Origin of the sequence: Algibacter pectinivorans (assembly GCF_900112595.1) — a bacterium.
GTDB lineage: Bacteria > Bacteroidota > Bacteroidia > Flavobacteriales > Flavobacteriaceae > Algibacter_B > Algibacter_B pectinivorans.
Genome location: NZ_FOMI01000006.1, coordinates 104,209 through 161,879 on the forward strand (window position 1 = coordinate 104,209; position 57,671 = coordinate 161,879).

The 57,671-nt window shown below is 34.0% G+C and carries 55 protein-coding genes (2 of these 55 only partly in view); 13 read left to right on the forward strand and 42 right to left on the reverse strand.

The window, feature by feature from the left end; genetic code table 11:
* The 17 genes from BMY96_RS10325 to BMY96_RS10400 form a co-directional block, all read right to left on the reverse strand.
* Nucleotides 1-177, reverse strand: partial view of a TspO/MBR family protein gene (locus BMY96_RS10325; protein WP_092851852.1) — the beginning only. The gene continues 285 nt to the left of window position 1, outside the view; the window shows 177 of its 462 coding nt (coding positions 1-177); it begins with the start codon at nucleotides 175-177; the stop codon falls past the left edge of the window.
* Complete coding sequence (locus tag BMY96_RS15865; protein ID WP_139205240.1) at nucleotides 164-340, reverse strand: Lacal_2735 family protein; 177 nt, start codon at nucleotides 338-340, stop codon at nucleotides 164-166. Before BMY96_RS15865 ends, BMY96_RS10325 begins: the two co-directional genes overlap by 14 nt.
* Before the next feature lie 3 nt (nucleotides 341-343).
* Nucleotides 344-883, reverse strand: coding sequence for a glutathione peroxidase (locus BMY96_RS10330; protein WP_092851854.1), 540 nt, complete (start codon nucleotides 881-883; stop codon nucleotides 344-346).
* Nucleotides 884-886: 3 nt separating this feature from the next.
* Entirely contained in the window at nucleotides 887-1,570 is a 684-nt protein-coding gene (locus BMY96_RS10335) for an SDR family NAD(P)-dependent oxidoreductase (protein ID WP_092851855.1), read from the reverse strand.
* Between the two features lie 22 nt (nucleotides 1,571-1,592).
* Nucleotides 1,593-1,808, reverse strand: a complete 216-nt coding sequence (locus BMY96_RS10340) for a hypothetical protein (RefSeq protein ID WP_092851857.1) — start codon at nucleotides 1,806-1,808, stop codon at nucleotides 1,593-1,595.
* Between the two features lie 155 nt (nucleotides 1,809-1,963).
* On the reverse strand, nucleotides 1,964-2,182 hold the full coding sequence (locus tag BMY96_RS10345; protein WP_092851858.1) for a hypothetical protein: 219 nt from the start codon (nucleotides 2,180-2,182) through the stop codon (nucleotides 1,964-1,966).
* Between the two features lie 4 nt (nucleotides 2,183-2,186).
* Entirely contained in the window at nucleotides 2,187-2,882 is a 696-nt protein-coding gene (gene folE, locus BMY96_RS10350; protein WP_092851860.1) for a GTP cyclohydrolase I FolE, read from the reverse strand.
* A 52-nt stretch (nucleotides 2,883-2,934) separates the two neighbouring features.
* Complete coding sequence (locus BMY96_RS10355; protein WP_092851861.1) at nucleotides 2,935-3,207, reverse strand: TIGR03643 family protein; 273 nt, start codon at nucleotides 3,205-3,207, stop codon at nucleotides 2,935-2,937.
* Nucleotides 3,204-3,632 carry a hypothetical protein gene (locus BMY96_RS10360; protein WP_092851863.1) on the reverse strand — a complete coding sequence of 143 codons (429 nt, stop codon included), beginning with the start codon at nucleotides 3,630-3,632 and terminating at the stop codon, nucleotides 3,204-3,206. The genes BMY96_RS10355 and BMY96_RS10360 overlap by 4 nt, the downstream gene beginning before the upstream one ends.
* A 133-nt stretch (nucleotides 3,633-3,765) precedes the next feature.
* Nucleotides 3,766-5,238, reverse strand: coding sequence for a cryptochrome/deoxyribodipyrimidine photo-lyase family protein (locus tag BMY96_RS10365; protein ID WP_092851864.1), 1,473 nt, complete (start codon nucleotides 5,236-5,238; stop codon nucleotides 3,766-3,768).
* Nucleotides 5,228-6,760, reverse strand: coding sequence for a cryptochrome/photolyase family protein (locus tag BMY96_RS10370; protein ID WP_092851865.1), 1,533 nt, complete (start codon nucleotides 6,758-6,760; stop codon nucleotides 5,228-5,230). Before BMY96_RS10370 ends, BMY96_RS10365 begins: the two co-directional genes overlap by 11 nt.
* The gene (locus BMY96_RS10375) at nucleotides 6,761-8,068 is read right to left on the reverse strand and encodes a DASH family cryptochrome (protein ID WP_092851867.1); all 1,308 of its coding nucleotides are present in this window, start codon (nucleotides 8,066-8,068) and stop codon (nucleotides 6,761-6,763) included. It abuts the gene before it with no gap.
* Nucleotides 8,041-8,187: a DUF2256 domain-containing protein gene (locus BMY96_RS10380; protein ID WP_092851869.1), complete on the reverse strand. Its 147-nt coding sequence runs from the start codon at nucleotides 8,185-8,187 to the stop codon at nucleotides 8,041-8,043. The genes BMY96_RS10375 and BMY96_RS10380 overlap by 28 nt, the downstream gene beginning before the upstream one ends.
* Nucleotides 8,174-9,604, reverse strand: a complete 1,431-nt coding sequence (locus BMY96_RS10385; RefSeq protein ID WP_092851871.1) for an SDR family oxidoreductase — start codon at nucleotides 9,602-9,604, stop codon at nucleotides 8,174-8,176. Before BMY96_RS10385 ends, BMY96_RS10380 begins: the two co-directional genes overlap by 14 nt.
* 42 nt (nucleotides 9,605-9,646) lie before the next feature.
* A complete protein-coding gene (locus BMY96_RS10390; RefSeq protein WP_092851873.1) occupies nucleotides 9,647-10,279 on the reverse strand; it encodes a flavin reductase family protein in 633 nt (210 codons plus the stop codon).
* The gene (locus tag BMY96_RS10395) at nucleotides 10,279-11,589 is read right to left on the reverse strand and encodes an ABC1 kinase family protein (protein ID WP_092851875.1); all 1,311 of its coding nucleotides are present in this window, start codon (nucleotides 11,587-11,589) and stop codon (nucleotides 10,279-10,281) included. Before BMY96_RS10395 ends, BMY96_RS10390 begins: the two co-directional genes overlap by 1 nt.
* 6 nt (nucleotides 11,590-11,595) lie before the next feature.
* Nucleotides 11,596-12,252 (reverse strand): TetR family transcriptional regulator C-terminal domain-containing protein, encoded by a 657-nt coding sequence (locus BMY96_RS10400; RefSeq protein ID WP_092851877.1) that lies wholly within the window; start codon nucleotides 12,250-12,252, stop codon nucleotides 11,596-11,598.
* A gap of 220 nt (nucleotides 12,253-12,472) precedes the next feature.
* On the opposite strand from BMY96_RS10400, the gene BMY96_RS10405 reads away from it, so the two are divergent.
* Nucleotides 12,473-13,321 carry a DUF2911 domain-containing protein gene (locus tag BMY96_RS10405; protein WP_092851879.1) on the forward strand — a complete coding sequence of 283 codons (849 nt, stop codon included), beginning with the start codon at nucleotides 12,473-12,475 and terminating at the stop codon, nucleotides 13,319-13,321.
* Nucleotides 13,322-13,512: 191 nt separating this feature from the next.
* Here BMY96_RS10405 and BMY96_RS10410 read toward each other — a convergent pair whose 3' ends face one another.
* The 3 genes from BMY96_RS10410 to BMY96_RS10420 form a co-directional block, all read right to left on the reverse strand.
* Nucleotides 13,513-14,484, reverse strand: a complete 972-nt coding sequence (locus tag BMY96_RS10410; RefSeq protein ID WP_092851881.1) for a Gfo/Idh/MocA family protein — start codon at nucleotides 14,482-14,484, stop codon at nucleotides 13,513-13,515.
* Nucleotides 14,477-16,186, reverse strand: a complete 1,710-nt coding sequence (locus BMY96_RS10415) for a sodium:solute symporter family protein (protein WP_092851883.1) — start codon at nucleotides 16,184-16,186, stop codon at nucleotides 14,477-14,479. The genes BMY96_RS10410 and BMY96_RS10415 overlap by 8 nt, the downstream gene beginning before the upstream one ends.
* A gap of 113 nt (nucleotides 16,187-16,299) precedes the next feature.
* On the reverse strand, nucleotides 16,300-18,825 hold the full coding sequence (locus BMY96_RS10420) for a PIG-L family deacetylase (protein WP_092851885.1): 2,526 nt from the start codon (nucleotides 18,823-18,825) through the stop codon (nucleotides 16,300-16,302).
* A 697-nt stretch (nucleotides 18,826-19,522) separates the two neighbouring features.
* On the opposite strand from BMY96_RS10420, the gene BMY96_RS10425 reads away from it, so the two are divergent.
* Nucleotides 19,523-20,587, forward strand: a complete 1,065-nt coding sequence (locus BMY96_RS10425) for a methyltransferase (protein ID WP_092851886.1) — start codon at nucleotides 19,523-19,525, stop codon at nucleotides 20,585-20,587.
* 56 nt (nucleotides 20,588-20,643) lie between these two features.
* Here the strand turns inward: BMY96_RS10425 and BMY96_RS10430 are convergent, their stop codons facing one another.
* The 4 genes from BMY96_RS10430 to BMY96_RS10445 all read right to left on the reverse strand — a co-directional run bounded on the left by BMY96_RS10430 (nucleotide 20,644) and on the right by BMY96_RS10445 (nucleotide 24,816).
* Nucleotides 20,644-21,126, reverse strand: coding sequence for a hypothetical protein (locus BMY96_RS10430; RefSeq protein ID WP_139205241.1), 483 nt, complete (start codon nucleotides 21,124-21,126; stop codon nucleotides 20,644-20,646).
* 270 nt (nucleotides 21,127-21,396) lie between these two features.
* Nucleotides 21,397-22,230 carry an FKBP-type peptidyl-prolyl cis-trans isomerase gene (locus BMY96_RS16215; protein WP_139205242.1) on the reverse strand — a complete coding sequence of 278 codons (834 nt, stop codon included), beginning with the start codon at nucleotides 22,228-22,230 and terminating at the stop codon, nucleotides 21,397-21,399.
* 89 nt (nucleotides 22,231-22,319) lie between these two features.
* Nucleotides 22,320-23,279 carry a tRNA dihydrouridine synthase gene (locus tag BMY96_RS10440; RefSeq protein ID WP_092851893.1) on the reverse strand — a complete coding sequence of 320 codons (960 nt, stop codon included), beginning with the start codon at nucleotides 23,277-23,279 and terminating at the stop codon, nucleotides 22,320-22,322.
* A 364-nt stretch (nucleotides 23,280-23,643) separates the two neighbouring features.
* Nucleotides 23,644-24,816 carry an LETM1-related biofilm-associated protein gene (locus BMY96_RS10445; protein ID WP_092851895.1) on the reverse strand — a complete coding sequence of 391 codons (1,173 nt, stop codon included), beginning with the start codon at nucleotides 24,814-24,816 and terminating at the stop codon, nucleotides 23,644-23,646.
* A 151-nt stretch (nucleotides 24,817-24,967) separates the two neighbouring features.
* On the opposite strand from BMY96_RS10445, the gene BMY96_RS10450 reads away from it, so the two are divergent.
* The 3 genes from BMY96_RS10450 (at nucleotide 24,968) to BMY96_RS10460 (ending at nucleotide 27,622) form a co-directional block, all read left to right on the forward strand.
* Nucleotides 24,968-25,648, forward strand: coding sequence for a DUF4331 family protein (locus BMY96_RS10450; protein ID WP_092851897.1), 681 nt, complete (start codon nucleotides 24,968-24,970; stop codon nucleotides 25,646-25,648).
* Between the two features lie 33 nt (nucleotides 25,649-25,681).
* On the forward strand, nucleotides 25,682-26,245 hold the full coding sequence (locus tag BMY96_RS10455; RefSeq protein WP_092851899.1) for a DUF4331 family protein: 564 nt from the start codon (nucleotides 25,682-25,684) through the stop codon (nucleotides 26,243-26,245).
* A gap of 84 nt (nucleotides 26,246-26,329) precedes the next feature.
* Entirely contained in the window at nucleotides 26,330-27,622 is a 1,293-nt protein-coding gene (locus BMY96_RS10460; RefSeq protein ID WP_092851901.1) for a tetratricopeptide repeat protein, read from the forward strand.
* Between the two features lie 142 nt (nucleotides 27,623-27,764).
* Here BMY96_RS10460 and BMY96_RS10465 read toward each other — a convergent pair whose 3' ends face one another.
* Together BMY96_RS10465 and BMY96_RS10470 are read right to left on the reverse strand one after the other, a co-directional pair.
* On the reverse strand, nucleotides 27,765-28,832 hold the full coding sequence (locus BMY96_RS10465; RefSeq protein ID WP_092851903.1) for a serine hydrolase domain-containing protein: 1,068 nt from the start codon (nucleotides 28,830-28,832) through the stop codon (nucleotides 27,765-27,767).
* The gene (locus BMY96_RS10470) at nucleotides 28,829-30,112 is read right to left on the reverse strand and encodes an exo-beta-N-acetylmuramidase NamZ family protein (RefSeq protein WP_092851905.1); all 1,284 of its coding nucleotides are present in this window, start codon (nucleotides 30,110-30,112) and stop codon (nucleotides 28,829-28,831) included. The genes BMY96_RS10465 and BMY96_RS10470 overlap by 4 nt, the downstream gene beginning before the upstream one ends.
* Before the next feature lie 9 nt (nucleotides 30,113-30,121).
* On the opposite strand from BMY96_RS10470, the gene BMY96_RS10475 reads away from it, so the two are divergent.
* A complete protein-coding gene (locus BMY96_RS10475; RefSeq protein WP_092851907.1) occupies nucleotides 30,122-31,357 on the forward strand; it encodes an ABC transporter permease in 1,236 nt (411 codons plus the stop codon).
* A gap of 171 nt (nucleotides 31,358-31,528) precedes the next feature.
* Here BMY96_RS10475 and BMY96_RS10480 read toward each other — a convergent pair whose 3' ends face one another.
* The 4 genes from BMY96_RS10480 to BMY96_RS10495 all read right to left on the reverse strand — a co-directional run bounded on the left by BMY96_RS10480 (nucleotide 31,529) and on the right by BMY96_RS10495 (nucleotide 34,181).
* Entirely contained in the window at nucleotides 31,529-32,011 is a 483-nt protein-coding gene (locus BMY96_RS10480; RefSeq protein WP_092851909.1) for a CIA30 family protein, read from the reverse strand.
* A 169-nt stretch (nucleotides 32,012-32,180) separates the two neighbouring features.
* Complete coding sequence (locus BMY96_RS10485) at nucleotides 32,181-32,987, reverse strand: anti-sigma factor (protein WP_092851911.1); 807 nt, start codon at nucleotides 32,985-32,987, stop codon at nucleotides 32,181-32,183.
* 1 nt (nucleotide 32,988) lies between these two features.
* The gene (locus tag BMY96_RS10490; protein WP_092851914.1) at nucleotides 32,989-33,519 is read right to left on the reverse strand and encodes an RNA polymerase sigma factor; all 531 of its coding nucleotides are present in this window, start codon (nucleotides 33,517-33,519) and stop codon (nucleotides 32,989-32,991) included.
* 44 nt (nucleotides 33,520-33,563) lie between these two features.
* On the reverse strand, nucleotides 33,564-34,181 hold the full coding sequence (locus BMY96_RS10495) for a YceI family protein (RefSeq protein WP_092851916.1): 618 nt from the start codon (nucleotides 34,179-34,181) through the stop codon (nucleotides 33,564-33,566).
* A 123-nt stretch (nucleotides 34,182-34,304) separates the two neighbouring features.
* Here BMY96_RS10495 and hemN point away from each other — a divergent pair, with 123 nt between their 5' ends.
* Both hemN and BMY96_RS10505 read left to right on the forward strand, forming a co-directional pair.
* Nucleotides 34,305-35,669, forward strand: a complete 1,365-nt coding sequence (hemN, locus tag BMY96_RS10500; protein ID WP_092851918.1) for an oxygen-independent coproporphyrinogen III oxidase — start codon at nucleotides 34,305-34,307, stop codon at nucleotides 35,667-35,669.
* 84 nt (nucleotides 35,670-35,753) lie between these two features.
* A complete protein-coding gene (locus BMY96_RS10505; protein ID WP_092851920.1) occupies nucleotides 35,754-36,587 on the forward strand; it encodes a universal stress protein in 834 nt (277 codons plus the stop codon).
* Nucleotides 36,588-36,869: 282 nt separating this feature from the next.
* Here the strand turns inward: BMY96_RS10505 and BMY96_RS10510 are convergent, their stop codons facing one another.
* From BMY96_RS10510 to BMY96_RS10565, 12 genes are all read right to left on the reverse strand, one after another.
* The gene (locus BMY96_RS10510; RefSeq protein ID WP_092851922.1) at nucleotides 36,870-38,273 is read right to left on the reverse strand and encodes a TolC family protein; all 1,404 of its coding nucleotides are present in this window, start codon (nucleotides 38,271-38,273) and stop codon (nucleotides 36,870-36,872) included.
* Nucleotides 38,273-39,628, reverse strand: a complete 1,356-nt coding sequence (locus BMY96_RS10515) for an HlyD family secretion protein (RefSeq protein ID WP_092851924.1) — start codon at nucleotides 39,626-39,628, stop codon at nucleotides 38,273-38,275. The genes BMY96_RS10510 and BMY96_RS10515 overlap by 1 nt, the downstream gene beginning before the upstream one ends.
* Before the next feature lie 3 nt (nucleotides 39,629-39,631).
* Complete coding sequence (locus BMY96_RS10520) at nucleotides 39,632-41,299, reverse strand: peptidase domain-containing ABC transporter (RefSeq protein WP_092851925.1); 1,668 nt, start codon at nucleotides 41,297-41,299, stop codon at nucleotides 39,632-39,634.
* 2 nt (nucleotides 41,300-41,301) lie between these two features.
* A complete protein-coding gene (locus BMY96_RS10525) occupies nucleotides 41,302-41,973 on the reverse strand; it encodes a TetR/AcrR family transcriptional regulator (RefSeq protein WP_092851926.1) in 672 nt (223 codons plus the stop codon).
* A gap of 287 nt (nucleotides 41,974-42,260) precedes the next feature.
* On the reverse strand, nucleotides 42,261-42,962 hold the full coding sequence (locus BMY96_RS10530) for a sulfite exporter TauE/SafE family protein (protein WP_092851928.1): 702 nt from the start codon (nucleotides 42,960-42,962) through the stop codon (nucleotides 42,261-42,263).
* Nucleotide 42,963: 1 nt separating this feature from the next.
* Nucleotides 42,964-43,410, reverse strand: coding sequence for a FixH family protein (locus BMY96_RS10535; RefSeq protein ID WP_092851930.1), 447 nt, complete (start codon nucleotides 43,408-43,410; stop codon nucleotides 42,964-42,966).
* A 62-nt stretch (nucleotides 43,411-43,472) separates the two neighbouring features.
* The gene (gene ccoG / locus BMY96_RS10540; protein ID WP_092851932.1) at nucleotides 43,473-44,897 is read right to left on the reverse strand and encodes a cytochrome c oxidase accessory protein CcoG; all 1,425 of its coding nucleotides are present in this window, start codon (nucleotides 44,895-44,897) and stop codon (nucleotides 43,473-43,475) included.
* A gap of 42 nt (nucleotides 44,898-44,939) precedes the next feature.
* The gene (locus BMY96_RS10545) at nucleotides 44,940-45,884 is read right to left on the reverse strand and encodes a cbb3-type cytochrome c oxidase N-terminal domain-containing protein (RefSeq protein ID WP_092851934.1); all 945 of its coding nucleotides are present in this window, start codon (nucleotides 45,882-45,884) and stop codon (nucleotides 44,940-44,942) included.
* Nucleotides 45,881-46,066 (reverse strand): CcoQ/FixQ family Cbb3-type cytochrome c oxidase assembly chaperone, encoded by a 186-nt coding sequence (locus BMY96_RS10550; RefSeq protein ID WP_092851935.1) that lies wholly within the window; start codon nucleotides 46,064-46,066, stop codon nucleotides 45,881-45,883. The genes BMY96_RS10545 and BMY96_RS10550 overlap by 4 nt, the downstream gene beginning before the upstream one ends.
* 21 nt (nucleotides 46,067-46,087) lie before the next feature.
* Nucleotides 46,088-48,280 (reverse strand): cytochrome-c oxidase, cbb3-type subunit I, encoded by a 2,193-nt coding sequence (gene ccoN / locus BMY96_RS10555; protein WP_092851936.1) that lies wholly within the window; start codon nucleotides 48,278-48,280, stop codon nucleotides 46,088-46,090.
* Between the two features lie 11 nt (nucleotides 48,281-48,291).
* Nucleotides 48,292-48,477, reverse strand: a complete 186-nt coding sequence (ccoS, locus tag BMY96_RS10560; RefSeq protein WP_092851938.1) for a cbb3-type cytochrome oxidase assembly protein CcoS — start codon at nucleotides 48,475-48,477, stop codon at nucleotides 48,292-48,294.
* Nucleotides 48,478-48,695: 218 nt separating this feature from the next.
* Entirely contained in the window at nucleotides 48,696-51,116 is a 2,421-nt protein-coding gene (locus BMY96_RS10565) for a heavy metal translocating P-type ATPase (protein ID WP_092851939.1), read from the reverse strand.
* Between the two features lie 110 nt (nucleotides 51,117-51,226).
* Between BMY96_RS10565 and BMY96_RS10570 the strand changes: the two genes are divergently transcribed.
* The 5 genes from BMY96_RS10570 to BMY96_RS10590 all read left to right on the forward strand — a co-directional run.
* Nucleotides 51,227-51,904 carry a Crp/Fnr family transcriptional regulator gene (locus BMY96_RS10570; protein WP_092851940.1) on the forward strand — a complete coding sequence of 226 codons (678 nt, stop codon included), beginning with the start codon at nucleotides 51,227-51,229 and terminating at the stop codon, nucleotides 51,902-51,904.
* A gap of 86 nt (nucleotides 51,905-51,990) precedes the next feature.
* Nucleotides 51,991-53,118, forward strand: coding sequence for a vWA domain-containing protein (locus BMY96_RS10575; RefSeq protein ID WP_092851942.1), 1,128 nt, complete (start codon nucleotides 51,991-51,993; stop codon nucleotides 53,116-53,118).
* 59 nt (nucleotides 53,119-53,177) lie between these two features.
* Nucleotides 53,178-54,695, forward strand: coding sequence for a MoxR family ATPase (locus tag BMY96_RS10580; RefSeq protein WP_245750600.1), 1,518 nt, complete (start codon nucleotides 53,178-53,180; stop codon nucleotides 54,693-54,695).
* 264 nt (nucleotides 54,696-54,959) lie between these two features.
* Nucleotides 54,960-57,041 (forward strand): HAD-IIB family hydrolase, encoded by a 2,082-nt coding sequence (locus tag BMY96_RS10585; RefSeq protein ID WP_092851943.1) that lies wholly within the window; start codon nucleotides 54,960-54,962, stop codon nucleotides 57,039-57,041.
* 30 nt (nucleotides 57,042-57,071) lie between these two features.
* Nucleotides 57,072-57,671: the 5' end (the start) of a glycosyltransferase gene (locus BMY96_RS10590; protein WP_092851944.1), read on the forward strand. The gene runs 678 nt beyond the window's last position; the window shows 600 of its 1,278 coding nt (coding positions 1-600); its start codon is at nucleotides 57,072-57,074; the stop codon falls past the right edge of the window.

Genomic DNA, 57,671 nt, shown 5'->3' on the forward strand with positions numbered 1-57,671 from the left:
GCAAAGCATTATGGTTGTCCACGCAGCACCAAAAACCCAACCAGGAGGTGTCCATGGTGCTTTATTTAAATTTGCATACCAATCGGCTTGTGGTCCATTATCCATGAGCCAACTTCCTAATGCTAAGGCACCAAAATTAATAACTAAGAATATAATAAAGTATTTAAGCAGCTTCATTTTTAAGCATATTTATTTGTTTAGCTATTTCCTGAGCTTTAGCGTATTTTTCATCACTAGCAGCTCTGTTAATAGAAGATAAGGTGTGCCACTCCTTCATTAATTTTTTAAACTGGTCTTCTAGTTTCTCTTTTTTTGATTTTTTTTTGAATAATCCGAACATAATTTATTGTTTTAAATGTTGAGTAATTTTAGAGCTTAATGGGTTAACGGTTGGTAAAAAATAGTCTATTAATTGCCCTTTAGGGTCTACTAAATATTTCTGAAAATTCCATTTAACCGTTGAGTTTTTCTTGCCATTATTAATGGCTTTGGTTAGCCAACTGTATAAAGGATGTTTATGTTTCCCTTTTACATGTATTTTTTCTGTAATTAAAAATGAAACCCCATAATTAGTTTCGCAAAAGGACTTTATTTCTTCAAGATTGTTAGGTTCTTGATTTCCAAATTGGTTACAGGGTAAACCTATTATTTCTAGTTGGTTTTGGTATTTATTGTATAAAGTTTGTAAATCTTTATACTGCGGTGTAAACCCACATTTAGAAGCTACATTTACAAATAAAATATGTTTGTTCTTAAATTGTAATAAATTTATAGGTTTAGTATTTATAGCATTAATTTTAATATCATAAATGGAATCAACACCCATTTTTGTGGGTTTAGCTTTTGTTCGTAATGTTGCTAAAAATGCTTTAATAGAATGCATTACTTATATTTTAAAACTAACTATACCACAATCCATTTCGAAGATTTGACCCGACATGGAAGCACAACTATCTGACAAAAGAAACACAGCCATTTCTGCCACTTCTTCTGGGTCTAGAAACTTTTTAAGAGGATGACGTTCTGTGATATTTTCAATCATCTTGTCGTTTCGTAAAAGTTTAGAGGCTAGTTCCGTATTAGTTACTGTTGGTGCAATGGCGTTAATACGAATGGTTGGTGCTAACTCTGCACCTAAAGATTTTACCAAACCTTCTACGCCCGATTTGGCCACGGCTATACTGGCGTGATAAGGCATTCCTAATTTGGCTGCTACGGTACTAAATAGGACTATAGAAGGCTGCTTGCCATTCTTTAAAATAGGAAGGTAAGTTTGAATAACGTTTACAGCACCAAGTACATTAATTTCAAAATCGTTTTTAAAATCATCAATACTTAATCTGGAAATAGGTTTTAAATTGATGCTACCAGGGCAATATACTAGGCCATCGGCCTGTTCAATATTTGGTAATTCATCATTAATAATATCGCACGAATGGTGAGTTAGGTTGTTGTGCGATATTTCGGGAATGCTTCTGCTTAAGTTTATAACACGGCAAGAAGTTAATAGTTTTTCTATCAAAGCTTTTCCAATGCCCTTGCTTCCACCAACTACAATTATTGTTTTCATGGTTTTCAGGGCATTTTATTTGCTATGGCCTGCCCTTTAGCCTTTTTTCAATTTTTTGTTTTATAACGGTCAATCGCTTCATTAGGTCCATTATTTCAGGATCTTTTTCTTCCTTATAAATGTTGTTTAATCCTAATATTAAGCTTTTTACTTCTCTAGACGATTCGATGCGCTCACTTGTAGTTTTAAAAGTGTGTTTACGTTGCTCAAATTCTAAAGCCTTATCAATAATCTCCATAATTCTGTTTTAATCTTTAATCTTTTCTAATTGGTAATTTTTTGGATTACCAATTTTGCCAATATAGTAAATTATGGTAGATTAACTATTTTTATATAGAATTATTAGAAAAATTTTAATACTTATTTGCGAATTCTATCAAATATCTTATGTTTTTATAAAAGTTTACCTTTTAGTCGACGTTCTATTTTTCTTTTTATTACGGTTAAGCGCTTCATGATATCCATGATTTTTTCGTCTTTCTTTATTTTATAAATTTCATTTAAATCTAAAATTAGGGCTTTCGCCTCTCTAGAAAGTTTTACACGATCGCTGGTGGATAAGGATCTCATTTTACGGTTTTCAAACTCTATTGCTCTTTCAATTAATTCCATGGTTTTAACTGTTTATATGGTTTTGAAATTCTGTTATTTTTTCGGGGGTGTTAAATGTGCCGCCATAATATGCGGTTACGGTAGATGATGTATCATCTTTTATACCTCTAGACGACACACATAGGTGTTTGGCTGAGATAATTACAGCCACATCGTTAGTGTCTAGAATTGTTTTTAATTCGTTTGCAATTTGATTTGTTAAACGCTCTTGTACTTGCGGACGTTTAGCATAATACTGCACAATTCTGTTTAATTTCGACAATCCAATTACTTTACCTGATGAGATATACGCCACATGGGCTTTACCTATTATAGGTACAAAATGATGTTCGCAATTGGAATAAAATGTGATATCCTTTTCAACCAGCATTTGGTTGTATTGGTACTTATTGTCAAAGAGTGCTATTTTGGGTTTGTTGGCAGGATTTAGACCAGAGAAAATTTCGTCAATATACATTTTTGCGACTCTTTGTGGTGTGCCTTTTAAAGAATCGTCGGTTAAATCTAAGCCCATAACATCCATAATTTCTTCAAAAAGAATGGAAATACGCTCTTTTTTATCGGCGTCAGAAAGTTTAAAAGCATCTGGTTTCATGGGTGTTTCTAACCCTGTATATAGGTGATCGTCTCCAATGTCGTTTAAACTAAAGCCATTTAACGTGTTGCCGTTTTTAGTTGGTGTTAACTTGTCTGTTTCCATATTTTCTTTTTTATGTGCTGTTTCGATATATTTAAGTCAAACAAAGCACTGTTTAACGTTTTGAAATCTTGTTATTCGAAATTTGTCTTTGTCGGGTGCATTTAAAACGCCCTTTTTGGAATGCCCTTAATTTTTCATGTTTGGTATGCCGACCTTGAACGCGCTTTCGCCAAAGTTTGAAACTGTTAGGTTTCATTTCTTTGCGCATTAGTTTTATAACCTCTTGCTCATTTATGTTAAATTGAAATTTTATGGCTTCGAAGGTTGTACGGTCTTCCCAGGCCATTTCAATTATTCTATCTATATCCTGAATGTTTAAATTCATCCTTGTAAAAAGTTATATTTTTCGTCGTATTTTATTTTTTCATCTAGCATTTTTACAAAGAAGTGTTTATTTTCTCTAAACATTTTATTGTTTTTAAAATGAATGAATTTACCTTTTGCGTGAATACTTAAGCCGTTAGTTCTGTAAATAACCAATTGATAGTATGGAATAGGCCAAGTAAAATTTTTAAGTCCTTTGTTAATATATATTAAAACACCTGCTTTTCGTAATTCTAGGTTAGCATAATTAGTATCGGAAACGGTGTTCATGTATGCCTTTAAATTAGGACTTACATCTTCAATTATCATACGTTTAGAGCCAACACCTTTCATTTTAAGAGACTCCAAAAATGAAAATGGTTCACCAACCAAATCATTCAAGATTTCTTTATGCTTTTTGTTAAAATGTGTAGAATCAAGTATCATTTTATAATCTTATACTTTCAAAAATACAAAATGTTTATCTTTTTAACAAAAAGATTAAACAAAAGTATATATGGTACTATAAGAATTATTTATGGTTTCTTGTTAAGCTGTTGTTATGTAAGTGTTTAAGTGATTATTTTGGTCTTTTTAATGTGTGCTTTTTAAGTATACGGGTGCTTTCTTTGAGTACTTTTTTGTTTTTGCGAAGATTCCAAAGGACGTCTGATGCTTTTTTTCGTGTAGAATCTAGCTCAACAATAGGGTACGGATAATCTACACCAAGTTTAAAATTTAAAAACTGTTCCTCTAGAGGCGTCATTAGGTATGGTTGGTGTGCAAATGGAATTTCAAGATTTTCTAGTTCGGGTACCCATTTTTTTATAAAACGGGCTTCCGGGTCGTGTTCTAAACTGTTTTTAATGGGGTTGTAAATGCGTAACATATTAATGCCTGTTTCTCCAGCTTGCATTTGTAATTGTGGAAAATGAATACCTGGTTCAAAATCAAGAAACATCTGCGATAAGTGGGTAGTAGCTTCCTGCCAAGGTTGCCACAAATTATGGGTTAAAAAAGAAACCACTAAGGCTCGCATTCTAAAATTTAAATACCCCGTTTCGTTTAAACAGCGCATACATGCATCAATTATGGGATAGCCTGTTGTACCCGTTTTCCAAGCTTTTAAATAGTCTTGTGATATACTTTTTTTTAGTTTATGAAACCCTTTGTTTATACTAGCTTCTTCCATGGTATGTTCCATTTCAAATTTTTGTATAAAATGAGATTGCCATCGTAAACGAGACATAAAGGCTTCCAGAGCTTTTTTGTGTTTTGATGTTTTTTTAAGATTATAGGCCTGAGCGTATACTTCTCTAATCGATAAATTTCCCCAAGCTATGTACGGCGATATACGGCTACAACTGGACCTCGATAATTCTGGTTTCGAAATGTGCTGCATATAATTCGGGTAGCGTTCTTTAAAAAAAGAGTTTAGGTACTTTAAACCCATGGTGCGTCCGCCTTTTTGGAATATGGCGTTGCTTGGTGTGGTTAAATCGGGGATTTTAAAATGAGCTTCAATGGCTTCAATTTCGGGTATACTTAATAATTGATTGGCATTAGGAGCGAAGTTTAATGGCGTAATTTCAAAATACGAATTGCATAACGCCATCCAATTGTCTCGATTTTTTAGACCTCGCTGTACGCCGTTATTAATGTTTTCCACCCAAGTAATAAGATTGTTTTTGCAGAAACGTTCAAAATTCTTATCGCGCTCATAAGTCACTAAAATGCCTGTTTCTTGATGCGAAAAAACCTTAGTGATACGGTATTTTGAAAGTAACTGATTAAAAACAGCAATTATGTTAGATTGTGCAATAAATACTTTGGAGTTGTAAGGCTTAAGGTTGTGGTTAATATCTACTAACGATTCTTTTATAAAGTTCCAGTGGCGTTCACTGTAGTGCGGATCGTTAAGTAATAAAGGCTCAAAACTATATAAAATTAAAACCTGTTTGCCTGTAGCAAGGGCATTATAAATAGCTTCGTTATCCTGTAAACGCAAATCGCGTTTTAGCCAAACAACATGTAATTCGGGTTTAGTATTCATCTTGATGGGCTATTATATGTTGGGCTCTTTCTTTTAGTTTGGCTAAGTCTGGAGTTTTCATTTTATCTAAAACGCTGTACATCATTTTCATTCTAAAATTATTTTGTAACACTGGTCTTTTAGAATCTAGAAAATTCCAGTATAAACTATTAAAAGGGCAGGCGTTGTCTTCTGTTTTTTTGCTTTTATTATAATGGCAATTATCACAATAATTACTCATTTTATTAATGTACGACGCAGAAGATACATAGGGTTTTGTTGCTATTTTACCACCATCGGCAAATTGGCTCATGCCTCTGGTGTTGGTAATTTGAACCCATTCCACAGCATCCACATAAATACCTAAGTACCATTTGTCTACCTCGTCGGGATGTGTTTCTGTTAACAGTGCATAATTTCCAGTAATCATTAAACGCTGTATGTGGTGGGCATAACCATTATCTAGCGAGTTTGTAATGGCTTGTTTTAGGCAATTCATTTTGGTGTTTCCTGTCCAGAAGAAATCGGGTAACTTATTTTTGTTATTTAGTTGGTTTTCATTTTTAAAACCGGGCATTAAAGCCCAATACATACCACGCATGTATTCTCGCCACCCAATAACTTGTCTTATAAAACCTTCTACCTGAGAAATACTAATATCTTCACCATGTTTGCGGTAGTAATTGAGTACCGTTTTTACCACATCTTTAGCCGAAATGAGTTTTATATTCATGGCAAAAGATAATCGTGAATGGAAAAGGTAGACTTCATCGGTATGCATGGCATCTTGATAATCTCCAAAATGCATTAAAAGTGCTTCGCAGAAATACTTTAGTTGCTCTAAAGCTTGTTTTCTAGTAATTGGGTAGGAATAGGTTTTGGTATCAAACTTTCCAATAGTTTTTATTTTAGATTGTTCAATGTCAAGTAAAACGGCATCCACATTATTTTTAAATACCTTGTAGGTAGGTATATCAACATCGCCTTTCCATTTGTTTCTATTACTTTTATCGTAGTTCCATTTACCGCCTTCGGGTTGTCCCGCATGCATTAAAATATCATGTTTTTTACGCATATCGCGATAAAAATTTTCCATGAGATATTGCTTTTTACCCTCAAAAAAGGTTTTTAAATCATGGCGATTGGTATAAAAATGTTCGGTAGAGGAGACGCTATATTGTATATCGATAGTTTTGCAGAACTCTATTAATTGGTGGTCTAAGCGGTATTCATCCGGTTCTAGATATTCAAAGGTTTCTATGCTATGTTTTTCTAGGACCTTTAAAAGGTTATCGGTTAAACTTTGGGTGTTTTCCGCTTGGTTTATTTTGTAATAAACAACGTGGTGCCCTTTGTCTTTTAGGTCTTTTGAAAATTGACGCATTGCCCCGAAAAAACCAATAACTTTTTGAATATGATGGGTAACATAATCTGTTTCTTGGCGCATTTCAAATAAGCAATACACAACGTTATCGTTAGGTTCTTTAAACCACGAGTGTTTAATGTTGAGTTGATCGCCTAGTATAAGTCTTAGAATTTTCATTTAAAAAAGAGTTTCTTGTAACCAAAGGTTTTGAAATTTTCCGTTGGCATCGTAACGTTCGGCTTGGAGTTGTACATTAAATTTTCGGTCTCTCGGATCGTTGCCCACACCCGATACATACATCCAATTGCCATAGTTACTGTGTACATCGTAATCTAGTAGCATAGATTCAAAATATGCAGCACCAATTCTCCAATCTAACATGAGTTCTTTTGAAAAATATGATGCCACATTCTGCCTACCTCTATTACTCATCCATCCTGTTTTTTTTAACTCTATCATGTTTGCATTAACAAATGGAGATGCCGTTGTTCCATTTATCCAATGGTTTATGTTTGTCTTATTCGTATTCCAATGGTAGTTTTTGTTAATAATGCCGCTAATTTTAAAAATACTACTGTTATGTTTTAGTGAAACATATTTAAAATAATCGCGCCAAATCAATTCGAAAATAAGCCAATATGTAGAGTCGTTTTTAAAATGTTCTGTTTCAAACTTTTTAACTTCCCAATAAATTGTTCTGGGAGAAAGGCTACCATTTGCTAACCAAGGCGAAAATTTTGAACTAAAATCTGTACCTATTAAGCCGTTTCTTGTTTTTTTATAAAAGCCTAATTTTTTTGTTTCGAAAAAGTAATGGTTTAAACGCTTTAAAGCGGCAGTTTCTCCACCTTTAAAAGGAAAAGCGCTATTACAGTGTTTTTCGAAATTTTTAAAACCAAGGTCGGTAAGTTTTGGTATTTTAGTTTCGTTGTTTATTTGTTGATTTTCCTTAGCATGTATATAAGAAGTAGAAGGTCTTACACGACTTTCTTTTTCAACTTTTTTTCTGAAATTTGTAAACACTTGCGGTATATTTTCAAGGTTTAAATTGATATCTTCTGGATGAAATAAAAATTGATTAAACAGCTCGCGCCATATCACCTTATTAGGAATTAAAGCTTTTACTTTTTTAATACTATGCTTCTCCTCACTGGTCCATTCCTTTTGAAGGTAAATGTTTTTAATATTATATTCTGAAACCAGTTTTGGAATTACTTGTTCTGGTTTGTTGTGAAATACTAAAAGCTCAATGTTTAAAGATTTAAGATTTTTCTTTAAATTAGAAACACTTTCAAGTAGGAATTGAGCACGGAATTTTTCGGTTTTTTTAAAACCAAATGTACCTGTATTAAAAAGTTCTGGGTTAAAACAAAAAACGGCTATAACAGCTTTGTTATTTTCTATTGCGCTATTTAAAACGACATTATCATGTACACGCAGGTCGTTTTTAAACCATACTAATCCTGTGTTTTGTTGCGTCTGCATTTTTCACTACAATATTTAACGTTACTCCAATTCTTTTCCCATTTTTTACGCCAAGTAAAAGGCCTTTGGCATACCATACATATTTTTTGAGGTAAATCGCCCTTTTTACGCTTCAACATTAACGAGTTTGTTAATCATGCCACTAAAGATAAATCCATGAAAAGGCAATACACTATACCAGTAGATCCTGCCCCAAAGTCCGCGCGGTCTAAAGGTTGCAGTTTGTTTTAGTAAGCCCTCTTCAATTTTAAATTCTAGCCATGCTTCACCGGGTAAACGCATTTCGGCATAAAGCAGTAGTTTTTGTTGTTTTTTATCGGCAAAAATAACGCGCCAAAAATCTAGAGCATCGCCAGCATCTAATTCTGTTGGGCTTGTACGGCCTCGTCTTAATCCAATGCCACCAAATAATTTGTCTATATAGCCACGTAATCGCCATAAAATGGTACCATAATACCAACCCGTTTTTCCTCCAATAGCCCAAATTTTGTTTACGGTTTTTTCAGCATCTTGTACTTGTCGTTCTTTATAATCGGTAAAACAGCCGTATTTAGGTACGTTTACATATTTGTGTAATTGGTTTCTTAATCTGCCACTACTTACCATCGAGTCTTTCCAGCTAGAAACTATACTGTTTTGTTCTATTTTTTCGAAAGCTAAAGCCACTGCTTCCTTATAGGTAAGTGGTGTAACCCCAAGCATTTTGTTGATATTACTTGGTTTTCCTATAATTTGAACACCCATACTATCCACTAACGAAGAGGCCAGTTTGTACGATGTTGATGTTACAAAATAAAGCCAATACGACGATAATTTTGGTGTCATTACTGGTACGGTAAGTATGTATCGCTTAAGTTCTCTTACCTCGGCAAACTGCAGTAACATTTCTTTATAGGTGATAACTTCTGGTCCAAAAACATCGTAACTATTATTAAATAGTTTTTCGTTTCCTGCAGCTTTAGATAAAAAGGCTAGAACATCTCTTACCGCTAGAGGTTGTGTTTTAGTATTTAGCCATTTGGGCGCAATCATAAAAGGGAGTTTTTCAACCAAATCTCTTATAATTTCAAACGATGAACTTCCAGATCCAACAATAATGCCCGCCTTAAAAATGGTAAGCGCATAGGTTTTAGACTCTAATAGGCTTTCAACATTTTTTCTAGACTGCAAATGTTTTGATAATTCTTTCTCGTTAGTTATACCGCTTAAGTAAATTACTTGTTTAACCTCGGTGGTTTCAATGTAGTTTTTAAAGTTTGTGGCACAACGGGCTTCAAGCGATTCAAAATCTTTTGACGAGTTGGACATGGAGTGGATTAAATAGTACGCCACATCAATTTTTATAGGGATGTTTTCTAAAGTTTCTGGTTTTAAAAAATCACCTTCAATAACATAAATATTTTCGTCTTTGGCATAACTTTTATCGGCTCTAAGTCGGTCTCTAACAACACATACCACTTTATGCCCTTCATTTAGTAAAAAGGGTATAAGTCGTTTGCCAATATAGCCTGTGGCTCCAGTTACAAGAATATTCATGTGTTAGTATAAAAGTTAGCACTGTTAAAAATTTAGTGGTAATCAGCTTTTTGCATTCAGTACTTTTGGTCGTTGATACCCATAGCGATTATTTGTGTTGGGAATGGCATAAGCGTCTAATCCGTTTATTGCAGCGACTTCGGCTTTAGCAAGGTTAATAAAACCATCGTCTTCTAGAAAAGTGTCATCCACATACAATCCAACTATCTTTCCTATTACTAATATAGTGTTATTAGCCTGTATACCATATTCTTCTACATATTCCATGGCTAATTGTATAGGCGAATTTTTTACAAATGGTGCAAAAAAATCGGCTTTGTACTCTGGGTTTAATTCGGTAACATCAAACTCCGAAATGTCTTTAGCATATTTGGCAGATGTATGGTGCGCATCTTCAGTTATGCTATTATAAATATGGTTTATAGTAAAACAACCTGTTTCCTTTATGTTTTCATAGGTGTTTCTAATTACTGTGGTTGGTCTTAAAAAAAAACCTAACATAGCTGGACTCGAACCAATATGAGTAACCGAACTAAAAACAGCTAAGTTTTCGTCGCCTTCTTTAGATTTTGTTCCTAAAAGATTGGCAGATTTATATCCAGAACAACTATTTATTAAGTTGATTTTATATAAATGCTCTAAGTTTTTAATATGGGTTTCGTTAAAGTACGTCATTATAAGTTTAAATAATTATTTATTTTAATGTTTTGTGCTTTTAAATCGAACATGAGGTTATAAAGTCCAAAAAAGGTTCTGTTTATGTATATAAAATGTTTGGAACCACGATTACCATTCATCTTTTTTAAATCGGTGCTTTTAGAGTAGCGTTCCCCTAATTCGGCAATTTTTCCAAAGAAAGTAGCATCCGAAAAATCAAAGGTATCTTGGTGAAATGGTTGGGTAAATAGACTTAACATATCATGAAACATTTCTGTAAAAAAGGCTATTTCTTCTTTACTATCGTATTCTCTAAGTATTTCTAGTTCGTATAATTTTGAAACAAAATAGTCTTTATTGTTAATGTTTTCTGCCTTGGCTAATTCGAAATAAGGTGTATAAAATTCCATAGGAATGGTTTTCATACACCCAAAATCGAGCGCTATTAATTCACCTTCTTTATTTACTAAAAAGTTTCCAGGATGTGGATCTGCATGTACTTTTTTTAACTTATGTATTTGAAACATGTAAAAGTCCCACAGTGCCTGACCTATTTTATTTGATTTTTCTTGATTCGTATTACTGGCATTAAATTCCGAAAGATGTTCACCTTTCATATAATCCATAGTTATAATACGTTCAGAGGAGTAAGCCTCATAATAATTAGGAAACAAAAGGTTTGGAATATGCGCACAATCTTTAGCAATTTCTTTGCTTTGTTGCATCTCTAAAACATAATTGGTTTCCTCTGTTAACTTGTTTTCAACTTCTTTAAAGTATTTATCGGAGTCTTTTCCTTTTATATTAAACATGCTCATAGCTATTGGTTTTACCATAGCTAAATCTGAAGCAATACTTTCCGCAACTCCTGGATATTGGATTTTCACAGCAAGTTTTTTCCCATTCTTTGTTGCAATGTGCACCTGACCGATGCTTGCAGCGTTTACAGAAGTTGCGTTGAAAGTATCAAATAAGTCATTTGGATGTTTTCCAAAATATTTTTTAAATGTTTTTATTACTAGTGGTGGCGATAATGGCGGTACCGAAAATTGTGCTAGCGAGAATTTTTCCACATAAGCCTGTGGCAAAATGCTTTTCTCCATACTTAACATTTGCGCTACTTTAAGTGCACTGCCTTTTAATTGCTTTAAGCCGTCGTAAATATCGGTAGCATTACTCTTATCTAGGCGTGCTTTAGCATCTTCGGGGGTGTTAACTATTTTATCGCCGTAATATTTTAAATAATTTACGCCTACTTTGGCGCCTGTAGCTACTAGTTTAGTCGCCCTTTGTATTTTCGATGTTGGTATATTGTCTATAGTTTTCATGGGCTATTAATTCATTTGAAATTTTTCTTTAAATAAAAACTTACCTAAGTCTATTACACTTTTTAAAGGCGCAACGTCAATCACATCAAAAGTGGTGTTTACAGATTTCTCAATATATATGTCTGTTTTTTCAAAAGCGGCCGATGTGTCTTCCAACCAAAACTTCATGGTTAGTATAAGTTGTAACCAAGCCGATTCTTTTAGTGCTCTGTCTTGAATTTTTTCTACTTGCTCCTGTTTAATATCTAACATTTGTATGCCCAATTCGCTAATAAATTGCGTAAAATGTGCTTTTAAACCCGTAAGCATTTTTAAACCTTTAAAGTCAGTTTTATACTTGTCCAACACATGTTTAACATAACTTCTGTTGGCCGTTAAATTCTCGAAAAAAGTGTAATAGAAACTTAAAAGCTTGTTTCTGGCATCAAAAATTTTGTAATCTTCACTTTTATTTAAAGCGGCTATTGTATTTGTAAAAAAGGCTTCAAAAATACCTTTCTCTACAGCCTCAAAAGATGCAAAGTGCTCGTAAAATTTAGCTTCTTCAAAATTATTCATTTTGGAAAAAGCAAATACTGTTTTAGGATTCTCGTCATGTTCCAACACGTAATCCATGTAATAAGTGATAATATCGTTTTTCGAAACTGTTTTTTTCTTAGCCATGTTTTCTATTATTTATATCAAAAATACAAAATGTTTAACAAATAATCTTAAAAGTTAAACAAAAATTATAATAGCAGTATAGTTTAAATCTATTGTGTTAGTTTTTAAGAGGTTATAAGGTTGTCTTGTAAGATTTTTATTTTAAGCTTTTGTTAACAGTTAGCCATGTAATTATCCTTAATTTTATGCAGTATTAAACCAAATATTAAGAACTCAGAAAATGAAAAAATTACTATTATTATTCATGTCGTGTGCCACCTTTTATGGTGTTAGCGCACAAATTGCAACGCCACAACCTAGTCCTTTCTCTAAGTTAGAACAAAAAGTAGGAGTTACAGATGTTACTATCGAGTATTCAAGACCAGGTGTTAAGGATCGTACTATTTTTGGCGATTTAGTACCTTACGGTAAAATTTGGAGAACAGGAGCTAATGCGAGAACAAAAATTACGTTTAGTACAGATGCTGTTATAGACGGCCAAACCTTAAAAGCAGGTTCTTATTCTATTTTTACTATACCAAATGCCGATGCTTGGGATGTTATTTTTTATAACGACGGCGAAACATCTGGAACTCCAAAAGATTTAGATGGTAAGTACGTAGCAGCAAAAACAAGTGTTGAGGCTCACGAAATTCCTTTTAATGTAGAATCCTTTACAATAGATATAAACAACCTAAGTAGCACAGGTGCTAGATTAGAGTTTATTTGGGAAAAAACATGGGTAGGATTAGATTTTACAGTACCTACAGATGCGCAAGTTACAGCAAGTATAGATGGTGCCATGAATGGACCTAGTCTAGAAGATTATTACGCTTCTGCAACCTATTACTTAGAAAACGACAAGGATATCAATAAAGCCAAAGTTTGGATAGACAAAGCCATCGAAATGACAAAAGATAACCCACGTTTTTGGTACCTAAGAAAACAAGCCTTAATACACGCTAAGGCAGGAAGCACAAAAACGGCTATTGCAGCGGCTAAAGCGTCGTTAGATTTAGCTAAAAAAGCAGATAACGCAGCTTATGTAAAAATGAACACCGAGTCTTTAAAAGCTTGGGGTGCCATGTAAACCAGAACTTATGGCAATAAAAAAACGCAATCTATTAAGGTTGCGTTTTTTTTGTTCATTATTTGGGCGCTACCACAAGGGTCGGGCTTTCGGCAGTCGCTTTTTTGTGTTGCATTGGTGCAACAACACAAAAAGAGCTTCAACAAATGCCTCAATCCCTAGCGCACCTATCAGCTAGAGTTCTTTTACAATTAATACTCTAGGTTTATTTTTGTTCTAACCGCATCTAAGGTTTTAATAAGCTGCTCGCTAAAGGCAAAAGTCATCACATCACTTTCTGTTTTTCCTGCTCTAAGTAACTCATTAAAATGTATGGTTTCGTAGTTGTAACCAATTGTTTTGTAATTAAAATCTATAGTTTCTGGTTTGCCACCTTTAGGAATTAACGTTACCGTAGTTGGCATATGGAACATGGTATTTATTTTAATAGTTCCATTTTCACAATAAAAAATAGCTTCTGTAGGAGCATTTTCAAGTAAGGTACTTTTTAGCAGCGCTTTAGTATCATCATAATCAAAAAGCATGGTGCACGATGAGTCTGCTCCATTTTCAAAATAAGTAGCCTGCGCGTTTATAGTTTTAGGAATTCCTAAAGTCGATAAAGCAGCAAAAATAGGGTAGATGCCAATATCTAACAAACTACCACCGCCTAAGGACTTATTAAATAATCTTGTAGAATCATCAAAGTCTCTATGAAAACCAAAATCGGCTTCAAGTTTAACTAAGTTACCAAAAACTTTATCCTCTAAAGCTTTTAAAACATACTGGTAATGCGGTAAAAAGTACGTCCAAAGTGCTTCCATAAGTAGCACATTTTCCGCTTTAGCTTTAGCTATCATTTCGGAAACTTCATCGGCATTCATAGCAAAAGGCTTTTCGCATAATACCGCTATACCGTGTTGTAGGCATAACAACGTGTTTTCTTTATGTAAAGCGTGTGGTGTTGCAATATAAATGGCATCAATATTTTTATCTTCAACCATAGCTTCATAACTACCAAAAGCCTTAGTCGCATTATATTTTGCAGCAAATGCATCTGCTTTATCTTGGTTTCTAGACGCTACCGCATATAGTTTAGCGCCTTCAATAGTTAATAAATCTGTTGCGAATTTATTGGCAATACTTCCTAAGCCAATAATACCCCAATTAATAGTTTTAAGCATTTATTTTAGTTTTTGGTGTTATAAATTGAATTATGCAGGCAATAGCCATGACTATCATACAGCCAATAAAGTTTAGCCATAAAAAAGGCAGGTTTATATACTCGTATAAATCTAGTAAATACAAGGCAATAACTAATACTTGAGTAATTAAAGCGCCTATAAAAACGGCATTTCCCTTAACAAATTTAAAGAAAAACGCCAACAAGAAAATACCCAATACATTACCGTAAAATATGGAACCAATAATATTTACCAACTGAATTAAATTTTCGGCAAGATTAGCAATACAGGCAACACCAATGGCAATGACACCCCAAAGGAATGTAAACCAACGCGATGCTTTTACTTTTTCTTCTTCGGTTTTTTCTCCGGTATTTCTAATGTATAAATCTATAGTTGTAGTGCTTCCTAAAGCATTAAGCTCACTTGCTGTACTAGACATGGCAGCACTTAAAATTACGGCTAATAATAAACCAATTAAACCACGCGGTAAATTGTTTAAAATAAAATGTATAAATACATAATCCTTATCGTTACTTTCTACCTTAATATCTTGGCTATCGGAAACTTTATCAATTAAATCTCGAGCGTCTTTTCGCAATTCATCATTGGCAGCATTTGCGGCAGCAATATATTTTACGGTTTCAGGATTATCAGAAGCGGTGTAGGCTTCAATAATTTTCTGTTTATCTCTAAATATTTGTTTTTGTTCTGCTTGCAATGCTTTAAAATCATCGGCATATTCAGAATTTAACACCAACTCGGTAGCGGTAGGATTAAAGTTTACAGGCGCTTCATTAAACTGATAAAACACAAAAACCATAACACCAACTAACAGAATAAAGAACTGCATAGGGATTTTTAAAAGGCCGTTAAAAACCAAACCAAGCTGCATTTCTTTAACCGATTTACCCGAAAGGTAACGTTGCACTTGGCTTTGGTCGGTTCCAAAATAAGAAAGCATTAAAAAAGTACCGCCTATAATACCACTCCAAAATGTGTAGCGGTTATTTAAATTAAAGGAGAAATCTAGCACTTCCATTTTTCCGCTGGCACCTGCAATATCTAAGGCTTTACTAAATGTGATATCTTCAGGTAATTTATCTACAATTAATAAAAAGGCGATAAGCATACCAATAAAAATAACTACCATTTGGTGTTTTTGCGTTACGTTTACGGCTCTAGTACCACCAGAAACGGTGTAGATAATAACCAAACATCCTATAACGATGTTTAGCGTTAATAAATCCCATCCTAGTACCACAGATAATATTATGGCAGGCGCAAAAATGGTAATACCAGCAGCTAACCCGCGTTGTATTAAAAATAAAATAGCCGCTAAAGTTCTGGTTTTTAAATCGAATCTGTTTTCTAAAAACTCGTAGGCGGTATATACTTTTAGGCGGTGATACAAAGGTATAAACACCATGCAAATAACAATCATGGCAATAGGTAAGCCAAAGTAAAATTGAACGAACCCCATGCCATCATTAAAGGCTTGCCCTGGCGTAGATAAAAACGTAATCGCACTAGCTTGTGTAGCCATAACCGATAGACCAATAGTCCACCATTTGGATGTGTTTCCACCTCTTAAATAATCTTTTACATTTTTACTGCCTCGTGTTTGCCACGTACCATAACTTACAATGGCAATTAGGGTTATGCCTAGTACCAACCAGTCAATCCAATTTAATGTCTGCATCGTTTAAAAGGATTTGGTAATTAGGTAAAATATTATAAAATATATGGCATTAGCCACCAAAACTAAGGTGTAAAGCGAATGCCATTTTTGTTTAGGTGCGTCTTCGTTCATGATTAATCATTCAGTTTTACTGGCTGTGGTATATCTTCTTTTCCTAAGGAAAGTATGTTTGCAAATAGGCGATAAGCACCCGAAACACCCGCAGGAAACTCTCTAAAAAAGCTTAAACCTGTATACGTGTAATAGCCTTTACCATGTTTTGCCACAAGTAAACTACCATGTTTTGCAGATTCTCCTTTATCGTGCATGGATAGGATAGGCGTAAACGCTTTATCCCAACTATCAGGAAAATACAAACCGCGTTCTTGAGTCCATCCTTCAAAATCCTTTGGTGTGATTTTATTAGGGAAATTTAAAACCTCATGGTCCGGATTTAAAAATTTAACCTCGGCGTTTTCGTCGGTTACTCTATCGCGCGATAGTGTTAAATTATACGGTCCTATAGCGTCTACTTTTACACGATGGCTGGTATTGTATTGTACCACCATGTTGCCGCCATTGGCAACAAAATCGAATAACAATTGTTGTTTAAAATTTAATTCTTCAACCGTGTTATAGGCTCTAATGCCAACAACAACAGCATCAAAATTACTTAATGTTTCAGGAGTAATATCCTCAGGCGATATAATCCTAACGTTATAACCAATTTGCTCTAAACTTTCAGGAACTACATCACCCGCACCTTGAATATACGCAATATTATTGCCTTGTTTTTTTATATCTAATCGCACAATTTTACTTTCGCTAGGCAGCAATACCGTTTGGAAAGGGATATGCTCGTAATCTATATCAATAAGTTCTTTGGTATAACTTTTATCCCCAATTTGAACAATAGGACCAATAAAGCCTTCACTCTGTTCTTTAGGCGGAATTACTGTAAACCTAAGTAATTGTTCTTCGCCTTTATGCGCTATAGATACCTTTTGCTTTTTTGGTAAAATACTCCAACCGTTAGGATAGCAAACTTCAACATCGCCTTCAAGATTATCTCTTCCAGCCTTTACAACTACAGTGATGTCTCGTTGTTGGTCATTATCCAAAATAATTACCTTCTCTGTAATTTTTGCCGAAACTTCAGGGATAATTTCAAACGGACGATACAATTCACCTTTATCTGGTTTTGCGAAGCGTTGTATAATAGGTTTTGTAAAGGTTATTGGGGTATTGTTAATTAATAGATTAAAATCGATATTATAAACTCGTGGCGTTTCTGGTTTTCCAACAAGTGTTTTATCATCCACTTTATACATACCTAAAGATCCTTTTTGGTTTAGCCAATAAGGCGTGGTAGGTTCCGTGTTATTATCGACTTTTAAAACCTCGCTAAAATCATATTTTACATTGTTTTTAAGCGTAATACCTTTAGCCATATTTAAATCGCTAGCATTGTTTAGGCTTTCTAAAACTATGGGTAAGTCACTTCTGTTAAGTACTTCAATATTTAGTTTTATGGTTTCGTTTTGGGTTGCCCAATTTGTTTCGGCCGATGCTTCTAAATACAATCCAGCACACATTTCAATAATAGCCTTAAGCTCCTTAGTTTTTTGAGTTTTCCAGTGTTTGTTATCTATGTTTTGAAGTAATTTGTATGCTTCAACTAACCCAGGAATATGTACCGCTGGATTTTTAAAGTTAAAGTTAGCTTCAATAGTATTTAAAATATCGCCTATAGCGCCTCCACCTTTTACGCGGTTCCAAGTGGTATCAATACCTTCAAAAATATTATTCGAGCCATTTAAAGGCTCTCCTTTTAAAAAGTCGATGTACTCAATGTCCGAGCCACGTTGTGATAAACGACCAAAACCTTGACATAAATGTTGGCTACGAGCCAAATCTGCCAATTCATTATTACTTAAACCTTTTGTAGGGTAGTAGGTGCCAATATCGAAGGTTAGCATGTTGCTTTTGTCAACCTTATCAAAAGCTTCTTGACTGCCATAACGCCACGCGCTAGTATTATAAAACAATCGCTTTGGTTGCCAAACTTCCGTTTGGTTTAATTGAGATGTGTAGGCCTTATCATTGTTAGCTAAATCGAATGCCTCGATACTTAAAATAGCCGAAGTTGTATGATGCCCGTGTGTTTTACCCGCTCTTTTTTCATCGAATCTATTAATTATAATATCGGGTTTAAATTGGCGTATGGCCAAAACAACATCGCTTAATACTTGGTCTTTATCCCAAATATCTAGAGTTTCATCTGGGTGTTTAGAATAGCCAAAATCGTTGGCTCTAGTAAACAGCTGTTCGCCACCATCTACACGTCTTGCAGCCAATAATTCTTGAGTTCTAATAACGCCTAAAAGTTCTCTTATTTCGGGACCAATTAGGTTTTGCCCGCCATCGCCACGTGTTAACGATAAGTAAGCCGTTCTTGCCTTTACTTGGTTAGACATGTATGCAATTAAACGCGTGTTTTCGTCGTCTGGATGTGCCGCTACATATAAAACAGAACCTAAAAAGTTTAGCTTTTGTATGGATTCATAAATCTCTGATGATGATGGGGCTTTGGGCTTTTGGGCTTGAGTAAATGATACTGCCAAAAGGCATACCAATAATCTAAGTAATTGTTTCTGCATGGTTTATTATTAGCTGAACCCCAAATATAAAAAACATAACAGCGATAGGGTTGGTTTTAGTTTTTATTTAACGCTTGTTAACATTAGTGTTTGGTCTTATACTAGTGTTAAATTGGCTCCACTTACTATATCTTTTTAAAATCCATAACCATAGCATTAAACTATGCCGTTTACAGAGGTTAAGCTTTTAATTTACTATTACTTGAATATTAGAGGAGTAATGGTGTTTTATAAGGTATCTTTGGTGTAAAATTATTTGTTTGTTCATATTAATTCATGATTTCGCAATACTCTCGCGAAAAGCAAAGACTTAACACATGAGTCAGAATTTATATTTCAAACCCTAGTGGCCAACTTAATGCCTGATTGCTAGATAATACCTATTTAATAGTAATCTTTCGCACTGCTTATATCATTACTTCGCATGGCGTGTTAATCTAAAAATCATGGCTTTAAAAATACGTCTTGGGCTTAAACTAAATCAATTTAATTTTATTAAAGGTTTGCACATTTCCATACAGGCAATTTCCAATTATGACACAACATAAATTAACGAGGATTTAAAGTAACTAGTAATGGATGCCAGTTTTGGGCGTGCCCCTTTGGGTCGGGCTTTACATTACAATTCCTCGCACTTCCTTCCAGTCAGGCTGTGGGATTTTCATTGCAATCCCTCACGCACTAAATAGAAACTATCATGTTAGATATTACAATAAACAAACCAACACCTTTTATTTTTAAGCAACCCTTAAAAGTATTTAATAGCAGTACCGATGTTAAGCAGGCCATAAAAACCTTAGAAGCCGGTAAACCCTTATTAATTACAGCCTTTTATAGCAATGGTTTGCTGCTTCTTAAAGCACTCGATGTTCATTTAAAAACCACATGGCCACATACTACTTTTAAGGAGCAACGCGCATATAGATCTGCGTATCATAAGCTTTCAAATCTTATATTAATAGAGGTTAAAGACCATCAATTAACTGTAAAAAAAGCACCAGCTATTGGGTGGTTAAAAGTGCTGTATCCAGAAACTAGTAGTTTTATATTAACATTTGTTCAAATACAAGGTCTAAATAGTTCTTGGCAATGGTATAGCAAAGGTGTGGTAATTCCGGTATTACGGAATAAAATCCATCCGTATTACGGGGCTTATTTCCCAACACGTTTTGATCATTTAATACTATTCGATAAATGGTTAACACGCTATAAAGGCCCTAAAAAATCGGCTATCGATGTAGGAGTAGGTAGTGGCGTGTTATCATTTCAAATACTTAAACATGGTTTTCAAAACGTTTTTGCCACCGATACCAATCCTAATGCTATTGTAGGTTTAACCGAATCTATAAAAGACACCAAACTCTCCAGAAAAATAGAGTTGGAATACGCATCGCTATTTGGTAAATGGGATAAGCAAACCGAATTAATTGTATTTAATCCGCCTTGGCTGCCAACATCAAATGAGATACAAAATATTGATGAAGCCATGTATTATAACGCCACCTTGTTTCCTGAGTTTTTCGAACAAGCCAAAAAGCGCTTGTTGCCAAATGGTAAATTGGTAATACTATTTTCAAACCTAGCGCAAATAGCCGAAGTAACTACCGAGCATCCTATTGAAAAAGAATTAGCCGAAGGAGGTAGATTTCAACTAAGTAATTGCTATAAAAAATCGGTAAAATTGGCTTCAAAAAACACGAAACGTCAGCAAAATTGGCGTTCTCTAGAAATGGTAGAACTTTGGGAGCTTACAGGTAATTAAGATTAAAAAAACAAAAACCAGCATTTACACTGGTTTTTGTTTTTTTTTTAAACACTTTAAATTTGTTTAAAGTTTATGTGTTCGGTTTTTGGTTTTTTATTTTCTGGTTCTGCAGGAATTATAGGTCTGGATTGCTGATTAAAAAATAATTGCTGAATAGAATCCATGCGGCGCATCATGTTTTCAATTTGTTGGTTATGATTCATGAAACCATCATGAAAAAAGTTTTCTGAATGCAACTGTTTCGAGTCAGAATCACGACGAAAAAAATCATTAAAAAACGAATCATTAAAAAAGCTATGACTATTAAAATGCTTCTGAAATTCCATTTTTAAACTATCGTTTACTTTTCCGTTACTAGAATAACTGTAGGAGTAAATGGAATCGTAGCGCGTTAAATTACCATTTTCATCATATTCTTTATTAACCGTAATATTTTCGTCTGGTTTTAAGGCTAGAGACTCCCTTTGCTGTTTGTTTTGTCCTGAACAATTAAAAAACAACAAACAAAACAAAGGGATTAAATTCAATGTTTTCATAGGTATATATTTTAAAATTAAACAATAACTAACGATTATTATTTTTCAAAAAATGTGCCGAAATAATTCATCGAAATATATGCTTGTTTTTCAATGTCAAATTGACAGCGCTCTAAAACAAGGGCATGTAAATGTCTGCAAGTATTTTAAGCCTATCGAAAATATTACCATAAGTTAAATTTAAGCTTTATGTTTTTTTATTAAACTGTTTATATAAAAAAACCACCTTGTTTTCACAAGATGGCTTTTAAATATTATTAAAAATATACTTTAATTAACGGATAGTAAAGTGATGTCATAAATAAGGACAGAACCTCCTTCAATTCCTGCGGCTCCTATATTTCCGTAAGTTAAATGTGCTGGAATATAGAGTGTGCCGCTTCCGCCTTCATTAAAATAGGTTATACCTTCAGCTAGTCCTGAAAGTATTGAGTTTAACTGTACGTCTGTAGCTGTTGTGCTTTCAAAAAACACTTCTCCATCTGTAAAATAGCCTTTAATCGTAAATGTTACATTATCCGTTAAAGTTGGTTGTTGTCCATCTCCAGGTTCATCAATCGTGAAAAATAAACCGGTGCCAGATTGTTGCGCAGTTAATTCGTTTTCTATTAAATAATTTTGAATTTCTGCCTCATTTTCAGTTTTATAATTCACATAAATAAGTTCGATATCGAAAATAATTACAGAGCCTGCTGGAATACTTCCGTTAGTGCTACTACCATAGGCTAAATGTGCTGGGATAATAAGAGTTCCACTTCCGCCTTCTTTAAAATAAGTTATACCTTCGGTAAACCCAGGTATTAAACTGTTTAAAAACGTAAATGAAACACCTTCTTCTGGGCTTTCATCAAACACAGTACCGTCTGTTAAATAGCCTTTGTATGCTATTTTAACTCTATCGGTTGTTAAAGGGGCGACACCTGTTCCAGGGGTATCAATTATATAATATAAACCGGTGCTACTAGACTGTGCAGTTAAATTATTAGTGGCAAGATATGCTTGAATTTCTTGCTCATTTTCGCTTGTGTAGTCTTTTGGGGTATCGTCAGAACTACAAGCTGTAAATAAAATAACAGCAAGTACCATACATAGTTTTTTCATCATATTGAATTTTTTGGTAAATATATAAGCAATAGCCTTATTTATTAAGGTTTTTAACGTTTCTTTTAAAGATTTCGTCCTACTTTAAAACGTTACCTAGATAACTTTTGTTCGTTATTTATAATAAGCTTAACGGCCTGCTTGTACTTAAACGGGTTGGTTGCTTTTTTTATTGCTTTGTATGTTTTTTGCGGGTTGGAACACGACTGCGAAAAGAACTCCCAAAAGCCTAACATTTTCATTTTTATAGGTGTTGGTCCAGAAAGGTAGTCGTCGTACTGTTGGTAAATGGTATTGTGGAATTCTTCAAAAATGTCCCAGCGGTTTTCAGGATATTCTGTGGTGTCATTTTTTATCATTTGTGGTAAAAAAGGGTCGGCAATTAAGCCACGACCAATCATAAAATGATCTAAGCTAGGAAAACGCTCTTGCATAGCCTTAAAACTGGCCACACTTGTAATATCGCCGTTATAATACAGCTTGTGTTTCGTGCTGCTAATACATCGCTCAAAGGCATCAAGATCTACAGGACCTTTATACAGTTGTTTGCCTATTCTAGCATGAATGGCAATGTTTTTTAGTGGGTATTCATCTAAAATAGGGAAGACCTCTAATATTTCTTCAGCATGCTCATAACCCATTCGCATTTTCATCGATACCAAAATATCCGTTTCCTTATGGGCACGTTCTAAAATAGTATTTATTTTTTCAGGATCACAAATTAACCCAGAACCCATTCCAGATTTAGCAACCATAGGGTATGGGCAACCCAAATTCCAATTTAACTCTTTGTAACCTAAACGTTGTACATATTTGGCAACAAACAAAAACTCTTCGGCATCGTTAGTTATAATTTGAGGTATAACCTCTAATGTCGTATTGTTTTCTAGTAATAAATCGTTTTGATAGGACGATTTAATTTTAAACTTTCCGTTAAGCCTTATGTAAGGCGAATAAAAGGTGTCTATGCCTCCAAAATAATGATGAAACGCATTACGGAATCTAAAATCTGTAAACCCTTGTAATGGAGACGAAAGTAATGTAAAAGCCATTTATAATTTGTGTGGCGCAAAGATAGGTATAACTTTTATTGAAGCGTTTAAGTTTTTTAGATTAATACGTGTTGATTGGAGTGCTCCGAATCTGTTTTTCTTTTTTATAAATTAGTTGTTTCATTAAAGCTTGTGTTTACTTATTTACTAGATACCAATATTTTTTAATAGTTACTAGAGAGTCTGTTGTTTAAAAAAAGGTGTGTCTTAAAGTTAAAAAAATATAATACATGCACTATTTTAGTTACCAGAGATTTATATTTATTGCTAAAATCTTTTTATATTTTCTAGGAGCTTTAAGGAGTGCGTTTTAGACTAGAATAAGATTTGTAGATGTAGTTTTGGAAAATAAAATTACCGTGTTTTAGTCTTCAATCCTATTTTCATCGAAGGCCGATGGTAATAATTTAGGAATAAATTTAACCACTAAGGGCAGTAATAAAGCGCCTCCTGGCAACATAAATATGGCTAAACTAGGTATAGATTTAAAAATATCTAAAAGCTGTTCTTGTACTTTTTTTTGCTCTTCTTTATTTAAATCTCTAATAGTAGATTGGGTAAGCAAAACCATAAGCTCCTTGCTATCTTTTAGCTCTTGGTATAGCCGTTTACTGTTTCTAGTAATTAGTTTTTTAACCATTTTACTAGAGTTATTATAAAAACTTTGTACTACGTTTTTTGAGCTTAAAAGCGCAATATTATCCTTATTTATGATGTAAAATTTGTTAACAGCCTTAATGGAGTAGTGTATTTTAGAAAGGTCTAGATTGAGGTCGTTACCAAGTTTTTCTAGAAAATGCTGTTCTTCTAGATCAATCATTTGGTCGCTCCAGGTTGCCATACATGCGAGGTCTAAAACGTAATGTTTTTCTAGGTTTGTGTTAATGTTGCTAACCGCCTTGTTGTAATCTATATATGGGTTTTCTTGATAGCGTAACGAAGCATCAAATAATTTAATTAAACTATCGTCGTACTTATTTTTTGTTTCCTTAGAATTTAAAACATTTAAAGAAATAGAAGTTATCGATGCTTCCATTTCTTTTAAATACGCTTTAGATATTTTGCGCTGCTCCAAATAGGTTTTATACGCTAATACATCTACAAACAACAGCGCATTAATAATAAAGTAGTTAAAGTTTTTGGTGAGTACATTGGCATCTATTTGTATGCGTCTGTGTATTATTTTTTCAAGCTGATCGCTAGACTTTTTACCACTTAATAAATCGCTAAAAAAAGAGGTTTTAATTTCATCTATATCCGTGTAAAACCCTATAACACTGTCTATAAAAGACCTATCTGTATTTGAATTGGCATGAATGTAATATAAGGCCAGGCATAAATTGGTTTTACAAAGCTCTTCTTCTGTTAGGTTTTTATCAATAATAATCTGGCTAACAATTTCTAGATTACTACCATAAATAAATCCGCACAGCCTTAAAGACTCATAAAAGGATGCTTCGTCAAATTTTAAAAAGAGATTGTTGCTTTCTATCTCTTTCATCAACTTTTTAATCCAACCTGCAGATGATGGGTTCATAATTCAATTTTCAAATAGATTGTAAAAGTAAACTTTTAACTGAATATCTACACGGTTTTTTCTTTAACAAAACTTTAACAAAACCGCTATTTCTTTTTTTTCGTAGGTATGGCAGAGAGTGAATTTAATAATAACAAAAAATCTCAAAAACATGAAAAATTTAAAACGAGTATTAGGAATTGGAGTAGTAGCGGTAGCTAGTTGCTTTGTAATTGCGGCCGATCATATTGACGCGCCAGAAGTATCTGGAGGAAATAGTGATATTACCGATTTTTATGCCTTTCAGGCTGAAAATGAAGATAATTTAGTTTTTGTAGCTAACATCCAAGGATTAATAAGTCCTGCAAACACAGCAGCTGCATCATTTAGTGAAAATGTAATGGTTGAGTTCAATATTGATACCAACCAAGATAATGTTGAAGATTTAGTTATTCAAGCCATTCCTAGAGATGGTAAAATGTATTTCTTTGGTCCTGTTGCTCCTTCTCAAACTGGCTTAAATAGTATTATTGAAACGACTTCTACAGCTGGTGGAAGTGTAGAAATTTCAAGCTACGGAAGTGCGGCCATAACTGCTAGTAATGGCGGAATGTCCTTTTTTGCAGGTCCTAGAGACGATCCATTTTTTATGGATTTTGCACGATTCACTCAAATTTTAACACCTGGGGATGATGATGGCGATGGCGAAGAAGAAACCGCTTTTTTACCAGAAGGTTCTGCATCCGATACGTTTGCTGGAACTAACGTAATGTCTATTGTTGTTGAGGTACCTAAATCTATGATTGGTGGTTCTGGAAAAATTAACACGTGGGTAGAGTCTAAAAGAAAATAATAAAACAAAATAACCTTATTAAAATATCAAATTATGAAAAATATAAAAATATTAACCTTAGCGTTAACTGTATCGTTAATAGCATTTAACTGCTCGAACGACGATGATAATACTATGAGTATGGAGGAGCCAGTTTTAGATTTCTCTGGAACTTACGCTCAAGAAGACCAAATGGGTAGACCAGCTGTAAACACAGTGTTTAATGCTAGTGCAGATAAAGATGCTTTTAACGTGACTACGCCAGCAGATCAAAGTGCAGCATTTCAAAGTAAATTTGAAGCTAATTTATTAAACTTAAGTCCTGCTTATGCCGATGGTGGAATGAATGCCCTTGGACAAGATGCCGCAGCGTTTACGGGTTTATTAGCTACCGATGTTTTAAACGTATCGTTAGATGGAACAACTACATTTTTTGATGGCGAACCAGCAAATACACTTTCTGGACGTGCTTTAGCAGACGATGTTATTACTGTTGAGTTATTATTAATTTTTGGAGGTGAAGATTTCTCTGAAAACCCTGGCTTATCTAACGACAATGTTAGCGAGAATGATAAAACCTTTTTGACCTCATTTCCTTACCTAGCATCTCCTCACTAGGATATATTACCTCTAGAACATGGTAATTACCATGTTCTAGATTTTTTACCTACACAAAAAACACAAACATAAACACACATTAACATGAAAACGACAAGTCAATTAACCTTTATTGTTTTATTACTGCTTTTGGTAAGTTGTAATGAAAACACAAAAAAAATAACAGATACCAACGATTACGTAGCGTATTTAGAAGCATCAGAGAACGAGGTGCTGCAATTAGTAAAAGAGGATTTTAATTTCTGGGAAAAAAAGCTAGAAAAAGAACCAAATCAATTTCCCTACTTGGCTAAAGCTGCAGCATCTCAATCTCAAATTTTTAATAAAACCGGAAATATTGAAGCTTTAATTAAAGCCGAAACATATTTAGTTAAGGCTAACAAAGCTACCAATTATAACAATGCAGGATATTTAAGAGCTTTATCTAGAAATTATATCGCACAACACCGCTTTAAAGAAGCCTTGCTTTTACTTATAAAGGCCGAAGGTAATGGCGAAGGTTTAAAGGGAACTCAAAAAATGCTTTTCGATGTGCATTTAGAATTAGGTAATTATGATGCTGCCAAAAAATACTTAGATGCCATTAAGAAAAATAATGATTTCGATTATTTAATAAGACTATCAAAATGGTCCGACCATCGTGGTAATTTAGATGCAGCCATAAAATATATGGAACAGGCTAAAGCCATAGCAGAAAGCGCAAATTTAGCCTCTACAAAGCAGTGGGTGTATACCAATTTGGCCGACTATTATGGACATGCAGGACGTATTGAAGCTTCTTACAACCATTATTTAAAAGCACTAGAGTTAGATCCTAACGATGCGTATGCTAAAAAAGGTATTGCTTGGATTGTGTACTCGTATGAAAAAAATGCAGACGAAGCACTTCGTATTTTAAACGAAATTACCAAAACTTATAATGCGCCAGATTATCATTTATTAAAAGCTGAAATAGCAGAATTTAATGGTGATACTGCGTTAAAAGAAGAACAATTAAAACAATATGCAGCTGCGGTAAAAAATTCGTTTTATGGCGATATGTACAATAAGTATAATGTCTTATTACATGCCGAAAACGAAAAAGAAACAGCGAAAGCCCTGGAAATTGCCTATGTTGAAATAAAAAACAGGCCAACGCCACAATCCTATGATTTGCTTGCATGGACACTTTATAATCATGGCGAAGTAAAACAAGCCCTTAAAGTTGCAGAAGCACATGTAATTGGTAAAACCTCTGAACCCGATGTGTTATTTCATGTTGCAAAAATTTATAAGGCTAATAGAGAATTAGAAAAGGCTAATGCAATAAAAAAAGAACTTTTAGAAAGCGTTTTTGAGCTTGGTCCAATTATGGAAAACGAAATAAAAAATATATAAAATTTAGTTTGGTTAGTTATGTGTATGATAATTGTTTTAAAAACTTAATTGTCATAAAGAAACCTTAATGATGTGTTTAATATAAGGTTTTTTGTTAGGTGAAAGTGTCTAGTTACTTAATTGTAATTAGGCACTTTCTTATTTAATTAATAAAAACACCCTCGAGTATTTTTGCGAAATCATCCATTTTTACTCCAGTTTTATTAGTTAATACAGAGATAACAATGTTTTCTTTAGGGTAAATTAATAAAACGGTAGAAGCCCCAACACCACCACCTGTATGATAATATTTTGGGGTGTTTTTTATGGTATATGCCGATGAAAAACCAATACCATAGCCTGTTATTTTACCAGATTTTAGTTTTTGAGAGGTTGTCATTTCTAGCAAAGCTGCAGCAGATACTGTTTTAGGCGAAATAATTTCTTCTCCAAATTTTATTAAATCTTCAGACGTAGATAAAAAACCACCGCCAGCAACCTTGTACTCATTAGCAACAGGAGTAGAAAACATCCTTTTTTTTCGGTAAAAATCAGTTTTATTGGGTAGGGGTATTTCAGAATCTTCCACCAAAGTATTAGTCATACCCAAAGGACTAAAAACCGTTTGTGTTACCAACTCATTAAAATCGGTTCGGGCTGCTTTTTGCATAATTTCACTAAGCAAAACATAGCCAAATGTATTGTATGAAAATTGGGTTGAAGGTTCAAATAAAAGCGAGTCGTTTTTAAAGATATTTACCCCTTCGGTAATGGATGTTTTTTTATTCCATAGAAACTCATTGCCTTTATAATGCCTAATGCCTGCAAGGTGTCCGCCTAATTCTTTAATATTAAAATCGTAAGCTTTTTTAGGATAATTGGGCAAGTAGCTGTAAATACTTTTATTTAAATCAATTTGGTTTTTATCCACTAAATGTGCCAATGCTAGGGCTGTAATAGATTTAGATATACTGGCAATTCTAAACAATGTTTTATTAGGATCTACTTTTACTTTAGGTTTTCTTTTGGCATATCCAAAACCTTCAGACCAAATAAGTTTACCATGTTGAGATACCGATATAGACATTCCAGGAATGCCTTGTTGGCGCATAAATTGTTTAGCACGTTTTTTAGCGGTTTTTATTCTGTAGTCTGATGACGTGCCGTGTTCTGCCGAATTAAATCCTACAGAAGTAAAAAAGAATAATAAGGAGGCTAGTATGTTTTTCAAGGGTATAGTAAATAGTTTTTTCTTGTTTTATTAAAACGTTGTAATCCTTCTTTCCAAGTGGCTTTAATTGCCTTTTCAGACATTCCAGATTCAATTTGCTGCTGTAACGTTTTTGTGCCTGCCAATTTTGTAAAAAAGCTATTAAAAAACTCAGCTTTATTATTGGTATTCTTGTAGGCATTAATAAGCCAATTTAGTTTTAAAGTATTTATAGTCTCAGCTTTAGTTAAATCCTTACCATAACATGTTTTGTTTTGGTGTTTTGGGTACTTAGAACCTTCGTTGGGTTGAGGTTTAAATTGAAAACTGTATACATCAGGATTTAAAAACGGACTTCCAAATATTTGAAATTGGGTTTCTGTACCTCGGCCTGCGCTTACATTGGTGCCTTCAAAAAAGCAAAGACTAGGGTATAGGTTAATGGCTTGGTCGTTTGGTAAATTCGGACTTGGTTTTATTGGTAAGCTATATTTTAGTTTATGGTTGTAATGTTTCATGGCAATAACCTTTAAGTCGCATTGCATGCTATTAGTTAGCCATTTTTCCCCATTAATCATCGTAGCATATTCGCCAATAGTCATGCCATGAACCACAGGAATAGGGTGCATGCCAACAAAACTAGTGTGCTCCATTTCTAAAACAGGACCATCAATATAATTACCATTTGGGTTAGGCCTATCAAAAACAATTACAGGAATTCCGGCTTCTGCGCAAGCTTCCATAACGTAATGTAAGGACGAAATGTAAGTGTAAAAACGAGCGCCAACATCTTGTATATCAAAAATAACAACATCCAAATTTTCAAGTTGCGCCTCCGATGGTTTTTTATTTTTTCCGTAAAGCGATACAATAGGTAAATTAGTTTTAGTATCTATACCATCTTTAACAACCTCGCCAGCATCAGCCTTTCCTCTAAAACCATGTTCTGGAGCAAACACTTTTTTAATATCCACATGAAGGCCAAGAAGCGAATCTACTACGTGTGTATATGTTATGGCATCCAATGGTTGTGCTGCACTATTAGTAAAAAACACGGAGGTTTGGTTGGCCACAATACCAACTCGCTTTCCTTTTAAAAACGGCAGGTAAACGTTGGTTTGGTTTACCCCAAGAACGATTGACGTGTCTTTTTCTACTTTAGTGAATTCGTCTTCTGGATTATTAATTTTAACCTGAGATATTGAAACATCGCCTTTGGATTTGCTTCCACAAGAAATCATTACTAAAACTAGCCCAATAATTATTGGGAAAACTGTATTTTTGAAATCACTAAACCTCATTTTTATCTTTTGAATTACGAGTTCTTTATAGCAAAACGCATTATTGGTAGTAAAGCGTATAAAAGTAGCATATCGGCGCCAATAATAAAAATTGGAATCGCTGCAATTGCTATTGGTATGGTTGTAATGATGGTTACCGTTGCCATAAGCATCGGGTTACAGCAAAAAATACGCGATAAAGTTATAGCATTTAATGGCCATGTAACCATTACAAATTACGATACCAATAATTCGCAAGAAAGCGTAATTCCTATTACAATAAACCAAGATTTTTATCCAGATTTTAAAGCAGTACAAGGCGTTAAGCATGTACAAGGTGTAGCAACAAAATTTGGTGTAATACGAACCGAAACAGATTTTGAAGGATTGTATTTAAAAGGCGTTGGTGCCGATTATAATTGGGGTTATTTTAAAGAATTTCTAGTAGAAGGCGAATTACCAGATTACACGCAAAAACGAAATGAAAATGTTTTAATATCGCAATACTTAGCCAATAGAATGCATTTTAAAGCTGGTGACACCTTTCAAATGTTTTTTGCAAAAGACGATCTCGAAAAATTACCAAACATAATAACATACACCATATCCGGAATTTTTAATTCTGGGTTTCAGGATTTGGATGCTCAATATATTATTGGCGATATACGCCACTTACAACGTATAAATAGATGGGGAAGCGATCAAATTGGTAATTTTGAGGTGTTTATAGATAATTACGATGCCCTAGAAGAAAAAGGCGCCGAAATACATCAAAATATTTCCTCCTTACTAGATTCGCAAACCATTACAGATCGTTATTATTCTATTTTCGAGTGGATTAAAATATTCGATAAAAACACCTACGGCATTATAGGTATTATGGTGCTTATTGCTGGTTTTAACATGGTAACGGCCTTACTTGTGTTAATACTAGAGCGCACCAGAATGATAGGCGTTTTAAAAACCTTAGGCAGTAGTAATTGGAGCATTCGTAAACTCTTCCTTTACAATGCATCTTACCTCATTTTATTAGGTTTATTTTGGGGTAATATTTTAGGTTTAGGCATTTTGTTTGCGCAAAAATATTTCAGCTTTTTTCCTTTAGATCCAAGTGTATATTACGTATCCGAAGCACCAGTATATATCAATTTAGGCTATATTCTAGCATTAAATGTTGGTACGTTAGTGCTGTGCTTACTTATGCTACTGGTTCCGTCGTACCTCATTACAAAAATATCGCCAGTAAAAGCCATTCGTTTTAGTTAAACAGTAATTTGGGCGCTTACCACAAGGGTCGGGCTTTATTCGTTGATTTCTATTTTAAATTATTGAACTCATGAATATAACTATTTTACTACTCGCTCCTTCCTAAAAAGTCAGGGAGCTCAAACATACCGTTCAATCCCTAGCGCGGGCATACTTGCACATGTTCGTGTTTTACTTTAAAGAGATGCTGTCTATCTCTAAATTAAAGGCTTCAGCTTTTTTGTTACCTATTAAAAAAGCAAGCATTTCAATTTGGTTACCTTCAAAATTTGGTAGCTCAAGTTTTTTACCTCTAAGGTTAGCATACATATCTTTAAAAGGGATTTCTATTGTTTCCCAACCAGTTGTGGTTTTAAATGGATAAATGTAAGCATGTTTGTCGCTCTTAAAAGTCTTTACTCTAAACTGGTACGTCTTGCCATCGCCCTTTAAAGAGATACAGAATTTAGAGTAATCTGCTGTTTTTAAGGTTTTTAAAGGGTATTTAACCATCGAGAAACCACCGTTGTTTTCTAACGATACTTCGCCGTAAAACAAGCCATTCCTATTAGCGTTTATTTTAAAAGCGCCTTCAGATTTTCCACCCATTACATTATCGTCCACCGTTTTCCAGTTGGAACTATCACTTTCTGCAGTAAAATTAATTAAGGTCATGGTTTTATGGTGTTATATTTAGTTTAGGGTTTGTATAAATATATAATTGTTTATTCATGTTTTGCTAAGAGGTGTTAATTTTATTATCGCATAAAAAAAATGCACTACTATATTTATTGGTAATGCATTTTTAATATTTAAAATTATTTATTATTGCTTGCTTATTTTGTTAGCTAGCACTTACTACACCCAAAGTATATAATTGGTCCATAGTAGGCGATTCGCTACCGCCTGCAGGCTCTAGAGTAATACCAAAGGCTTCACTTTCGTTAGCATTTTTAATTTCGAAAATTTTATTGGCATCAGCTGTAAAACTATCAATAGTTCCTAAACTTGTTGGTGTTAACGGTGTTAAGGTTAAAGACCAAACTTGGTAAACTTTCCCTTCTGGTGGGTCTGGTAAACCTTGAGCATCTAAAAATATACGATCGGAGTCTTTATCCCAATATACCTTAGCAAAAGTACTAGCAAAATTACCTTGTCCTGCTAGTGGTACTTTTGTAATATTATCGTCGCGTAGCACGCTAATTAAAACATTAGCATCTTCTAAACTGTTTTTAGAGTTAGCTATTTGAGTTTCTAATAAAGACTGTTGTGTTTCTGCTATTTGAACATCAGATTGTAATTGTTTATTTTGGTTTACTGTCCATAATAATCCAGCTGCTAAAACAATTGACGCTGCCCAACCTGTATAAGTAATCCAATTGTATTTAGGTTTTGCAATAGAGACTACTTTAGTATCCTTATTACCATCAAAACCTAATGTTTGTTTAATACGCTGTAAAATATGGTCGCTATCGCGTTGCGATGTTGAAGCGGTTAATTTAACAATAGCTGCCTCAATTTCTAAAACTTCTTGTAAAACCTCGGGGTGTTTTTGCATAAGCGCATAAACCTCCTCATTTTCTTTTTCAGAAAGGGTTCCAGCTACGTATAGTTCTAAGATTCCAGATTCTATGTATGCTTTTATATCCATTTTAGTTTAATACCATGTTTCTTAATTCCTGAATGCAATTTCTGTTTCTTGTCTTAATAGTACCAATTGGCATATCAAGAGCTTCAGATGCTTCACTTTGTGTGTACCCTTTAAAGTAAAGTAGTTCAATTACCGTTTTACATTTTTCGGCTAGTTTACCCACAAATTTTTTAATACCTATGGCATCTGTTTTATCATCCAGGTTTTCATTGCCTTCAATTATATCTACGAAAAAATCTGAGTTGAGGTTTTGTTTTGCGTTTTTAAAGGCTTTAGAGCGCGTTTTATCTATAGCTGCGTTTCTAGCAATATTTAAAATCCAGGTAAAAAATCTGCCTTTTTTAGATGAATAGCTGTCGGCTTTATGCCATGCTTTTATAAAAACATCTTGCATAACTTCTTGAGCAATATCATGGTCTCTTACAATATTGTAAATAACACCAAGCATGCTATCGCTGTACATATTGTACAGTTTCTCGAATGCTTTTTCGTCTTTTTGTTTAAGTTTTTCTACCAGCTGGTCTAATTCCATATAAGTTTTTTAGTGATTAAAATAATACTAATATTATATATGGTTTAGTTTTCGCGAAGGTAAGTTTCAACTTCAATGGCTACATCTTCCCAAGTTTTACTTACACCATCTGCTCCTTTATGTAAATCAAAACATACTTTATTTAAAGAGGCTAAAGCATCTAATGCATTCCAGTCTTTAAGATTCATGGTTCCTGTTAAGGTTACACGTCTTTCGTCAGTAATTTTAATATTTAATGGTAAATTATTAGTTTCTCCATTCATGGTAATAGAAGCTACATAAGCATTATTTACATATTTTATGGTTCCTTTTAAAAATTCGGTATCTAACATAGCACCAAAAAAGGAATTTATAATTTTACCATCGCGGGTGTTTGTAGCATCGTTTGTAAAAACGCTACTAACAGGTATAGAAAAGCTTAAGTTATTTAATGCTTCTTGTGGGGTAGCTCCAGATTTATTTTCGAAATCTAACAATTTAAATTTTCCTCCAACAGGAAGTTTGTCTGTTGTTTTGTAGGCCGTCCATTTTACGGTTGTACCTTCTGGTTTAACTACGTATTTCTCTGTTGTTTCAGCTTCCGTTTTTGTTTCTTTTTTTTCGTTTTTACACGATACTATACTTAGGGCTAAGGTTATTAATAGTATGCTTATTTTTTTCATTTTTATTGATTTTTTATTTAGCGGAAAGTTAAGTCAATAATAATTCAATTGCAAGATTTAGTATGATATATGTCATATTATAACTTGAGCTGTTGCTTTACTTTTGTGTTATAAACGTTAGGTATGTTAAAGTCATTAATAAATAAGTATAATATTGCGGGTCCTCGTTATACGAGTTATCCAACAGTTCCTTATTGGAACCACGAAACATTTTCATTAAAAAAATGGAAATCGTCATTAGTTCAATCTTTTAAAGAAAGCAATTCTAAAGAAGGTATAAGTTTGTACATTCACTTACCGTTTTGCGAAAGTTTATGTACGTTTTGCGGCTGCAATAAGCGCATTACTAAGCAGCATAATGTAGAGTCTCCATATATAAATGCAGTTTTAAAAGAATGGCATTTGTATTTAGAATTATTTGACGAAAAACCTATTATAAAAGAGTTGCATTTAGGAGGTGGGACACCAACATTTTTTAGTCCAGACAACTTAAAAAGACTTATTAAGGGTATTTTAAATACTTCAAAATTAGCACCACAACATGAGTTTAGTTTTGAAGGACACCCAAATAACACCACTCGGGAGCATTTGCAGGCGCTTTACGATGTTGGATTTACACGTGTAAGTTATGGCGTGCAAGATTATAACCCAACGGTACAAAAGGCGATTCATAGAATTCAGCCATTTGAAAACGTAAAGAAAGCCACCGAGTTGGCTAGAGAAATTGGATACACCTCTGTGGGGCATGATATTATTTTTGGATTGCCTTTTCATACCTTACAACATGTTGAGGAAACCATTTTAAAAACGAAGGCTTTACTTCCAGATCGACTGGCTTTTTACAGCTATGCACATGTGCCTTGGATTAAAGGAAACGGACAACGAGGCTTTGATGATGCCGATTTACCAAGTGCCGATTTAAAACGCAAGCAGTACGAACTAGGAAAGAAATTATTGGCCGAAGTTGGTTATAAGGAAATAGGAATGGACCACTTTGCATTAACTACAGATGCCTTGCATGCATCTATGATTAATGGCGATTTGCATCGTAATTTTATGGGCTATACCGCCTCAAAAACACAAGCAATGATAGGGTTGGGTGTCTCCTCGATAAGTGATAGTTGGTATGGTTTTTCTCAAAATGTAAAAGGAGTAGAAAGCTATTATAACTTGTTAAATGATAATATTATTCCGGTTTATAGAGGGCATATACTAAATGACGAAGATCTTGTAATTAGAAAACATATTTTAAATTTAATGTGTCAATTTGAAACCTCATGGACAAACGAAAACCTTTATTTTAATGACTTGCCAGACACTTTGATTAAACTCAAGGAAATGGAAAAAGATGGCTTACTACATATACATTCTAATAAAATAGAAGTTACCCAAAAAGGACAACCGTTTGTTAGAAATATATGTATGGCTTTCGATGTGCTTCTGCAACGTAAAGAGCCAGATACGCAACTGTTTTCTATGACTGTTTAATATTAAGTCATTTTAATATCAAGTATTAAAATATTCAATTTCAACTGTTTTTGCTTTATAACAAGAACCTAAAACTTAAAGACCATGAAAAAAATAATTATACCAATAGATTTCTCAGAACATTCAGAATACGCATTAAAAACTGCAGCGAAACTAGCTGAAAAACATAATGCCGAATTATTGGCGCTTCATATGCTAGAAATGTCTGATATTATGTTATCGACTACCGATGGTATTCAAAACCAGAAAACCATGTTTTTTTTGCAATTGGCAGAGCAAAAATTCAAAGATTTTTTAAATAAAGACTATCTAAACGATGTAAAAGTAACGCCTATAATAAAGCATTTTAAAGTGTTTAGCGAGGTAAACGACGTGGCTAAAAAATATGATGCCGATTTAGTAGTAATGGGCTCGCATGGCACAAATGGCTTTACCGAGTATTTTGTGGGTTCCAACACAGAGCGTGTTGTACGCAACTCGAACCTACCGGTTTTAGTGGTTAAAAACGATATGATGGATGTCAATTTTAATGTGGTTGCCTTTGCTTGCGATTTTAGCGAGGAGTCTATAAATTCCTATTTAAAAGCCAAAGAGATGTTTGGCAAACAAGGGGCTAAAGTATATTTAATACATGTTAATTTACCTAACGAAAGGTTTAAAAGTAGTTTAGAAATCGAGAAAAAAGTTGTTAATTTCTTTGCCAAAGCGGATAGTAATCTAGATAAAATGGAAGATGTCTTTTACGTGTCTGATTATACTATAGAAAATGGTGTTTTAAATTGCGCAAATAAAATTGGAGCCGATTTAATATTAGTACCAACACATGGCAGAAAAGGTTTAGCGCACTTTTTTCAAGGCAGCATTGGGGAAGATGTAGCAAACCATGCCACTTTACCAGTAATGACGTTTAAGATTTAACATAAATGTGGTATTTAAAATAAATATATAGCCATTCGTACTATCTTAAAGTTTATGGGTGTTGCCTTAAAAATAGATGGCGTTATGCATTATACTTTCTAGTAAGTATTTTTAAAGTTATATATAGTTTTAAAAAGCAAATTCTTTTTATCGCTTTAAGTAAGATAATTTTACTATAGCTAACCCAATTATGCTCGTTTTAATTGTTAAAACTAACATAGTGTTGTTTTTTTTGTCTATATATTTTACAAATAAAAGGCTTGTGGTTAAATTGAATTTACTTTAGTTAAACGGAGTATTAGATAGTGCTAAAATATTAAATAAATTAGCTTTAGTTTTAAAAAAGCTATTTTCAAGGTCTATGGCTTTAAGTTTAGCTTCAATAAGTTTAGCTTCTCGCGAGTTAACTAAAAATAAAGAGCTTTCTCCTAAAAAGAATTTACGCTCTTCGGCCGTTAGCATTACTGTATAATCATTTACAATAGTATTGGTATAATCATTTTGTATTACGTAAGATTCTAATTCTTGATGTATAGCATCAATTTTATTTTTAAGGCTTACTTGGGTGTTTTTAATCTCGAAAGTCGTGTTTTGTAGCTTTATTTTTGCCAATTTTAAGTCGCTTCGTTCTTTTCTTAAAAACAAAGGAATACTAATGTTAACACCACTTTTATAGGCCGATGTACTAAAGGATCGTGCCACTTCGGGAGTTTCGGATAAGAAATTATATTGCAAATCTATTTGTGGTAAAAGGTTGTTTAATTTCAATCGTTTTTCAATTTCTAAACTTTGAAATTTATAATCTAAGGATTGTAGTTTTGGGTGATTGTTTATATCGTAGTTTTCTACATCCAATCCTGAGGTATTTAAGGTTAAATCGATAGTTGCAACCGTATTAATGTCTGGTATAATTTGGTTTTTAATTTCAATAGGTGTATTATCATTAAGCCATAAATAATTAGAAAGTTCTAGAGAGGCCTTTGTAAATTTAATTCTAGATTTTTCTAAGTTAAGTTTGCGGTTGTTTAACGCTATTCTAGCTTCTAGAGTATCAATGGCGGGTTTATCGCCAACTTCAAAACTTTTTTTAATCCCTTTAAATCGTATTTCGGCATTAACTAAAAAATCTTGATAAACCCGTTTTTCATTATAGGCCTTTAGCCAGTTAAAATAGCTTAATGTTGCGTTATATAAAATGTCGTTAACCAATAATAGCCTATCTGCTTGGGCTTGTTTTACGTATAGTTTGGACTGTCTTAACATGGCCATACGACTGTTTGTAAGCAACCCTTTAGCAACAGGAATAGAAACACCTGCACTGTATAATCCATCGTCCGGGACGTAAGATTCTGGGTTTAAAAAGTCACCAGTGTTTTCTTCAAAGTTTCCTTTTAATTCTATGCCAAACCAAGTTGGTATTTTAAACGATGCATTAAGTTTATCGTAATACTCGGTACCTTTAAACTTTTTTCTAGCATAATCTACTTCAAACTTAGGATCGAAAGCACCTCTAGCTTTCATAAGTTTAGCGTCACCTTCATTTATAGTTAAGTTGGCCTGCTTAACGATAGGATGAAACGATTTAACATAACCCAAATATTCTGATAGTGCCATAACCGATGTGCTATCTTGTGCAGAAACTACGCAGCTAAAACCTAGAAGAATACCATATATAAATGCTTTCATTATTTATCTTTTTTTAACGCTGTTTTACTGTCTTTTGGTTGGTAATAGTTAGGAGGGAAGCTGTTAATTTGGCGCCATAACTCGAACCAGATTGGAACATCTTCAAGCAGGGCAATGGTTTTTGCGCCAGAGCCAACACGTATAGCTTCGGGCCACTTATACTCGGAATGGTCTGGAGCAAGTAAAACACGATATTTACCGTTATTGCTTATAAAACGTTCTATGGCAATAACTTTGGCACCGTAAGTCCCATAAGACACGTTTGGCCAGCCACTAAATACTATAGCTGGCCAACCATCAAATTGTACGCGTACTTTTTCGCCAAGGTGTAGTAATGGTAAATCGATTGGCCGTACAAAGGTTTCTACAGCTAAGTCGTAATTTGATGGCATAATGCCAACGAGTTGCTCTCCTTCTTTAAAAGTAACACCAATTCCACCTGTTAAAACTTTGTTTATAAATCCGTCTTGTGGGGCCGTTACATATAAAAGACTGTTTCGTTTTTTGTAATTGCTATATGCGTTTTCAAGTTTTTTAACTTGGGCTTCTGTATCGAACCCGCTAGATTGCGCAGTATACATATCGCTTTGTGCTTTTGATATTTTATCGGTAAACACAGCGTTGGTTCTAGATAGCTCTAGTTGTGCGTTTATAACTTCGTTTTTACTGGCTAAATATTTGTTTTCTTGCGATATGTATTTAGCTTGAGTTTCCTGAAGTTTTAATCGCTTTTCTTCAACATCTCTTATAGCTTTTAAACCTTCATTTTGTAAGGTTTTAATACGATTAAACTGTGTTTCTGCAATTTTTAAATTGGTTTTGGCAGCTTCTAAATCTATACTATCGCTTTTTACTTTTAATCGCGATTGTAACAGTTTGTTACGCGTTTGTTCTAGCTTTAATGTTTGTTCGTTTTGTAGTGCAGATATTTGCCTATTTAAGGCATCGACTTTTCCTCCATAAGCAGTAACCGAAGATGATTTAGCTTGAATTTGGTCGTTTGTTCTTTCTATTAACCTATCATCAAAATAGTCACTTTTTATTTCGGATATCCTTAAGATAGTATCGCCTTTTTTTACTTCGTCGCCTTCTTGCACATACCATTGTTCAATACGTCCTGGTATTTGTGATTGAATGTGTTGTGGCCGTTGGTTTGGTTTTAAAGTAGTAACTGTACCTTGGCCTGTAATGTTTTGGGTCCAAGGTAAAAATAGTACGATTAATAAAATAATTGCAGCGGCTAATAAAAAACGATTAAAGTATTTATAGTACTTAATGTTCATAACTTTTTTACCAGACTTATAGCTAGCAAGGTCAATTTTTTTACGAAACTGGTTATTAGATATATTGAGCATAACTTAATCGGTTTTAGATTTTATTTGACCTTTTTTTAAGGTGATAACTTCATTGCATTTATCTGTCCATACAGAACTAAAACTAACTACTATAAGCCCCCATGGTCTATTTGGATGCGATAAATAATCTACAATAGCTTTGGTTTCTTTTCTGTTAAAGCGATCTAGAGCATCTTCTAGTATAAGTATTTTTGGGTTTTTTAAAATTGCTCGTGCTAAAACTATTTTTTTTGAAATAGAATAGGATATTTGTCTGCCGTCTGGATATAATACGGTGTTTAAACCTTCGGGTTGTGTTTTTATAAAGGATTTTAAACCAACGATATTAAGAATTTCATATATTTTTTCATCTGAAATATTTTTGTTAGAAAAAGTTAAATTCTCTCTAATAGTGCCCTCAAATGGAGTTTCGTCTGATAAAGACAAGCCTAATTGAGATCTATAGAAGTTTAAGTGTAAGCTTTTTATAGACATATCATTAACATAAACATGGCCTCCTGTAGCCTCTATAACTCCTGCTATAAGACGTAATAATGTAGATTTGCCCGAGCCACTTTCTCCTTTTACTAAAATTCTACTTTTGGAGGTTATTTTTAAAGAAATGTCTCTTAAAATATGAACATCTCTATTGTCTACCTCAAAAGCAACATTATCCAATTCAATTTTTAACCCTTTGCTAAATTGTGGGGTTTCGCCTTCTTGACTTTCTATATCTTTATCAACTATTTGTCCAATTTTTTCTAGCGAAGTTAGGGTGTCGTAAAAAGCCTCTAAGCCTATAATAAGTTTTTCTACAGAGGCAATTACTAATAAAATAATAATTTCTGCGGCTACAAATTGCCCAATATTCATTTCTTGATTTAAAACTAAAGCACCACCAATAAGTAGTAAGCTGGCGGTTACAATTACTTTAAAGCTTATCATTTGTATAAATTGAAGCATTAATACTCTAAAGTGACTTTCCCTGGCTTTTAAATAATTATTTACTAAATCGTCGTTTTTATTTATACCTAAATTTGTGCTCCCCGATAATTTAAAACTTATAACAGATCGTGCTATTTCTTGAATCCAATGGGCTACCTTGTATTTGGTTTTGGATTCATAAAGGCTTGTTTGTAAACCTTTTTTAGCTGTAAATTTAAAAACAACAAAAATTAGTACAAGTAATAGCAGGCCAAATACTATAAAAAATGGGTGGTAAAACGATAATAGAATTAAGGCAAATATAATTTGTAAAACAGCAGTAGGAACGTCTATTAATATTTTAGATAATCCTTTTTGAATTGTTAGGGTATCGAAAAATCGATTTGCTAATTCCGGAGGATAATAATTTCTTAATTCGGACATTTTTATTTTAGGAAAGAGATAGGCAAACTCAAATGAAGATCTAGTAAAAATACGTTGTTGTATAGTTTCTATGATTCTTAATTGCATTAGTTGCAGGGCCCCGGAAAAGACTACACCTAAGGTTACTATAATTACCAAAACTATCCAAGAAGTAGAAATTTGTGCACCCTGTAATAAATTTATAATTGCTTGAATACCTAAAGGTAATGATAAAGCTACTACGCCCGCAAAAATAGCGTAATAAAATATCTGTAAAATATCTCTTTTTTCTAGTTGCAGCATACCTATTAAACGTAGCCACGGTGTCATTTTTTTATGTTCCATATTTAGGATTTGAGGGTGTTTAATACTAAGTTTTTCATAAAGTTTGTAGGAGTTATTTCTGTATTACAGTCTGTAATAGTTTTAAAATGTTCTTTTAGGTAGTGTTGATGTAAACTACCTTCTAAAATTGTGCTAGCTAAACTAGAGGCGAATTTATAGTCTGGTTTTATGTAAATTATCATGTCACGTAAACGGTGTACAATGCGTTTGTAAATAATAAAATAGCCCTCTTTATTTTCTTGATCTACTTCTTTAGTTAAAAATGATTTCGAATTTTCGTTAACCATAATTTTATTTAAAATAATTTCGTTGATATGAGAAAAATTTGAGTCTTCTTTTATACTTCTAGTAACTATTTCTAGAGCCTTTTCTAATTTATCTTTTTGTTTTAAGCTGTGTGTTTCTAGTACTAATTGGTATTCTATCCACGCCCAATACCAAGACGACAAATAAAGCAGGAGATTGTGTTTATTCTCAAAGTATCTATAAATTGAACTTTCATTGGATCCTATTAAAACCCCTAGTTTTTTAAATGTAAAGTTATTAAAGCCAATGTCGTTTATTAATAGGATACTATGCTCTATAATTCTTTTGCCTAAATCTGAGGATTCAGGGTCTTTTACATAAATCTTTTGTGGGACATAAATTTTTAGATTTGATAGTGTTGAATCCATAATTAATAAATTTAATTGCAAATATAATAGTGTTACTATTAGTTTTGAAAATAAAACTATTGTTTTTCTTTATATGGGATTGAAAAATGCTATAGTATGGAGGCAATTTAGAGGTTTTAAAACTGTGGGAAGCCCCAGCAATTACGTAAAATGTATGTGTTGAAAACTTGCTTGGGCAAATAAGTGGGTTAGGGATTGCAGCGGAAAGCCCACAGCGAGGTACGAAGCGAGGACTTGTAGCGTAAAGCCCGACCCGAGGTACGCGGGTAACCCCAAAAAAATAAATATTAATGACAATCGATGCCGTTAGTAACCATATTGTAAACCGGAGCGGGAGAGAGGTAAGGTATGCCTAAACCCAAGCCGCGAATTATAAATAGTGCACCTATTATTACCACAAAAACGGGTATAATGTTTTGTATGCGTTGTCGTGCTTTGCCTTTTAAAAAATGGCTAAAGTAAATTGCAGTAGTCATTAAAGGTACGGTACCAAGGCCAAAAATACTCATGTATAAACTACCGTTTAAAGCATTACCACCAGCAATGGCTGCAAATACCGCCATGTAAACTAATCCACAAGGCAGAAAGCCATTTAAAAAACCTATGGTTAAAAAGGTGTCCATTGTTTTTTTCTTTAAAGCAGTACCTAAGGCAGATTTTACTTTGGATATTAGTTTGTAAATAGGTTTAGAAAAGTTGTATTTGTTAAATGTTTTTTGGGGTATAATAACTACTAAAATCATTAAAACCCCTATAATGATAGAGAGTTGTTGTTGGAAACCAAATATAAAAAGCCCTTTGCCAATTAGCCCGAAAATTAAACCTATTAGGCTGTAAGCTAGTAATCTGCCAACATGGTAAATGGCAATTTGCGATACTTTTTTTAACTGGTTAGTACGATCTACGGGCAACATAAAAGCTATGGGGCCGCACATGCCTACGCAGTGAAAACTTCCTAATAGCCCTAATATAAACGCCGAGAGTAGCATACTAATAATTTATAGATTCTTTAAATAAATAAGATTTTCCGTTATATTGCCAATCTATTTTAATGTTCCAACGACCATCTACCAAACGATTGTCAGGTATGAGCAAATTTGAATTAGACAAAGAGATAGCAGCCTCGAAGTCTAGTTGTTTGTTAGATGGTCTATATAGGAACAATTTACCTGTAATGTTTTTGTAATTTAATGAATCGGGAAACTGGATAACTAAGCCTTGGTTTGTTTTTTTGTAGGTTACATTTTGGTGTAATTCGCTAGCGCTTTCTAGTTTATTTATATCGTTTTGGTATTGCAACTCTTCGGCATAATAATCTTCGCTAACCAAATCGTGGTCGTACTTGCTATTAACACTCATGGTAATTACAAAATACATAATAAACGAGATAAAAGCTACAATAGCAATAACAATTCCGGTGCCCCAATTAATTTTCATGATTTTCTTTTTTAGTTACTTGTACTTTGTTGCTGGTTATTTGTTTTTTGGTTAACCTTTAGCTATTTAAAACTCCGTGGGCCTAAAAAGTTAGCCGTTGTGGTTTCAATTAACTTATCGCCTTTGTACACGCCAATTTTTATTTTATTTCTGTCGCCAGATAATGCCGAATTATTAATTTCTATAAACAAGGTACCTTCTGCTATACCTTGACTTGGTACAATAAAATCGTTACCTGTTGAAACTAATTTTAATTCGCCTTTATGAGACATGAGTTTAAAACTTACATTCTCAATATCTTTAGATGTTTTATTTACTAATTTATAAGTAAATACATTGCTTATAATGTTATTTTCTTTATGCTCATATAATTGCCCAGGAAGCCTTAAAACATTAGCCTCTACATCGTTTCGTAAAAATAGCATGCCAACCAATAAACCAATTAAAATAGCAAGAACTGCTGTGTAGCCTTTCATTCTTGGTGTTAGTTTAAAAGGTGCTTTCTTTTCAATGTTTTCTTCGCTAGCATAACGAATTAAACCTTTTGGTAAATTAATGCTTTCCATAATGTGGTCGCACTCATCAATACAAGCTGTACAGTTTACACATTCTAGTTGTGTACCGTTTCTAATATCTATACCCGTAGGGCAAACGTGTACACATTGCATACAATCTATACAATCGCCATAACCTAATGCTGCTCTATCTTCGTTTTTTCTGAACTTTTTTCTGCCATTTTCGGCTTCACCACGTTTATGGTCGTATGCTACAACTATGGATTTTGTATCTAAAAGTGCACCTTGTAATCTTCCGTAAGGGCAAGCTATAATACAAACCTGTTCTCTAAACCAAGCAAACACAAAGTAGAATACCGCAGTAAAAATAAGTAAGGATATTAAGGTGCTTATATTATTAAACGGACCTTCGGAAATGTATTGTATTAGCTTGTCGCTACTTATTAAATAAGCCAGAAAAACATTAGCAATGATAAAGGAGATTAAAACAAATATTAAGGTTTTTAGTCCTTTTTTTCTAATTTTTTCGGCATCCCATTTTTGCTTGTCTAGCTTACGTTGTTTGTTTCTGTCGCCTTCAATCCAGTATTCAATGCGTCTAAAAACCATTTCCATAAAAATGGTTTGCGGACAAATCCACCCGCAAAATATACGTCCGAAAGCTACCGTAAAAAGGGCTATAAAAATAACACCAATTAACATAGATATTACAAACAAATGAAAATCTTGTGGCCAAAAAGGAAACCCGAAAATATTAAAACGGCGTTCCAAAACATTAAACATTAAAAACTGATTTCCATTTACCTTTATAAATGGTGCAAGTAGTAAAAATGCTAGTAAAATATAACTTACGTATTTTCTATACTCGTAAAATTTACCACTTGGTTTTTTAGGAAATACCCAAGCGCGTTTACCATCTTTGGTAACAGTACCAATAGAGTCTCTAAACGTTTCGTTTTCTGGAGTTTCCATGTTTTATTTGTTTGTGATTTTGCTATATATTAGTTACTAGGCTTACTCTACAGAAATAACATCGTTAGTTTTAGTTTCGATAGCCTCTGTAGGTACTGCGCTTTCAGGAGCATTTTCATCTACCCAAATATCGCCTTCGGCAGGTTTTGGGTTTGCTGGTGTTGTGCCTTGCAATGTCAATACATAACTGGCAACTTGCGCCATTTGTGCAGGTTTTAATTGTGCTTTCCAAGCAATCATACCTTTACCAGAACGTCCACCTTCAGATATGGTTTTAAAAACATTTTTAATACCACCGCCTAATATCCAATGGTCATCGGTAAGGTTTGGTCCAATACCACCACCACCATCTGCCATGTGGCAGGCTACACAGTTACTCTGGAAAATAGCTTGTCCAGCTTTTACATCGGCAGCATCGGTTAATACGGTTACTGTATTAAAATCTACTAAATCTTTAGCTGTTTTTTTATACGCTTCTAAAGCAATTCTAGCATCGGCTAATTCTGTTTCTAGTTCGTCTATTTGTGTATAGCCATTAAAAACGTGGAATCTTAATAAATAAACGGCAGCAAAAATTATAGAAATGTAAAAAGAATACACCCACCATGGTGGTAAGTTATTATCTAGCTCTTTAATACCGTCGTAATTATGATCTAGGATAATTTCCGTTTCTTCTTCTATTGGCTTTTGTCCTAATAGTTTTTGGTAGGTCTCTTTTAACCATGTGAATTTAATGGTGCTTTCTTTTTCTGCTAAAAAACGAGCTTTACCAGCTTCATCTAATTTATGAAGCATCACATTTTCTAGAGCACCAATAATAGCCTCGATAGCAATTAATATTAATAATACTAAAAGTAGAAATAGTAATACTGCTGGATACTCAACAAATGCTGGCTTCTCGCCAGAATCTATAAAGAATTCTACGGCTCCAAAAATAATAAAGAATGCTACTGGAACACGAATCCAGGATGGAACTAATTGTCTCATAATATATCGTCGTTTTGGTTGTCTAATGGCATGTTACTTACCTTGTCTATATAATCTTTTTTAGCGGTTATAACCCACCAAAATAGCACTACAAAAAAGGTGAAAAAGATAATTAATGAAATCACTGGGTAAATCTCGATTCCTGCAATACTCTCCATATGGTTTTTTACAAATTTCAACATGACTTTTAATGTTTTAGTAAGTTAATTTTGTGCTGTTTCCAATTTAATATCTGTTCCTAAGCGTTGTAAATACGCTATAAGAGCTACAATTTCTCGGTTTTTCATTTCTACAAATGGTTCACCGTTGTCTAAAGCGTATTGCTTGTCCGCTTCATACGTTTTTGTAAAATCAGGATCGGCATGAAGGTTCTCTTCAATTTTAGCACCTTGCTCTAACATACTTTGTTGGGCGTTGGCTATGTCTTGGTCTGTATAAGGCACACCAAGAGTTACCATAGCTTCCATTTTTTTCTCGGTCATCGATTTATCTAATTCACTACTAGAACCTGTAATTAACCAAGGGTAACGCGGCATTATAGAACCCGATGAGGTACTCTGCGGATCGTACATGTGGTTAAAGTGCCAGTTATCTGAGTATTTACCACCAATTCTGTGTAAATCTGGTCCGGTACGTTTACTACCCCAAAGGAATGGATGGTCGTAAACAAACTCGCCTGCTTTAGAGTAATCGCCGTAACGTTCTACTTCACTTCTAAACGGACGTATCATTTGCGAATGACAACCCACACAACCTTCACGAATATAGATGTCTCGACCTTCTAACTCTAAAGGAGAATATGGTTTTACACTGGCTATAGTTGGTATATTAGATTTTACAACAATAGTTGGTACAATTTGTACAAGACCACCAATTAAAATAGCTATAGTAGCGCCTATGGTTAATTGTATTGGCTTCCGCTCAATCCATGTGTGCCAGCCTTCATTTGCAGTACGTTTTCTAGAAACACGTTCCAATGCTGCAGCTTCAGCTAGTTCGTCTTCAACTTTGCTTCCTTTTTTAATGGTAGCAATAACGTTAAATACTAATATTAGCATACCGGTTAAGTATAAAGTACCTCCAATAGCACGCATCCAATACATTGGCATAATTTCGGTTACGGTTTCTAAAAAGTTACCATACGTTAAAGTACCATCTGGATTAAATTGTTTCCACATACTAGCTTGTGTAAATCCGGCAACATACATAGGTAAAGCATACATAATAATACCTAACGTACCTATCCAAAAGTGTAAGTTAGCAAGCGCTAAAGAGTGTAGTTTGGTTTTAAATAATTTTGGTACTAAATAGTAAATCATACCAAAGGTTAAAAACCCATTCCAAGCTAAGGCACCAACGTGTACGTGTGCAATAATCCAATCGGTAAAGTGCGCAATAGCGTTTACATTTTTAAGCGATAGCATTGGCCCCTCAAAAGTAGCCATACCGTAACCGGTAATCGCTACAACCATAAATTTTAAAACGGGATCTGTACGTACTTTATCCCAAGCACCACGTAGGGTTAATAATCCGTTTATCATACCACCCCACGATGGCATTAATAGCATTACAGAAAAGGCAACACCTAAATTTTGTGCCCATTCAGGTAAAGCTGTGTATAATAAGTGATGTGGTCCTGCCCAGATATAAATAAATATTAACGACCAGAAATGCACAATAGATAATCTATAAGAATATACAGGTCTGTTAGCAGCCTTAGGAACAAAGTAATACATAAGTCCTAAAAACGGCGTCGTTAAAAAGAAGGCTACCGCATTGTGTCCGTACCACCATTGTACTAAAGCATCTTGAACCCCTGCGTAAACCGAGTAACTTTTCATGGCGCTAACAGGAAGCTCTAAACTATTAAAGATGTGGAGCACAGCAACAGTTACAAACGTAGCAATGTAAAACCAAATGGCCACATATAAATGGCGCTGTCTTCTTTTAAGCATGGTACCTATTAAGTTCCATCCAAAAATTACCCAAACTAAAGCAATAGCAATATCAAAAGGCCATTCTAGTTCGGCATATTCTTTAGAGCTTGTATATCCTAAAGGAAGTGTAATAGCGGCTCCTACAATAATAAGTTGCCAGCCCCAAAAGTTTAATTTACTTAAAAGGTCGCTAAACATTCTGGCCTTTAGTAAACGCTGTGTGGAGTAATACACACCTGCAAAAATAGCGTTACCAACAAAGGCAAAAATAACAGCATTGGTGTGTAGCGGTCTTAATCTACCAAAACTTAACCACGAAATACCATCTGTTAAGTTTGGGAAAAGAAACATAAACGCCAATAGCAATCCTACAAGCATACCCACAACGCCCCAAAGCATGGTAGCGTAAATGAAGTTTTTAACGATTTTATTATCGTAATGAAATTGTTGCATTTCCATAATATTTACAATTAATCTTTTTTGGTTAGTACTGTTTTTTCTGTTTTGTTTTTAATTAATTCGTCTTCAAATAACATGCGTACAGAGGGCGTGTAACTATCGTCAAACTGTCCTTTTTTAACAGCAATTACAAAGGCTATAAAAAAACATATGGCCACTACAATGCTTACCGCAAGTAAAATATATATAACACTCATACCTATTAGAAGTTATGGTTCAAAAGTACTTTTATACTGTTTTTTAAAAGATGATATTTATCATGTTTCATCATTTTATTTGGGCGTTACCTCAAAAAAGAGGTCGGGCTTTCCGTTACAAGTCCTCGCACCTCCTGCGTCGGGCTGTGGGCTTTCCTCTTCAATCCCTAACGCAAAAAGCCGCACTTAGCCCCATAGGGGAGGAAATTGATACGTTCTCACTCATGTAAATCGTTTTCAGACTTTGCGTGTTCCTCCCCTATGGGGAGGCTAGGTGGGGCAACTATATTGGTGCAAATCGTTGTAAATACCACAATACTAATAGAACTCAACGGCATTAAAATAGCAGCAATAACAGGTGCTAATTGCCCCGTTACAGCAAAATATAATCCAATAAGGTTATAGATAAATGAAAACAGAAAACTCCATTTTATAATTTTTATAGCCGATTTAGAAGCCTTAATAAAATCATATAATTTATTAAACTTAGTGGCGTCTAAAATTGCATCACATGCCGGCGAAAACACATTAACATTCTCCGAAATGGCAATGCCAACATTACTTTGTGCCAAAGCGCCTGCATCATTCAATCCGTCGCCAATCATTAATACCTTGGAACCAGAATTTTGGTGGTGTTTTATGTATTCTAATTTATCATCAGGCTTTTGGTTAAAAAGTAGTTTTGTTTTGGCTGGTAAAAGCTTGGTTAAATTCTCTCTTTCGCCAGCATTATCGCCCGATAAAATAACCAAGTCGTAATCCTTTTTTAAAATTTTAAATAACTTCGATAGGCCTTTTCTGTATTTGTTATAAAACGTAAATTTCCCTTTGTATTGGTTGTTCGTGCTAATATGTACAGCGGTGTTTAAAGTAGCCGTTTCAAGAGCGTGACCCACATAAGGTGCAGATCCTATTTTTATAGAGTTTTGCTCATGTTTTGCAGAAATGCCTTGGCCAATATGTTCCTCATAATCATCAACAGGTACAATGTTGTTTTCTTCTAAAATGGCATACAACGACCGGCTTAATGGATGGTTCGAGTTCCGTAAAGTACTTTTTAATAAGGATTCTTCGGTACCAGAAAGTTCAAAACCATCATACTCAATTGTAGTTTGCTTATTAGCCGTAATGGTTCCTGTTTTATCAAAAATAATGGTATCTATAGCTGCTAATTGTTCAATTACCGAAGCGTTTTTAGCATAAAACTTTTGCTTACCAAAAATACGTAGCATATTGCCAAAAGTAAACGGTGCTGCCAAAGCAATGGCACAAGGACAGGCAATAATAAGTACCGCTGTAAATACATTTAGTGCTTTTGTAGAGTCGGTAAATAGCCAATATCCTGTGGCAAGAAATGCAATAGATAATATGGCAATGGTAAACTTTTTACTAATAGCGTTGGTTAGGTTTGTAAAACTGTCTTCTTTGTTTTTGTTAAAAACATCATTACTCCATAATTGGGTTAAATAACTTTGCTCTACAGTTTTTAAAACGTCTACCTCAATGCTACCGTTTAGTTGTTTTCCTCCTGCAAAAAGCTTGTCGCCAGATTGTTTGGATACCGTTTCAGATTCGCCAGTAACAAAACTATAATCAATTTTTGCTTTCCCTTTAATTAAAATACAATCTACAGGTATTAGCTCCTCATTTCTAATTAAAAGTCGGTCGCCTTTTTTAATATCATAAACCTGAATGGATGTCTCCGAGTTATCAGAAGAAATTTTAGTAATTCCAATAGGGAAATACGATTTGTAATCCCTTTCAAAAGACAAAAAGTTATAGGTTTTCTGTTGAAAAAATTTACCCAGTAATAAAAAGAAAACAAGGCCAGCTAAACTATCAAAAAAACCGGTACCTATATCTAAAACTATTTCGGCAGTACTTCTTAAAAATAAAACCGTAACACCTAAGGCTATGGGAACATCAATATTTAAAATTTTAGATTTTAAACCTTTGTAAGCCGAAATAAAATAATCTTGAGCACAATAAAAAACAACAGGAAGCGAAAATGAAAACATGAGCCACCTAAATAATGGCTTATATTGTTCCAACCAATATTCTGTAGATTCAAAATACTCCGGAAACGACAAAAACATAATATTACCAAAAGCAAATCCAGCAACGCCAAGTTTATAAATAAGCGATCGGTCTACATTTTTCTTACCAACACTATAGTCGTCCAAACTAATAAAAGGCTCGTAGCCAATACTGCTTAAAAGTTTTACTAAATCCTTAATGCTAAAATTGTTGGTATGGTAGTTTACACGTACTGTTTTCTTTCCAAAATTTACAATAGATGAGCTGATGGAGGGATGTAGTTTGTTTAAATTTTCGAGTACCCAAATACAAGAGCTACAATGAATATGCGGAATGTATAGTGTAACTATTTGAGTGTTCTCGTCGTTAAATTCTAATAAATTTTCAACAATTTTGGCATTGTCTAGAAAATTGTATTTGCCCTCAATTTCTTTGGGCGTAGCACCTGGAGCATTCTGTAAATCGTAGTAACACGTTAAATCGTTTACCGAGAATATCTCGTACACCGTTTTACAGCCGTTACAACAAAACGATTTATTATCATATATAATCTCAGTAGTTGTAGAATCTAATCCACAATGGTAACATGTTTTATGCTCCATAATATTTGCTCATTTATACCTATGGCAAAGGTTGCTATTAAGAAAAAAATAAAATATGATATTAGTCATGATTTATTTATTTTTACACAACTATTATAATAAAAAGTGGTATGGGTAAGTGCGAGCAATGTATTATTAAGCAGTTTAATTCTTTAAAATCGTTAACCAAAGATGAGTTAATGCGTATTTCTTCATGTAAAACCTCTAAAACTATAAAAAAAGGCGAAGTTATTTTTGAAGAAGGCGATACCTTAAATGGTGTATATTGCGTTAAGGATGGTGTTTGTAAACTATCTAAACTTAGCGAAAATGGTAAAGATCAAATTGTAAAAATGGTTGTTAAAGGACAATTATTAGGGCAACGTTCTTTAATTAGCAACGAGAGCTCAAATTTGCAAGCCGTTGCCTTAAACGATATGGAAGTTTGTTTTATACCCAAAAGTGAAATCATTGCAGACCTTCAAAAGAACCCTAAATTTTCGTTTGATGTGTTACAAGATATGGCTCACGATTTAAAGGAAGCCGACGATATTATAGTAAACATGGCTCAAAAGTCGGTTAAGCAACGTTTAGCAGAAACTTTAATTTATATACATAATAATTTTGGCGTAAACCCAGACGGGACATTAAGTGTGCTTTTATCGCGCGAAGATTATGCAAGTATTGTTGGTACAGCCACAGAATCTGCAATTCGTGTACTTTCTCAATTTAAAAAAGAGGGTTTAATTACTACCGTTGGTAAATTTATTAAGATCGAAGACCTTAATGGTTTAAGTCGGGTAGAATAATAGGCAAGACTAATTCTTGTTAAATTAAGTATAAAACTAAATTTAGTTTTTAATGTCCTGTAAAAATATAGTATTTTTATAGAGCTATGAAAAACAATATAAATTACAGAAAAGGTTTTGTATTTAAAAAATATGAAGCACCTTTCCAATCGCCATTCGATAAACTTTTTGAAATTTTCAAAGAGTTAATTACCCATACATCTGGCGATTTTGACGAGGCTATCGATTGGCTTCGCGAATTGGATAAAGAGTACAAGCTTACTACACCAGAGTACACTATAGACGATTTTATTGAAGATTTAAAACTAAAAGGCTATTTGCGTGAAGAAATTGATCCTGACGGAAATGGTGCTTTAGCTATAACTGCCAAAACAGAACGCGCCATCAGGCAGCAAGCTTTAGACCATATTTTCGGGAAAATTAAACGTAGCGGACAAGGTAACCATAAAAGTAAAGGACAAGGTGTTGGAGATGAGCATACTGGCGATTTTAGAAATTATCAATTTGGCGATGCTTTAGATAAGGTTTCTATGACCGAAAGCTTAAAAAATGCCCAAATTAATCAAGGTATTGGCGATTTTACATTATCTGAAGACGATTTGGTAGTTGAAGAAACGCTTCACAAGGCTCAAATGAGTACCGTTTTAATGATTGATATTAGCCATAGTATGATTCTATATGGCGAAGATAGAATTACACCGGCTAAAAAAGTAGCTATGGCTTTGGCCGAATTAATAACCACAAGATACCCTAAAGACACCTTAGAAATTTTAGTTTTCGGTAACGATGCGTGGCAAATTGAAATAAAGGATTTACCTTATTTAAAGGTTGGGCCTTATCATACTAATACCGTAGCTGGTTTGCAATTAGCAATGGACTTATTACGCAGAAAACGAAATACAAACAAACAAATCTTTATGATAACCGATGGTAAACCTAGTTGTTTACGTTTACCAGATGGCCAATATTATAAAAACAGCAATGGTTTAGATTCTCATATCGTAAACAAGTGTTATATGATGGCTCAACAAGCCAGAAAACTACACATTCCAATTACAACATTTATGATAGCTCAAGATAGTTATTTAATGCAGTTTGTACGGGAGTTTACCTATGCCAACCAAGGGAAAGCATTTTATACAGGGCTTAAAGGATTGGGAGAAATGATTTTTGAAGATTACGAAACCAATAGGAAAAAAAGAATTAAGGGGTAACGCCCCACCTAACCTCTCCAAAGGGGGAGGAATACTAAAACAATAAAAAATTAGCATATATGAAAATTACAGATAAGAGTAAGCAGGCAACAGTTCCCGCTCCTTCGGAGAGGGGTACGGAGAGGCTGTCAACACTTGGCGAATTAAAAGCATCGGGTTATCAATCAAAATCTATAAAAGATGAATTAAGAGATAATCTAATTACTAAAATAAAGAATAAAGAAACTACGTTTGAAGGTGTCCATGGCTACGAAAATACCGTAATTCCAGAACTGGAACGTGCTATTTTATCTAGGCACAATATTAACCTGTTGGGTTTAAGAGGTCAGGCAAAAACACGTTTGGCTCGTTTAATGCTAAATTTATTAGATGAATATATTCCGGTTGTAGCTGGTTCCGAGATAAATGACGATCCTTTAAACCCCATTTCGCGATATGCCGTTGAGTTAATTAAGGACAAAGGCGATAACACCCCAATAACATGGTTACACCGTAGCGAGCGTTTTGCCGAAAAATTGGCTACTCCAGATGTAACTGTAGCCGATATTATTGGAGATGTCGATCCTATTAAAGCGGCCAATTTAAAACTAAGTTATGCCGACGATCGTGTTATTCATTACGGGATGATTCCTAGAGCAAATCGATGCATATTTGTAATTAACGAGTTGCCAGATTTACAAGCCAGAATTCAAGTGGCACTTTTTAATATTTTACAAGAAGGCGATATTCAAATTAGAGGCTTTAAGTTGAGGTTACCTTTAGATATGCAATTTTTGTTTACGGCAAACCCCGAAGATTATACTAACAGAGGAAGTATTGTAACGCCTTTAAAAGATAGAATTGGGTCGCAAATTTTAACGCATTATCCAGCAGATATTGAAACTGCAAGACGCATTACGCGACAAGAAGCAAAAATAGTTGAAGGTCAAAATAAAACCGTTATAGTTCCAGATTTAGCAAGAGATTTACTTGAGCAAATTGTGTTCGAAGCTAGAGAGAGCGAGTTTATCGATGCCAAAAGTGGAGTAAGTGCACGATTAAGTATAACCGCTTTAGAAAACTTATTGAGTACAGCAGAAAGACGTGCCTTAATAAATGGAGATGATAGGACAACATTAAGGCTGTCAGATTTTGTAGGCATAATTCCAGCCATAACGGGAAAAGTAGAGTTGGTTTATGAAGGCGAGCAGGAGGGAGCAGCTGCCGTAGCTTATAATTTAATTGGTGAGGCTGTAAAAACTTTATTTTCTAATCTTTTTCCTAAAATAGGGAAACTGCAAAAGCAAGACGAAGAAGGCCCGTATGATGATATTGTATCTTGGTTCTTTAATTTAAAAGAAGGCTTCGAGTTACTAGACGATTTAAGAGACAAGGAATATGAGGCATTACTAAACGGTATTTCACCTTTACAAGACCTTATTGCAGAGTTTCAGCCAAACACAACAAAAGAAGAGGCTTGCTTTATTAAAGAATTTGTGCTTTGGGCATTGGTTGAGTACAAACTATTAAGTAAGCATAGGTTTACCGAAGGTATTCAATTTAAAGATCCTTATGGCAGTTTTATAAGCGATATTTAATGGCTTAAAACATGTGCTAAATTTTAAAAATGCTGTAATAGGAATTTATTTTCTTTTACAGCATTTTAATTTTAATGACATTATCAAATGTGTAAAATGGTTTGTTCTATTTTTCATATTTCTTAAAGTACGGCTTGCTAATTATCACAAGTAGAATATTGTCTAAAATTAGCCTGTTTTTCTTGGTTTTGTATCAAAAATCTAGTAATTTCTACCAAAATGAAGTAAAAAGCATTAAAAAAGTGAAATTTTTAGATTTATTATATGAGCAAAATTAAAGACAAAAATAAGCCAGAAATTAACTTCCTTTCTTTCGATATTGATAATACATTAATAGACTTTCATACCCATAAAAGTAATTTTCGAAAAGCCTGGAAAAAGTATAAACCTAAAGATGTGGTTTTAACTTATAACACAGGGCGTTTAATTGACGATGTACTTAATTTAATTAGCAAAGGCACCCTTCCAGAGCCAGATTATATTATTTCGGGTGTTGGTACTCACATTTATAATTATAAGGACAAACGCATTGTTAAAGAATTTAATAATATACTTGATGATGGTTGGGATTTAAAAGCTGTTGAAGATCTAATTCAAAAGATAGATCATCCTATTAGCGATCAGCCTACAAAGTTTCAGCATGCTTATAAAAGAAGTTATTTCTTTCATAATGCTAGTCCAGAACTTATTACTAGCGTAGAAAAAGATTTCGAAAATGCGAACATGAGTATTAATGTCGTGTATTCTGGAGATAAGTATTTAGATATACTTCCAAAATTTGCTAACAAAGGCAACGCCCTACAATGGTTAACTAAAAAGTTAGATATAAAACCAGAGTCTGTTTTAGTAGCAGGCGATAGTGGTAACGATTCTGCTATGTTCGATTTACCAGACGTTAAAGGTATTGTAGTGGCAAATGCGCATGAAGAGTTATATCAATACACAAAACACAGACAGGTTTATCACACCGAAAAAGAAAAGAGTGATGGTATTATTGAAGGTTTGGTTTATTATGGTATTTTACCTAATGCGGCAATTAAAGATATTAATATCGACCATAAAGACGATTTCTTTATAAAACAAGAATCAGAAAGTTTAGCCGCCGAGGATGCCGATGAGAAAGTAGCTTTAATTCGCGAAGGTTACGAAAAAGCTGTTTTAGCCTTAAAAAAGAATATTACACCTTTAGGTTTTTCGGCTTGTTCTATAAAAGATAATGTGGCTCATGGTACAGACGAGAATTATTATAGCGTTTGGGCAAGAGATGGTGCCATAACGGTAATTGGAGCCTTACCTTTAATCCATAAACACGAAGACATTCACAAATGTGCAAGACAAACACTTTTAACTTTGTTTGAGCATATTTCACGAAACGGTCAAATACCTTCAAATGTGCGTATTAAAGATAATATCCCAGATTATTCTGGGGTTGGCGGTATCTGCTCTATTGATAGTGGTATTTGGGTGGTTATTGCTTTTTACGAATATGTAAACGAAACTAAAGATATTGAATTTTTAAGAACACATATATCCGATATTAAAGAAACGATGCGTTGGTTAGGAGCGCACGATAGTAATAATGATGCTTTACTAGAAATTCCTGAAGCAGGCGACTGGACCGATTTATTTGGTAGAAGTTATAATATTCTTTACGATGAAATTTTATGGTACCGTGCTAATGTTTGTTTTGGTCGTATGATGGAAATGTTAGGCGATCATGAAGAAGCTGGAGAGCATATAAGATGGTCGCAGGTTATTAAAAAGGAAATATTACAAAACTTCTGGCCGTCTACACAACAGCAATTATTTCAATCGGTTTCTTTTGCCGAAAAGCAATTTACATTAGGAGATACCTCATATTTAATCGCGCAAACAACCCCTTTCGATTTTAGTTGGCGCTGCGATACCTTAGGAAATATATTAGCCTTTTTACATGGTACTATCGATGCCGAAAAAGCACATCAAACCTTTAAATTTATGTGGGGTGTTGGGGTTAACGATCCTTTTCCTGTAGCCAATGTATATCCTGTGGTAAGCCCCGGCGATCCCGATTGGAGACCATATTACACCGTTAATTTATTAAACCTACCAAACCATTACCATAATGGTGGTATTTGGCCTTTTGTGGGTGGTTTTTGGGTAAAGTTTGTAAACAAGTTAGGGTTTAGAGATATAGCCATAGCCGAATTACATAAACTCGCTTTAATAAATAAAGAAGGTATAAATGTAGAGTGGGAGTTTACAGAGTGGGCACATGGAACCACCGGAAAACCCATGGGGAAAGCTTACCAAGCATGGTCTGCAGCGCAATACATTTCTGCTTGTCATGATTTAAAAATAATATAATAATTAATATAACAACTAAAACAAAACACTATGAAATCGATATTGATGATCTCTTTACACGGGTATGTTGGAGCACATGCAGAATTAGGAAAACCAGATACAGGCGGACAAGTAGTATATGTTTTAGAACTTGCTGAGCGTTTTAGCAGACTAGGAAAAAGAGTCGATTTAATGACTCGACAATTTGAAGATCAGCCAGAATACGATCATGTAGACGAAAATTACAGCGTATGGCGAATTCCTTTTGGCGGTAAAAAGTTTATTCGGAAAGAAGATATGCACGACCACCTTAAAAAGTTTGTCACCAATGCCTTAGCAGCCATTAAAAAGGAACGTAAAAAGTACGATGTTGTGTATTCGCATTACTGGGATGCAGGTTGGGCAGGCCAAAAAATAGCCGAAGAGTTGGGTATTTCCCATGTACATACGCCACACTCATTGGGTTGGTGGAAACAACATAGTATGGGTAGCGATATGGAAGAAAAGGAAATGGAGAAAACGTACCGTTTTAAAGAGCGTATTAGAAAGGAATACTTTGTGTATCAAATGTGTAATTATGTTATTGCTACAACGCTTCCTCAAGTCGATTTATTGACTAAACAATACGATGTTCTGCCAAAAAATTGTGGT

Bases quoted from the DNA above. Each gene is read 5' to 3' on its own strand.
- BMY96_RS15865 (WP_139205240.1), bottom strand. From the start codon at position 340: ATGTTCGGATTATTCAAAAAAAAATCAAAAAAAGAGAAACTAGAAGAC.
- BMY96_RS10330 (WP_092851854.1), bottom strand. From the start codon at position 883: ATGCATTCTATTAAAGCATTTTTAGCAACATTACGAACAAAAGCTAAA.
- BMY96_RS10335 (WP_092851855.1), bottom strand. From the start codon at position 1,570: ATGAAAACAATAATTGTAGTTGGTGGAAGCAAGGGCATTGGAAAAGCT.
- BMY96_RS10340 (WP_092851857.1), bottom strand. From the start codon at position 1,808: ATGGAGATTATTGATAAGGCTTTAGAATTTGAGCAACGTAAACACACT.
- BMY96_RS10345 (WP_092851858.1), bottom strand. From the start codon at position 2,182: ATGGAATTAATTGAAAGAGCAATAGAGTTTGAAAACCGTAAAATGAGA.
- folE (WP_092851860.1), bottom strand. From the start codon at position 2,882: ATGGAAACAGACAAGTTAACACCAACTAAAAACGGCAACACGTTAAAT.
- BMY96_RS10355 (WP_092851861.1), bottom strand. From the start codon at position 3,207: ATGAATTTAAACATTCAGGATATAGATAGAATAATTGAAATGGCCTGG.
- BMY96_RS10360 (WP_092851863.1), bottom strand. From the start codon at position 3,632: ATGATACTTGATTCTACACATTTTAACAAAAAGCATAAAGAAATCTTG.
- BMY96_RS10365 (WP_092851864.1), bottom strand. From the start codon at position 5,238: ATGAATACTAAACCCGAATTACATGTTGTTTGGCTAAAACGCGATTTG.
- BMY96_RS10370 (WP_092851865.1), bottom strand. From the start codon at position 6,760: ATGAAAATTCTAAGACTTATACTAGGCGATCAACTCAACATTAAACAC.
- BMY96_RS10375 (WP_092851867.1), bottom strand. From the start codon at position 8,068: ATGCAGACGCAACAAAACACAGGATTAGTATGGTTTAAAAACGACCTG.
- BMY96_RS10380 (WP_092851869.1), bottom strand. From the start codon at position 8,187: ATGTTGAAGCGTAAAAAGGGCGATTTACCTCAAAAAATATGTATGGTA.
- BMY96_RS10385 (WP_092851871.1), bottom strand. From the start codon at position 9,604: ATGAATATTCTTGTAACTGGAGCCACAGGCTATATTGGCAAACGACTT.
- BMY96_RS10390 (WP_092851873.1), bottom strand. From the start codon at position 10,279: ATGACGTACTTTAACGAAACCCATATTAAAAACTTAGAGCATTTATAT.
- BMY96_RS10395 (WP_092851875.1), bottom strand. From the start codon at position 11,589: ATGAAAACTATAGACAATATACCAACATCGAAAATACAAAGGGCGACT.
- BMY96_RS10400 (WP_092851877.1), bottom strand. From the start codon at position 12,252: ATGGCTAAGAAAAAAACAGTTTCGAAAAACGATATTATCACTTATTAC.
- BMY96_RS10405 (WP_092851879.1), top strand. From the start codon at position 12,473: ATGAAAAAATTACTATTATTATTCATGTCGTGTGCCACCTTTTATGGT.
- BMY96_RS10410 (WP_092851881.1), bottom strand. From the start codon at position 14,484: ATGCTTAAAACTATTAATTGGGGTATTATTGGCTTAGGAAGTATTGCC.
- BMY96_RS10415 (WP_092851883.1), bottom strand. From the start codon at position 16,186: ATGCAGACATTAAATTGGATTGACTGGTTGGTACTAGGCATAACCCTA.
- BMY96_RS10420 (WP_092851885.1), bottom strand. From the start codon at position 18,825: ATGCAGAAACAATTACTTAGATTATTGGTATGCCTTTTGGCAGTATCA.
- BMY96_RS10425 (WP_092851886.1), top strand. From the start codon at position 19,523: ATGTTAGATATTACAATAAACAAACCAACACCTTTTATTTTTAAGCAA.
- BMY96_RS10430 (WP_139205241.1), bottom strand. From the start codon at position 21,126: ATGAAAACATTGAATTTAATCCCTTTGTTTTGTTTGTTGTTTTTTAAT.
- BMY96_RS16215 (WP_139205242.1), bottom strand. From the start codon at position 22,230: ATGATGAAAAAACTATGTATGGTACTTGCTGTTATTTTATTTACAGCT.
- BMY96_RS10440 (WP_092851893.1), bottom strand. From the start codon at position 23,279: ATGGCTTTTACATTACTTTCGTCTCCATTACAAGGGTTTACAGATTTT.
- BMY96_RS10445 (WP_092851895.1), bottom strand. From the start codon at position 24,816: ATGAACCCATCATCTGCAGGTTGGATTAAAAAGTTGATGAAAGAGATA.
- BMY96_RS10450 (WP_092851897.1), top strand. From the start codon at position 24,968: ATGAAAAATTTAAAACGAGTATTAGGAATTGGAGTAGTAGCGGTAGCT.
- BMY96_RS10455 (WP_092851899.1), top strand. From the start codon at position 25,682: ATGAAAAATATAAAAATATTAACCTTAGCGTTAACTGTATCGTTAATA.
- BMY96_RS10460 (WP_092851901.1), top strand. From the start codon at position 26,330: ATGAAAACGACAAGTCAATTAACCTTTATTGTTTTATTACTGCTTTTG.
- BMY96_RS10470 (WP_092851905.1), bottom strand. From the start codon at position 30,112: ATGAGGTTTAGTGATTTCAAAAATACAGTTTTCCCAATAATTATTGGG.
- BMY96_RS10480 (WP_092851909.1), bottom strand. From the start codon at position 32,011: ATGACCTTAATTAATTTTACTGCAGAAAGTGATAGTTCCAACTGGAAA.
- BMY96_RS10485 (WP_092851911.1), bottom strand. From the start codon at position 32,987: ATGGATATAAAAGCATACATAGAATCTGGAATCTTAGAACTATACGTA.
- BMY96_RS10490 (WP_092851914.1), bottom strand. From the start codon at position 33,519: ATGGAATTAGACCAGCTGGTAGAAAAACTTAAACAAAAAGACGAAAAA.
- BMY96_RS10495 (WP_092851916.1), bottom strand. From the start codon at position 34,181: ATGAAAAAAATAAGCATACTATTAATAACCTTAGCCCTAAGTATAGTA.
- hemN (WP_092851918.1), top strand. From the start codon at position 34,305: ATGTTAAAGTCATTAATAAATAAGTATAATATTGCGGGTCCTCGTTAT.
- BMY96_RS10505 (WP_092851920.1), top strand. From the start codon at position 35,754: ATGAAAAAAATAATTATACCAATAGATTTCTCAGAACATTCAGAATAC.
- BMY96_RS10510 (WP_092851922.1), bottom strand. From the start codon at position 38,273: ATGAAAGCATTTATATATGGTATTCTTCTAGGTTTTAGCTGCGTAGTT.
- BMY96_RS10515 (WP_092851924.1), bottom strand. From the start codon at position 39,628: ATGCTCAATATATCTAATAACCAGTTTCGTAAAAAAATTGACCTTGCT.
- BMY96_RS10520 (WP_092851925.1), bottom strand. From the start codon at position 41,299: ATGGAACATAAAAAAATGACACCGTGGCTACGTTTAATAGGTATGCTG.
- BMY96_RS10525 (WP_092851926.1), bottom strand. From the start codon at position 41,973: ATGGATTCAACACTATCAAATCTAAAAATTTATGTCCCACAAAAGATT.
- BMY96_RS10530 (WP_092851928.1), bottom strand. From the start codon at position 42,962: ATGCTACTCTCGGCGTTTATATTAGGGCTATTAGGAAGTTTTCACTGC.
- BMY96_RS10535 (WP_092851930.1), bottom strand. From the start codon at position 43,410: ATGAAAATTAATTGGGGCACCGGAATTGTTATTGCTATTGTAGCTTTT.
- ccoG (WP_092851932.1), bottom strand. From the start codon at position 44,897: ATGGAAACTCCAGAAAACGAAACGTTTAGAGACTCTATTGGTACTGTT.
- BMY96_RS10545 (WP_092851934.1), bottom strand. From the start codon at position 45,884: ATGAGACAATTAGTTCCATCCTGGATTCGTGTTCCAGTAGCATTCTTT.
- BMY96_RS10550 (WP_092851935.1), bottom strand. From the start codon at position 46,066: ATGTTGAAATTTGTAAAAAACCATATGGAGAGTATTGCAGGAATCGAG.
- ccoN (WP_092851936.1), bottom strand. From the start codon at position 48,280: ATGGAAATGCAACAATTTCATTACGATAATAAAATCGTTAAAAACTTC.
- ccoS (WP_092851938.1), bottom strand. From the start codon at position 48,477: ATGAGTGTTATATATATTTTACTTGCGGTAAGCATTGTAGTGGCCATA.
- BMY96_RS10565 (WP_092851939.1), bottom strand. From the start codon at position 51,116: ATGGAGCATAAAACATGTTACCATTGTGGATTAGATTCTACAACTACT.
- BMY96_RS10570 (WP_092851940.1), top strand. From the start codon at position 51,227: ATGGGTAAGTGCGAGCAATGTATTATTAAGCAGTTTAATTCTTTAAAA.
- BMY96_RS10575 (WP_092851942.1), top strand. From the start codon at position 51,991: ATGAAAAACAATATAAATTACAGAAAAGGTTTTGTATTTAAAAAATAT.
- BMY96_RS10580 (WP_245750600.1), top strand. From the start codon at position 53,178: ATGAAAATTACAGATAAGAGTAAGCAGGCAACAGTTCCCGCTCCTTCG.
- BMY96_RS10585 (WP_092851943.1), top strand. From the start codon at position 54,960: ATGAGCAAAATTAAAGACAAAAATAAGCCAGAAATTAACTTCCTTTCT.